Annotated in this window: 48 protein-coding genes (1 of these 48 running past the window's edge); 30 read left to right on the forward strand and 18 right to left on the reverse strand. The window is 60.6% G+C overall.

What is annotated here, in order from left to right; genetic code table 11:
* The first annotated feature begins 216 nt into the window (after positions 1-216).
* On the forward strand, positions 217-1,104 hold the full coding sequence (gene rhtA, locus BMY54_RS17505) for a threonine/homoserine exporter RhtA (protein ID WP_093435527.1): 888 nt from the start codon (positions 217-219) through the stop codon (positions 1,102-1,104).
* A 168-nt stretch (positions 1,105-1,272) separates the two neighbouring features.
* Positions 1,273-1,554: a hypothetical protein gene (locus tag BMY54_RS17510; protein ID WP_093434980.1), complete on the forward strand. Its 282-nt coding sequence runs from the start codon at positions 1,273-1,275 to the stop codon at positions 1,552-1,554.
* A 1-nt stretch (position 1,555) separates the two neighbouring features.
* Here the strand turns inward: BMY54_RS17510 and BMY54_RS17515 are convergent, their stop codons facing one another.
* Positions 1,556-2,119: a TetR/AcrR family transcriptional regulator gene (locus tag BMY54_RS17515; RefSeq protein WP_093434982.1), complete on the reverse strand. Its 564-nt coding sequence runs from the start codon at positions 2,117-2,119 to the stop codon at positions 1,556-1,558.
* Positions 2,120-2,210: 91 nt separating this feature from the next.
* On the opposite strand from BMY54_RS17515, the gene BMY54_RS17520 reads away from it, so the two are divergent.
* Together BMY54_RS17520 and BMY54_RS17525 are read left to right on the forward strand one after the other, a co-directional pair.
* Positions 2,211-2,939 (forward strand): SDR family oxidoreductase, encoded by a 729-nt coding sequence (locus BMY54_RS17520; protein WP_093434984.1) that lies wholly within the window; start codon positions 2,211-2,213, stop codon positions 2,937-2,939.
* Between the two features lie 35 nt (positions 2,940-2,974).
* Positions 2,975-3,571 carry a 2-hydroxychromene-2-carboxylate isomerase gene (locus BMY54_RS17525; protein WP_093434986.1) on the forward strand — a complete coding sequence of 199 codons (597 nt, stop codon included), beginning with the start codon at positions 2,975-2,977 and terminating at the stop codon, positions 3,569-3,571.
* A gap of 43 nt (positions 3,572-3,614) precedes the next feature.
* Here the strand turns inward: BMY54_RS17525 and BMY54_RS17530 are convergent, their stop codons facing one another.
* The 4 genes from BMY54_RS17530 to BMY54_RS17545 form a co-directional block, all read right to left on the reverse strand.
* Entirely contained in the window at positions 3,615-5,423 is a 1,809-nt protein-coding gene (locus BMY54_RS17530; RefSeq protein ID WP_093434988.1) for an aminopeptidase P family protein, read from the reverse strand.
* 56 nt (positions 5,424-5,479) lie between these two features.
* Positions 5,480-6,646 carry an aminotransferase class V-fold PLP-dependent enzyme gene (locus BMY54_RS17535; RefSeq protein ID WP_093434990.1) on the reverse strand — a complete coding sequence of 389 codons (1,167 nt, stop codon included), beginning with the start codon at positions 6,644-6,646 and terminating at the stop codon, positions 5,480-5,482.
* 205 nt (positions 6,647-6,851) lie between these two features.
* Positions 6,852-7,466: a LysE family translocator gene (locus tag BMY54_RS17540; RefSeq protein WP_034155169.1), complete on the reverse strand. Its 615-nt coding sequence runs from the start codon at positions 7,464-7,466 to the stop codon at positions 6,852-6,854.
* 101 nt (positions 7,467-7,567) lie between these two features.
* Positions 7,568-7,825 (reverse strand): hypothetical protein, encoded by a 258-nt coding sequence (locus BMY54_RS17545; RefSeq protein ID WP_093434993.1) that lies wholly within the window; start codon positions 7,823-7,825, stop codon positions 7,568-7,570.
* A 390-nt stretch (positions 7,826-8,215) separates the two neighbouring features.
* On the opposite strand from BMY54_RS17545, the gene msuE reads away from it, so the two are divergent.
* The 4 genes from msuE to BMY54_RS17565 are packed head-to-tail and all read left to right on the forward strand — an operon-like array spanning position 8,216 to position 12,318.
* Positions 8,216-8,779 (forward strand): FMN reductase, encoded by a 564-nt coding sequence (gene msuE / locus BMY54_RS17550; RefSeq protein WP_093434995.1) that lies wholly within the window; start codon positions 8,216-8,218, stop codon positions 8,777-8,779.
* Positions 8,780-8,789: 10 nt separating this feature from the next.
* Positions 8,790-9,935 (forward strand): FMNH2-dependent alkanesulfonate monooxygenase, encoded by a 1,146-nt coding sequence (gene ssuD, locus BMY54_RS17555; RefSeq protein ID WP_093434998.1) that lies wholly within the window; start codon positions 8,790-8,792, stop codon positions 9,933-9,935.
* A gap of 55 nt (positions 9,936-9,990) precedes the next feature.
* The gene (locus BMY54_RS17560; RefSeq protein WP_093435001.1) at positions 9,991-11,178 is read left to right on the forward strand and encodes an acyl-CoA dehydrogenase family protein; all 1,188 of its coding nucleotides are present in this window, start codon (positions 9,991-9,993) and stop codon (positions 11,176-11,178) included.
* 36 nt (positions 11,179-11,214) lie between these two features.
* Positions 11,215-12,318, forward strand: coding sequence for a sigma-54 interaction domain-containing protein (locus BMY54_RS17565; protein ID WP_093435006.1), 1,104 nt, complete (start codon positions 11,215-11,217; stop codon positions 12,316-12,318).
* Here the strand turns inward: BMY54_RS17565 and BMY54_RS17570 are convergent.
* The gene (locus BMY54_RS17570) at positions 12,315-12,668 is read right to left on the reverse strand and encodes an antibiotic biosynthesis monooxygenase (protein WP_093435009.1); all 354 of its coding nucleotides are present in this window, start codon (positions 12,666-12,668) and stop codon (positions 12,315-12,317) included. The genes BMY54_RS17565 and BMY54_RS17570 overlap by 4 nt on opposite strands.
* Positions 12,669-12,761: 93 nt before the next feature.
* On the opposite strand from BMY54_RS17570, the gene soxR reads away from it, so the two are divergent.
* The 4 genes from soxR (at position 12,762) to BMY54_RS17590 (ending at position 15,879) form a co-directional block, all read left to right on the forward strand.
* Positions 12,762-13,214, forward strand: a complete 453-nt coding sequence (gene soxR / locus BMY54_RS17575) for a redox-sensitive transcriptional activator SoxR (RefSeq protein WP_093435012.1) — start codon at positions 12,762-12,764, stop codon at positions 13,212-13,214.
* 105 nt (positions 13,215-13,319) lie between these two features.
* Positions 13,320-13,778 (forward strand): VOC family protein, encoded by a 459-nt coding sequence (locus BMY54_RS17580; protein WP_093435014.1) that lies wholly within the window; start codon positions 13,320-13,322, stop codon positions 13,776-13,778.
* A 249-nt stretch (positions 13,779-14,027) separates the two neighbouring features.
* The gene (locus BMY54_RS17585; protein ID WP_093435016.1) at positions 14,028-14,903 is read left to right on the forward strand and encodes an alpha/beta fold hydrolase; all 876 of its coding nucleotides are present in this window, start codon (positions 14,028-14,030) and stop codon (positions 14,901-14,903) included.
* Positions 14,904-14,964: 61 nt separating this feature from the next.
* Positions 14,965-15,879 carry a LysR substrate-binding domain-containing protein gene (locus tag BMY54_RS17590; protein WP_093435531.1) on the forward strand — a complete coding sequence of 305 codons (915 nt, stop codon included), beginning with the start codon at positions 14,965-14,967 and terminating at the stop codon, positions 15,877-15,879.
* A gap of 125 nt (positions 15,880-16,004) precedes the next feature.
* Here the strand turns inward: BMY54_RS17590 and leuD are convergent, their stop codons facing one another.
* Positions 16,005-16,619, reverse strand: coding sequence for a 3-isopropylmalate dehydratase small subunit (gene leuD, locus BMY54_RS17595; protein WP_093435019.1), 615 nt, complete (start codon positions 16,617-16,619; stop codon positions 16,005-16,007).
* Positions 16,616-18,034, reverse strand: coding sequence for a 3-isopropylmalate dehydratase large subunit (gene leuC, locus BMY54_RS17600; RefSeq protein ID WP_093435021.1), 1,419 nt, complete (start codon positions 18,032-18,034; stop codon positions 16,616-16,618). Before leuC ends, leuD begins: the two co-directional genes overlap by 4 nt.
* Positions 18,035-18,439: 405 nt before the next feature.
* On the opposite strand from leuC, the gene BMY54_RS17605 reads away from it, so the two are divergent.
* Genes BMY54_RS17605 through BMY54_RS17640 form a run of 8 tightly spaced genes read left to right on the forward strand, consistent with a single transcriptional unit; the run spans position 18,440 to position 24,703 of the window.
* Positions 18,440-19,639: a PepSY-associated TM helix domain-containing protein gene (locus tag BMY54_RS17605; RefSeq protein ID WP_093435024.1), complete on the forward strand. Its 1,200-nt coding sequence runs from the start codon at positions 18,440-18,442 to the stop codon at positions 19,637-19,639.
* Positions 19,636-20,178 (forward strand): thiamine pyrophosphate-binding protein, encoded by a 543-nt coding sequence (locus BMY54_RS17610; RefSeq protein WP_093435026.1) that lies wholly within the window; start codon positions 19,636-19,638, stop codon positions 20,176-20,178. The genes BMY54_RS17605 and BMY54_RS17610 overlap by 4 nt, the downstream gene beginning before the upstream one ends.
* Positions 20,175-20,516 carry a hypothetical protein gene (locus tag BMY54_RS17615; RefSeq protein ID WP_093435028.1) on the forward strand — a complete coding sequence of 114 codons (342 nt, stop codon included), beginning with the start codon at positions 20,175-20,177 and terminating at the stop codon, positions 20,514-20,516. The genes BMY54_RS17610 and BMY54_RS17615 overlap by 4 nt, the downstream gene beginning before the upstream one ends.
* A complete protein-coding gene (locus BMY54_RS17620) occupies positions 20,513-21,088 on the forward strand; it encodes a DUF6162 family protein (protein ID WP_093435030.1) in 576 nt (191 codons plus the stop codon). Before BMY54_RS17615 ends, BMY54_RS17620 begins: the two co-directional genes overlap by 4 nt.
* Positions 21,089-21,123: 35 nt before the next feature.
* Positions 21,124-22,053: a metal ABC transporter substrate-binding protein gene (locus tag BMY54_RS17625; RefSeq protein WP_093435032.1), complete on the forward strand. Its 930-nt coding sequence runs from the start codon at positions 21,124-21,126 to the stop codon at positions 22,051-22,053.
* Positions 22,050-22,898: a metal ABC transporter ATP-binding protein gene (locus BMY54_RS17630; RefSeq protein WP_093435035.1), complete on the forward strand. Its 849-nt coding sequence runs from the start codon at positions 22,050-22,052 to the stop codon at positions 22,896-22,898. Before BMY54_RS17625 ends, BMY54_RS17630 begins: the two co-directional genes overlap by 4 nt.
* Positions 22,898-23,797, forward strand: a complete 900-nt coding sequence (locus BMY54_RS17635) for a metal ABC transporter permease (protein ID WP_007917717.1) — start codon at positions 22,898-22,900, stop codon at positions 23,795-23,797. The genes BMY54_RS17630 and BMY54_RS17635 overlap by 1 nt, the downstream gene beginning before the upstream one ends.
* Positions 23,798-24,703: a metal ABC transporter substrate-binding protein gene (locus BMY54_RS17640; RefSeq protein ID WP_093435037.1), complete on the forward strand. Its 906-nt coding sequence runs from the start codon at positions 23,798-23,800 to the stop codon at positions 24,701-24,703.
* Positions 24,704-24,880: 177 nt separating this feature from the next.
* On the opposite strand, the gene BMY54_RS17645 is transcribed toward BMY54_RS17640, so the two are convergent.
* The 5 genes from BMY54_RS17645 to BMY54_RS17665 form a co-directional block, all read right to left on the reverse strand.
* The gene (locus tag BMY54_RS17645) at positions 24,881-25,105 is read right to left on the reverse strand and encodes an MbtH family protein (protein ID WP_038364139.1); all 225 of its coding nucleotides are present in this window, start codon (positions 25,103-25,105) and stop codon (positions 24,881-24,883) included.
* Between the two features lie 83 nt (positions 25,106-25,188).
* Positions 25,189-26,601, reverse strand: coding sequence for an aspartate aminotransferase family protein (locus tag BMY54_RS17650; RefSeq protein WP_093435039.1), 1,413 nt, complete (start codon positions 26,599-26,601; stop codon positions 25,189-25,191).
* Positions 26,602-26,743: 142 nt separating this feature from the next.
* Positions 26,744-27,229 (reverse strand): GNAT family N-acetyltransferase, encoded by a 486-nt coding sequence (locus BMY54_RS17655; RefSeq protein WP_093435041.1) that lies wholly within the window; start codon positions 27,227-27,229, stop codon positions 26,744-26,746.
* Between the two features lie 215 nt (positions 27,230-27,444).
* Positions 27,445-28,767, reverse strand: coding sequence for an ATP-binding protein (locus tag BMY54_RS17660; RefSeq protein WP_093435043.1), 1,323 nt, complete (start codon positions 28,765-28,767; stop codon positions 27,445-27,447).
* Entirely contained in the window at positions 28,767-29,447 is a 681-nt protein-coding gene (locus BMY54_RS17665; RefSeq protein WP_034155191.1) for a response regulator, read from the reverse strand. Before BMY54_RS17665 ends, BMY54_RS17660 begins: the two co-directional genes overlap by 1 nt.
* A gap of 246 nt (positions 29,448-29,693) precedes the next feature.
* Here BMY54_RS17665 and BMY54_RS17670 point away from each other — a divergent pair, with 246 nt between their 5' ends.
* From BMY54_RS17670 to dsbG, 4 genes are all read left to right on the forward strand, one after another.
* Positions 29,694-30,386: a hypothetical protein gene (locus BMY54_RS17670; protein ID WP_093435045.1), complete on the forward strand. Its 693-nt coding sequence runs from the start codon at positions 29,694-29,696 to the stop codon at positions 30,384-30,386.
* A gap of 97 nt (positions 30,387-30,483) precedes the next feature.
* Positions 30,484-32,250, forward strand: a complete 1,767-nt coding sequence (gene dsbD, locus BMY54_RS17675; RefSeq protein ID WP_093435047.1) for a protein-disulfide reductase DsbD — start codon at positions 30,484-30,486, stop codon at positions 32,248-32,250.
* Positions 32,250-33,131: a TlpA disulfide reductase family protein gene (locus BMY54_RS17680; protein ID WP_093435049.1), complete on the forward strand. Its 882-nt coding sequence runs from the start codon at positions 32,250-32,252 to the stop codon at positions 33,129-33,131. The genes dsbD and BMY54_RS17680 overlap by 1 nt, the downstream gene beginning before the upstream one ends.
* The gene (gene dsbG, locus BMY54_RS17685) at positions 33,107-33,877 is read left to right on the forward strand and encodes a thiol:disulfide interchange protein DsbG (protein WP_093435051.1); all 771 of its coding nucleotides are present in this window, start codon (positions 33,107-33,109) and stop codon (positions 33,875-33,877) included. Before BMY54_RS17680 ends, dsbG begins: the two co-directional genes overlap by 25 nt.
* 151 nt (positions 33,878-34,028) lie before the next feature.
* Here dsbG and BMY54_RS17690 read toward each other — a convergent pair whose 3' ends face one another.
* Positions 34,029-34,844 (reverse strand): alpha/beta fold hydrolase, encoded by an 816-nt coding sequence (locus BMY54_RS17690; protein ID WP_093435053.1) that lies wholly within the window; start codon positions 34,842-34,844, stop codon positions 34,029-34,031.
* Between the two features lie 182 nt (positions 34,845-35,026).
* Positions 35,027-48,025 (reverse strand): non-ribosomal peptide synthetase, encoded by a 12,999-nt coding sequence (locus tag BMY54_RS17695; RefSeq protein ID WP_093435055.1) that lies wholly within the window; start codon positions 48,023-48,025, stop codon positions 35,027-35,029.
* 370 nt (positions 48,026-48,395) lie between these two features.
* Between BMY54_RS17695 and BMY54_RS17700 the strand changes: the two genes are divergently transcribed.
* Positions 48,396-48,950 (forward strand): RNA polymerase factor sigma-70, encoded by a 555-nt coding sequence (locus BMY54_RS17700; protein WP_093435057.1) that lies wholly within the window; start codon positions 48,396-48,398, stop codon positions 48,948-48,950.
* A 134-nt stretch (positions 48,951-49,084) separates the two neighbouring features.
* Here BMY54_RS17700 and BMY54_RS17705 read toward each other — a convergent pair whose 3' ends face one another.
* The 3 genes from BMY54_RS17705 to BMY54_RS17715 form a co-directional block, all read right to left on the reverse strand.
* Positions 49,085-50,098 carry a GNAT family N-acetyltransferase gene (locus BMY54_RS17705; protein WP_093435059.1) on the reverse strand — a complete coding sequence of 338 codons (1,014 nt, stop codon included), beginning with the start codon at positions 50,096-50,098 and terminating at the stop codon, positions 49,085-49,087.
* Between the two features lie 87 nt (positions 50,099-50,185).
* Positions 50,186-50,983, reverse strand: a complete 798-nt coding sequence (locus BMY54_RS17710; RefSeq protein ID WP_093435061.1) for a substrate-binding periplasmic protein — start codon at positions 50,981-50,983, stop codon at positions 50,186-50,188.
* Between the two features lie 92 nt (positions 50,984-51,075).
* Positions 51,076-51,699 carry a TetR/AcrR family transcriptional regulator gene (locus BMY54_RS17715; RefSeq protein ID WP_093435063.1) on the reverse strand — a complete coding sequence of 208 codons (624 nt, stop codon included), beginning with the start codon at positions 51,697-51,699 and terminating at the stop codon, positions 51,076-51,078.
* Positions 51,700-51,883: 184 nt separating this feature from the next.
* On the opposite strand from BMY54_RS17715, the gene BMY54_RS17720 reads away from it, so the two are divergent.
* The 5 genes in view from BMY54_RS17720 to BMY54_RS17740 are tightly spaced (at most 30 nt apart) and all read left to right on the forward strand, a layout consistent with a single transcriptional unit that may run on beyond the window.
* Positions 51,884-53,668: an acyclic terpene utilization AtuA family protein gene (locus tag BMY54_RS17720; RefSeq protein WP_093435066.1), complete on the forward strand. Its 1,785-nt coding sequence runs from the start codon at positions 51,884-51,886 to the stop codon at positions 53,666-53,668.
* A gap of 12 nt (positions 53,669-53,680) precedes the next feature.
* Entirely contained in the window at positions 53,681-54,550 is an 870-nt protein-coding gene (locus BMY54_RS17725; RefSeq protein WP_093435068.1) for an SDR family oxidoreductase, read from the forward strand.
* Between the two features lie 3 nt (positions 54,551-54,553).
* Positions 54,554-56,170 (forward strand): geranyl-CoA carboxylase subunit beta, encoded by a 1,617-nt coding sequence (atuC, locus tag BMY54_RS17730; RefSeq protein ID WP_093435071.1) that lies wholly within the window; start codon positions 54,554-54,556, stop codon positions 56,168-56,170.
* Between the two features lie 30 nt (positions 56,171-56,200).
* Positions 56,201-57,358: a citronellyl-CoA dehydrogenase gene (gene atuD / locus BMY54_RS17735; protein ID WP_093435074.1), complete on the forward strand. Its 1,158-nt coding sequence runs from the start codon at positions 56,201-56,203 to the stop codon at positions 57,356-57,358.
* Positions 57,355-57,671, forward strand: the start of a protein-coding gene (locus tag BMY54_RS17740; protein ID WP_093435077.1) for an enoyl-CoA hydratase/isomerase family protein. It continues 481 nt past the right edge of the window; the window shows 317 of its 798 coding nt (coding positions 1-317); its start codon is at positions 57,355-57,357; its stop codon lies beyond the right edge, outside the window. The genes atuD and BMY54_RS17740 overlap by 4 nt, the downstream gene beginning before the upstream one ends.

Below are 57,671 nucleotides of genomic sequence, written 5' to 3' on the forward strand. Positions count from 1 at the left end.
CATAACTCATTGAATCTCAAGGAGTTTTCCGTTTCGACTGCGCCGGAAGTGGGGCGAATTATAGACATCCTGAATCTGCCGTCAACCGTTAATTTCACTTTTCTATCGATAGGCGGAAAAGACGGCCTTTATATAGACGTGATGGCAACGAATGCGCAGTATATTGCCCACTATCAAAATAAAACCCTGCTTTTTTACCTTGGACGATGCCGCGCAATGAATGACCAGCCACGCTCTCTTGCCTCAATGCTGTTCCCGGTTGGCCTGCTATTAATAGCCATGGCATCAATCCAGTCCGGCGCCTCACTTGCCAAAAGCATGTTCCCCATCGTTGGCGCTCAGGGAACCACTACGCTGCGGCTGATCTTTGCCAGTGTCATCATGCTGTTGATACTGCGTCCCTGGCGAGCCAGGCTGACCGCCAAGTCGCTACGCACGGTCATCGTTTACGGCATGGCTCTAGGCGGAATGAATTTCCTCTTCTATATGTCATTGCGCACTGTACCGCTGGGGATTGCCGTTGCCCTCGAGTTCACCGGGCCGCTGGCCGTAGCCATCTATGCCTCCCGTCGTGCTATCGACTTTCTCTGGATCGCTCTCGCCGCCGCAGGATTGACGTTGCTGATTCCAACAGGTGCCACCAGCGCCGGAATCGATCTGGTCGGTGCTGGGTATGCACTGGGAGCCGGTATCTGTTGGGCGCTCTATATCCTGTTCGGCCAGAAGGCAGGTGCCGATAACGGTGTGACGACCGCAGCATTAGGCGTAATGATCGCGGCATTGTTCGTGGCCCCTATTGGCATCGTGCATGCTGGTTCAGCGCTTTTGACCCCCTCCCTGATTCCCATTGCCATTGGCGTCGCCATTCTATCCACCGCCCTGCCCTACACACTGGAGATGGTCGCCCTTACCCGCATGCCGGCACGGACATTCGGCACACTGATGAGTATCGAACCGGCTTTCGGAGCCTTATCGGGCCTGCTGTTTCTGCACGAATTCCTCACACTGTCACAATGGATGGCGATCCTGTGCATTATTCTGGCGTCTGTCGGCGCAACCATGACCATGGGTAGCGCCGCGAAGCCTGCAATAGCGGCTGATTGAAAGAGGTTTTGACGAAGGTCTGGCAATTGGTGCGTATTTAGGCCATGTTTAGACCTGTAACCCAATGCCAGACATGGATTTTTTCGGACAGGGATTTCAAAACGCTTAGAGCGCAGGCGAACACAGGCAAACCCGGGCATTAGACTCGTGGCCGCTATAAGGACGGTAATGAAACGAATTTTGATACTGATCGCCATACTGGCTATTGCGGGTTGTGCGGCGACTTCGGAAACCAAGGTAAAACGCGGAAAAAAAGGGCTGCACATCAACTGCTCAGGGCTATCGTCCTCCTGGGACAAATGCTACGCCAGCGCCGCCAATGCTTGCTTGCCGAAAGGCTATAAGGTCATCGCCAAATCCGGTGACACCGTCGAAGAGCCCGGCGATTACCCGTTCGGTCTCAATCCTGCGGGCTACACCAGTCGCAGCATGATTGTCATCTGTAAATAGATCAGCGCTGCGCGGCAATCTGCCGGCCAATTTCTTCATGGCTGGACTTCAGCACCGCTTGCTGAACGTCCGGCGTGGCCAACATGCGCGCCACCACCAATGCCCCAACGCATTGCGACAGCACCGACCACGCCAGGGTCTCGCTCTCAAGTATCTGTGCCCAACGCTCCTGAAGCCGGCAAATCCACAGCTCGGCCTGCTCGCGCACCCGAACATCCGATCGAGCAATTTCTGCGCCCAACGCCGGCAACGCGCAACCGGCCTCAGGTTGCTCTACGTGAGCCATGCTCAGGTAGTGCTTGAGACAGCGCTCCAGTCGCTCACGATCCCGCGTGCCCTCTCCGCCCAATCGTTCAAGGCTTTGACCCAACTCGCGCTCGACGATGGCAGTGAACAACGCATCCTTCGACGAAAAGTGACTGTAGAACGCCGCGCCACTCAATCCGATAGCCTTCATCAAGCCATCGACGCCTACCGTGGAAAACCCCGAACGCTTTGCTGACAGCGAGCTGCTCTGCAATAGCTTTTCCCGGGTTTCCAACTTGTGACTGGCGGAGTAACGCATGTGTTTGCCCTCGAATCGACTGCCTTGACGTGGTCTGGATCCTAGCATAACGTTCGTTCACTTAACGATCGTTTAATAAAGGCATCTACCCATGAATAACAAGAAGGTCGTATTAGTGGTTGGCGCTGGCGATGCCACGGGAGGGGCGATTGCCAAGCGTTTTGCCAAAGAAGGATTCATCGCCTGCGTCACCCGACGCAGCGCCGACAAATTGCAGCCGCTGGTGGACGCGATCAAGGCTGAAGGCGGTGAAGCCCACGGTTTTGCCTGCGATGCGCGCAAGGAAGAAGACGTAATCGCTCTGATTGAAGACATCGAGACTCGCCTCGGTCCGATCGAAGCTTTTGTGTTCAATATCGGCGCCAATGTGCCGTGCAGCATTCTTGAAGAAACCGCACGCAAGTATTTCAAGATCTGGGAAATGGCCTGTTTCTCAGGCTTCCTCAATGCCCGTGAAGTGGCCAAACGCATGGTCACGCGCAATCGCGGCACGATTCTCTTCACCGGTGCTACCGCCGGACTTCGCGGTGCTTCCGGATTCGCCGCCTTCGCCGGTGCCAAGCACGGTATCCGCGCACTGGCGCAAAGCATGGCGCGGGAACTTGGGCCGATGAACATCCACGTCGCCCATGTGGTGGTCGATGGAGCGATCGACACCGATTTCATTCGCAACGGTTTTCCGGAAAAGTACGCGACCAAAGATCAGGATGGCATCCTCAATCCCGAGCACATCGCCGAGAACTACTGGTATCTACACAGTCAGCCGCGGGATGCCTGGTCGTTCGAGCTGGATCTGCGCCCCTGGAATGAACGCTGGTAAGCCAACGCCATAACAATAACGACAGAGACGCGAAAATGACTAAAACCGTGGAGTTCTATTTCGACCTTGGCAGCCCTGCCACCTATCTGGCCTACACCCAATTGCCGAAGATTTGTGCCGAGACGAACAGTGAACTGATTTACATCCCGATGCTGCTCGGTGGCGTATTCAAGGCAACCGGCAACGCGTCACCGGCAATGATTCCGGCGAAGGGTCGGTATATGTTTCAGGATCTGGATCGCTACGCGAAACGCTACGGGGTGCCGCTGAGATTCAATCCGCATTTCCCGATCAACACACTGATGCTGATGCGTGCGGTCACGGGTATCCAGTTGCGTCAGCCAGAACGCTTTGAGGCGTTTATCGATTGTCTGTTCACGGCGCTGTGGGTTGAAGGACGCAGCCTCGACGAGCCCGCGACTGTCGCCGCTGTACTGAGCGAACACGGTTTCGACCCGCAGGAAGTTCTGGCGCTGAGCAACGATGAATCTGTCAAAGCAGCGCTTAAGGAGAACACCGAAACGGCGGTTAAACGCGGCGTGTTCGGCGCACCGAGCATGTTCATCGGTAATCAGCTGTTCTTCGGCCAGGATCGGCTCGACTTCGTTGAAGAAGCCCTGCGCCAGGGCTAGGCGATCATTCAGGCGCTGGTAACAGCGCCTGAATTGCAACCAGTCAGATGGCGGCAGTACGGGTGTTCAACCATTCCAGCGCAGCACCCTCAAGCAACGGACTCAAGCGCTCACGCACTTCTGTGTGGTAGGTGTTGAACCATTGTTTCTCTTCCTCAGTCAGCAGCGCCGGCAGCAGGCATCGGGTATCGATCGGGCACAGCGTCAAGGTTTCAAACTTGAGGAATTCACCGAATTCGCTGCTACCCGCCTCGCGGTTCATCGCCAGGTTCTCGATACGCACACCCCAACGGCCCGGACGATATGTACCCGGCTCGATCGACGTGATCATCCCCGGCTGCATGGCCGTCTGCGGTGCCGGCGCGGCCTGATAGGCAATCACCTGCGGGCCTTCATGGACATTGAGGAAATAGCCAACGCCGTGACCGGTGCCGTGGCCGTAATCCACGCTGTCGGCCCAGATCGGCGCACGGGCGATGGCGTCCAGCAGCGGCGAGAGAATGCCTTTCGGGAACTGCGCGCGCGACAGCGCGATCACGCCCTTGAGCACGCGCGTGCAATCACGCTTCTGCTCTTCGCTCGGCGTACCGACCGGCACCATCCGCGTGATGTCCGTGGTGCCGCCCAGGTACTGTCCACCCGAGTCGATCAGCAGCAAGCCGTCACCCTCGATCACCGCGTGTTCTTCTTCGGTCGCATGGTAATGCGGCATGGCGCCATTGGCGTTGAACGCGGCAATCGTGTTGAAGCTCAGCGAGACATAATCCGGACGACGCTCGCGAGCAGCTGTGAGCTTCTCATCGATGGTCAGTTCGGTAATGCGTTCGCGGCCCCACGCAGATTCCAGCCAGGCAAAGAATTCGCACAGCGCCGCACCGTCCTGCTCCATCGCTTGGCGGATGTGTTGAGCATCGGCTTCACTTTTCTGCGATTTGGCCAGCGTGGTCGGGTTCAAGCCTTCGACCAGTTTCACTGCGCTGTCGAGATTATCCAGTAAACCGCTGGTCACTCGTGCCGGATCGACCAGCAAGCTCGCGCCACTCGGAACGGCACGCAGGGCATCAGCGACTTCGCTGTAATCACGCAGCGTTACGCCATCCTGTTCCAGCACTGCGCGCAATTCGCCATCAACTTTGCTCAGCGCCACGAACAACGTCGCCTGCTGCTGATTGATCAAGGCAAACGAAACAAACACCGGGTTGAACGACACATCGCCGCCGCGCAGGTTGAACAGCCAGGCAATGTCGTCGAGGGTGGCGATGAAATGCCAGTCGGCCCCGCGCTCCCGCAAAGTTTCGCGCAGTTTGGCGAGTTTCTCGCCACGGCTGACCGTCGCCTGCGGTGGCAGATGCTGATAGATCGGTGCATTCGGCAGGCCCGGACGATCGCTCCAGACTTCCTGCAGCAGATCGATATCGGTACGCAGGCGCGCACCGCGTGCTTCCAGCTTGCTGCTCAGGGTACGCGCCGATGCCACGGCCATCACCGCACCGTCAACCGCGACCACACCACCTTCCGGTGTTTGCTCGGCCAGCCAGTCCAGCGGACTCGGTTGACCCGGTTGCAGTTTGACCAGTTCGATGCCGCTGCCCTTGAGCTCCTTGGTCGCTTGCTCCCAATAACGGCTGTCGGCCCAGACACCGGCGAAATCAGCGGTGACGATCAACGTCCCGACCGAACCATGGAAGCCCGACAACCACTGCCGGCCCTGCCAGTAACCCGGCAGGTATTCCGACAAGTGCGGGTCGGCGGACGGCACCAACAGCGCATGAATGCCTTCACGGCGCATCAGTTCACGGGTCTGCGCCAGGCGCTGGGGCACCGATCCTTCGGTCGAGGTCTGGGTACTCATCATGTCTCCTGCTAATCACTTCATCGTTATTGTTCGTAGCCGAGAGGTCGGCTCGTTTAAAGCCCGGTCGCCCAGAATGCCGGAGCACTGGCGCAGGCGGTCTTGATCAATGCACAAGCCTTGTCGATATCTTCGGCGGTGGTGAAGCGGCCGAGGCTCAGTCGAATGGTGCGACCGGCCAGGTGCGCGTCATGCCCCAGCGCCAACAACACGTGGGATGGCGTGTTACTGGCCGAGTTGCAGGCCGAGGTCGCGGAAAAGGCAATCGAATGGCTCAACGCCGCGCTGTTGAATTCACCTTCGCTGAAGGTCAGGCTCAAGGTGTGCGGAATGCGTTGAGTGGCGCAACCATTGAGGCGTACGCCCGGAAGGCTGAGCAGTTGTTCGAGCAAGCGTTCACGCAACGCGACGATCGTTTTTTTCTCATCATCGAACGTCTCTGCGGCCAGCGCGAACGCTGCGCCCATGCCGGCAATCTGGTGCGTCGCCAACGTCCCGGAGCGCAAGCCACCTTCATGTCCGCCGCCGTGAATCTGCGCCTGTAACCGCTGCTGCGCCCGTGGGCCGACATACAACGCGCCAATGCCTTTGGGGCCGTAGAGTTTGTGTGCGGAGAAGGACATCAGATCCACCGGCCATTGCCCTAGATCGATTGCCACTTTGCCGGCGCCCTGCGCCGCATCGACATGGAACAACGCCTCGCGACTACGCACCACTTCGCCAATCGCTTGAACATCATTGACGGTACCCAACTCGTTGTTGACCAGCATCAGCGACACCAGAAAGGTGTCGTCGCGCATGGCTTCACTGACCGCTTGCGGGGTGATCAGGCCATCGACATCCGGCACCAGATAGGTTACGGCGACGCCGGCGTCCTGCAATTGGCGGGCGGTATCGAGAATGGCTTTGTGTTCGATCTGACTGGTAATGATGTGGCCGCCGGAGACACCGCGGGCCTGCGCCACGCCTTTGAGGGCAAGGTTATTGGACTCGGTGGCACCGGAGGTCCAGACGATCTGCTCAGCCTTGGCGCCGACCAGTTCGGCGACCTGTCGGCGGGCCTGCTCGACCGTGTGTCGGGCTTGCTGGCCGAACGCGTGGGAGCTGGAAGCCGGGTTGCCAAAGTTACCGTGAAACCCCAGACACTCGATCATCACCTGGATGACCCGCTCGTCAACCGGGGTGGTGGCGGCGTAATCGAAATACAACGGACGTGTGTTCATAAATGACTCGCAGAGCGTGTTCCGGGATCAGGAGGCTCGTGTCTGCAAACGGCACGGCGCAGCCTTGTGAGCTGCGCGTCGGTTCGAGAGCGTCATCAATACCTGATCGGATGCCGTTAAAGAAGAACAACTTCATTTAAAAGTGCGTAGGAACGCTCCTGAAGTCGAGCTTAACAGGCATCCGGCCTGCGGTTGAAGCAATGCGTCAGCTAAAGCTTTCGAGAAGTAACGGGTACAACGAAATCACCAGCAATGCCGCCATGCCCCAGTTGAACACGCGCAACCAGCGCGGATCCTTCAGCACATTGCGCAACAACGTACCGCAGGCCGCCCAGACGCCGACGCTGGGCAGGTTAATGATGGCGAACACTGCAGCAATCACCACGACATTGGTGAAGTAGCCCTGCATCGGCGTGTAGGTGCTGATGGCCCCGATGGCCATGATCCACGCCTTGGGATTGACCCACTGAAAGGCAGCGGCGCCGAGGTAGCTGATCGGCTTGGCCTCGCCTTCGGCACTGTCACCGACCGGTCCCGAGTGAGCGATTTTCCACGCCAGATACAGCAGATAGGCCGCGCCGACATAGCGCAGAACCGTGTAGAGAATCGGGTACGTCTGAAACACCGCACCGAGACCAAAGCCCACGGCCACGACCAGAACGAAGAAGCCGCAAGTGATCCCGAGCATGTGCGGGATGGTGCGGTTGAAGCCGAAATTAACTCCCGATGCCAGCAACATGGTGTTGTTCGGCCCCGGCGTAATCGAGGTGACAAGGGCAAACAGGGCAAAGCCCAACAGCAGGTCAAGCGAGAGGTTCATGGCAGGCAATCCATCAGGGTCATTCAGGTGTAGACCCTATCCCACACCGCCCGGCAAGCCCACGGACAGTTGGGGAAAACTTCCAGCAGTACAGTTTGTTTTCAGCTAGGACGACCGTGCAGCTGTACGGCACGTTCGGCACTCATTTCAGCTTTCTTGTCGAACTGCGACTGACCGAGCAGTTGGGCTTTTTTCGCGTGGTATTCGTCGAAGGACAAGCCGCTGCGATTCAGTGCTTCCATCGCCAATTCGCGGGATTCTTCATCGGTGTAAGGGCGCAGTTCCGGTGATACATGTCCAGCACAACCGGCGAGTACGGAGACAGCGAGCAACAGGGAGACAGTCAGTAAACGATTCATGGGAGCGTCCTGGCGAGCAATGGGGAGTCGATGGACAAAGGCTACGCCCGGGCACGCTTGCGCAGAAATCAACGCTCTCAATAGTGGCTATCAGGAAATCGACACGTGCTGGCACATATCTCTTAACGATCTATAAATATCAATTAACGTTCTTTTACGGAATAACAAACTGCCTTTATAACTCCCTGCATGGGCTGAGCACTGTTGCTCCAGCAACTGTTGCCCAGCCAACACTGATTCAACAAAGCGCCCTGCTACTCACAGGGGCGACCGCCGCGCTAAAGCTCAACGCCTTGTAAACCGGGGCTTCCAGGAATTGGTACAGCGCTTGCTCTGACCCGGTGACTCACTCACTGCTCGCTGAGCAACTGTTGAAAAAAGGAACTGATCATGTCGCGTCCCCTGAAAGTCGTCGCCCTCTCCGGCGGCACCTGGCGTCCGTCCCGCACCCTGGTACTGACCCAAGCTTTGATCGCCGAACTGGCCGAGCACTTGTCCATTGAAAGCCATTTGATCGAACTCGGTGATATCGCTCGCCCGCTCGGCGGCGCGCTGTCGCGTCAGGAACTCAGTGCAGAGGTTGAAGCCGAGTTGCAAGCCATTGAACAGGCCGATCTGCTGATCGTTGCCGCGCCGGTTTATCGCGGTTCCTACCCGGGCCTGCTCAAGCACTTGTTCGACCTGATCGACCTCAACGCCTTGATCGACACCCCAGTGCTGCTCGCCGCTACCGGCGGCAGCGAACGCCATGCGCTGGTGCTCGATCACCAGTTGCGGCCGCTGTTCAGCTTCTTTCAGGCCATGACTTTGCCAATCGGCGTGTACGCCACCGAAGCCGACTTCGCCGATTACCAGATCACCAGCGAACTGTTGAAGGCGCGCATCCGCCTCGCGGCCGAACGCGCAGCGCCGCTGTTCGCCACCCAAATCAAACCTTTGCTGAAAATCGCCTGAGGAGCCGTTCATGGATGTTTTCTGGTTCCTGCCGACCCACGGTGATGGCCACTATCTGGGCACTACCCAAGGTGCGCGCCCGGTCACCCTCAACTATCTGAAACAAGTGGCGCAGGCGGCTGACAGCCTCGGCTACCACGGCGTGCTGATCCCCACCGGACGCTCCTGCGAAGACTCCTGGGTGATCGCCTCGGCGCTGGTGCCGTTGACCGAACGTCTGCGTTATCTGGTAGCGATCCGTCCGGGAATCATCTCGCCGACGGTGTCGGCGCGCATGGCTGCGACGCTTGACCGGTTATCCAACGGCCGTTTGCTGATCAACGTCGTGACCGGTGGCGATCCGGACGAGAACCGTGGCGACGGCAGTTTTCTCAGTCACGCCGAGCGCTATGAAGTCACCGATGAATTCCTGAAAATCTGGCGCCGCGTGTTGCAGGGCGAGGCGGTGGATTTCGACGGCAAACACCTGAAGGTGCAGAACGCCAAAGCCCTCTATCCGCCCGTGCAGAAACCCTATCCGCCGCTGTACTTCGGCGGCTCCTCCGATGCCGCGCATGATCTGGCTGCCGAGCAGGTCGATGTCTATCTGACCTGGGGCGAACCACCCGCCGCGGTTGCAGAAAAACTCGCCGACGTGCGCGAACGAGCGGCGCGGCATGGGCGCAAGGTGAAGTTCGGCATCCGCTTACACGTGATCGTGCGCGAGACCGCCGAAGATGCGTGGAAAGCGGCGGACAAACTGATCGAACACATCAGCGACGAGACTATTGAGGCCGCGCAGAAATCCTTCTCGCGCTTCGACTCGGAAGGTCAACGGCGCATGGCGGCTTTGCACGATGGTCGTCGCGATAACCTCGAGATCGCTCCGAATCTGTGGGCTGGTGTCGGTCTGGTGCGTGGCGGTGCCGGTACGGCGCTGGTCGGCGATCCGCAGCAAGTGGCGGCGCGGATCAAGGAATACGCGGATCTGGGCATCGAGAGTTTCATCTTCTCCGGTTATCCGCATCTGGAAGAAGCTTACCGCTTTGCCGAGCTGGTGTTCCCGCTGCTGCCCGAGCCTTACGCCAGTCTGGCCGGGCGTGGCGTGACCAATCTGACCGGGCCGTTTGGCGAAATGATTGCCAATGATGTGCTGCCCACAAAAGCCTCGGCGTAAACCGGATCTCTTGTGTAGGAGCTGCCGCAGGCTGAGTGAATTCAGGAGTGTTGGTGTGACCGCCAAACCGCAAAGTACTTTGTTATCCCCATTGCAGACCGCCCGCCAACTGGCTGCCGAGTTTGCCCTGACCGCCGTCGAACGTGACGAACGTGGTGGCACGCCAAAAGTCGAGCGCGATGCCCTGCGCAACAGCGGCCTGCTGGCCCTGAGCATTCCCACCCGCTACGGCGGCCTCGGCGCGAGCTGGAGTGAAACCCTGCAGGTCGTTCGCGAATTCGCCAAGGTCGACAGCTCGATCGCCCACGTTTTCGGTTTTCATCATTTGATGCTCGCCACCGTGCGCCTGTTTTCCCGGCCGGAACAATGGCAGCCGTGGTTCGAACAGACCGCGCGGCAGAACTGGTTCTGGGGCAATGCGCTCAACCCGCTCGACACTCGCACCGTGGTCAAGGATCTCGGCGGCTGGCGCGAGTTTTCCGGGAAGAAAAGCTTCTGTTCCGGCGCCAGCGACTCACAAATGCTGATCGCCTCGGCCGTCGATGAGAGCGCTGGCGGCAAATTACTGATCGCAGCGATTCCCAGCGGCCGCAGTGGTATCACCCTGCACAACGACTGGAACAACATCGGCCAGCGCCAGACCGATAGCGGTAGCGCGACCTTTGAACGGGTGCGCGTCGAAGAGTCGGAATTGCTCCTCGATCCCGGCCCACTGAGCACGCCGTTCGCCTGCCTGCGGCCATTGATCGCGCAGCTGACGTTCACGCATATGTTTCTCGGGATTGCCGAAGGCGCCTTTGAAGAAGCGCGGCAATACACCCTCAGCGAAACCCGGCTCTGGCACAAATCCTCGGCGCGCGATGTGCGCGAAGATCCGTACGTGCTCGCGCATTACGGCGAGTTCTGGGTGGCGCTGGAAGGCATTCGTCTGCTGGTCGAACGCGCGGCCGCACTGCTCGATGAAGCCTGGGCCAAGGGTGCGAATCTCAGTGCCGAGGAGCGCGGCCAAGTCGCGACAGCGATTGCCACCGCGAAAGTTGCCGCCAGCCGTCAGGGCCTGGAGATTTGCAGCCGTCTGTTCGAAGTGACCGGCGCGCGTTCCACCCACGCTTCCCTGCGCCTCGATCGCCACTGGCGCAACCTGCGCACGCAAACCCTGCACGACCCGCTGGACTACAAACTCCATGAGCTGGGCGACTGGGCGCTGAACCAGTCGCTGCCGGTGCCGACTTTCTATTCCTGACTTGCCTGCATTTGAACTAAAAAGAAGGACGAGCCCATGCAACTGCTGACCCTACCGCCCTCCCCCGCGCTCGCCACGTCGATCCGCGCCACCGCGCAGGTGTTCGAAGACCCGAAATCCCAGGCCCTGCTCGCGCATTTGCAACAGGTCGCGCCGAGCGAAGCCAGTGTGCTGATCATCGGTGAGACCGGCACCGGCAAAGAGCTGGTAGCGCGGCATATTCATAACCTCAGCAACCGCCGTCATCGGCCGTTTATCGCGGTCAATTGCGGGGCGTTTTCCGAGTCGCTGGTGGAAGCGGAATTATTCGGTCATGAAAAAGGCGCGTTCACCGGTGCGCTGAGTGCCAAGGCCGGGTGGTTCGAGGAAGCGGATGGCGGCACGTTGTTTCTCGATGAGATCGGCGATCTGCCGATGGCGATTCAGGTGAAGTTGCTGCGGGTGTTGCAGGAGCGCGAAGTGGTGCGGCTGGGCTCGCGCAAAAGCATTCCCATCGATGTGCGGGTGCTGGCAGCGACCAACGTGCAGCTGGAGAAGGCCATCAATGCCGGAAACTTCCGCGAGGATCTGTATTACCGCCTCAACGTGGTCAATCTGGAATTGAGCCCGTTGCGTGAGCGTCCCGGCGATATCCTCCCGCTCACGCGCCATTTTATCGAGGCCTACAGCCAGCGCCTCGGTTATGGCCGGGTCAGCATCAGCCCCGGTGCCGAGCACAAACTGCGTGGCTACAGTTGGCCGGGCAATATTCGCGAGCTGGAAAACGTCATCCATCATACCCTGCTGATCTGCCGCAACGGCGTGATCGAACGCGATGATCTGCGCCTGTCGAACCTGCGTATCGAGCGCCCGGACGATCATCACAGCAGCGCCGATGATTCACCGGAAGCGTTGCTGGAACAGGCCTTTCAAAAACTGTTCGCGCAACAGGCCGGTGCTTTGCACGAGAAAGTCGAGGACGCCTTGCTGCGCGCAGCGTATCGCTTTTGCCATTACAACCAGGTGCACACCGCAGCACTGCTCGGTCTGAGCCGCAACGTCACCCGCACGCGGCTGATCAAGATCGGCGAACTGGCGGTGAACAAGCGGCGACTCACGGAAAATCTGCAAGGCGAGCGCTTGATCCAGTTGTCGATCTAGCCAACCAGATGGCAGTGCAGCGCATCGTCGGGACTACGGGCGATGCTGCTCAACACCTGAAACGAATTGAAGGTGATGGTTTTCGCCTGATGGGTGTGAATCAGTTGCCAGAAGTCCTGCTCGCCGCTTTCAAAGCTGCGAAACGCCGCCTCCCCTGCTTCGCGGGTCTGCCATTGGAGAAAACTCAGCACGCGCCGGCCGTCATCGCTGGCCTGCACACTGGCGCTGACAAAACCGTCGTAGCGCTGAGCCAGACGCTCGGTTTGCCTCGATAGTGCAGTCACCAGCGCAGGTTGTTGGCGTGGTTCGATTTCAAATTCGATCAATTGGGTAAAACTGCGGTTGTTCATGGAATGCCCCCACTCAGCGTAAGACGAGCCTTGCGACTCGAAGACCTGCAGGGTAAAACCTCTAGTTAAGTCAAGGTCAAGAGCTGTCTGCAGATGATCAGCAAAGAAAATGTGCACAAACAGTTAACAGTCGGCGAAGTCGCGGCGCGCAGCGGTGTCGCCGTCACCGCCCTGCACTTTTATGAGTCCAAAGGCTTGATCAAGAGCCAGCGCAATGCCGGCAATCAGCGCCGTTATCCGCGCGAAGTGCTGCGCCGGGTGGCGTTGATCAAAGTCGCGCAGCGGCTGGGGATTCCATTGGCGGAGATTGGCGAGGCGCTGAAAATCCTTCCGGATGATCGTGCGCCCAGCGCGGCCGACTGGAAAATCCTCTCGGAGCAATGGCGCCGAGAGCTGGATGAACGGATCGCACAACTGACGCTACTGCGTGACCGGCTCAATGGCTGCATCGGTTGCGGGTGTTTGTCGATGGAGGCTTGCCCGCTGCGCAATCAGGGCGATGTACTCGGCGAACAAGGCCCGGGGCCGCACTTTCCAAAGAATTGACTGCTCGTCGGGCAAAAACCTGCACGGCGAGGACAGTTCTATAGTGAATCTTCCACAAATCCGGTGGAGTCCTGTCCCATAGAACAACAATTCAGGGAGAACGTCATGAGCGTCAAACCCATCCCCGAGGGGTATCACAGCATTACTCCGTATCTCGGCATCCACAAAGCCGCCGAGGCCATCGATTTCTATAAAAAAGCCTTCGGCGCCACCGAAGTCATGCGCCTGGCCATGCCCGACGGCGGCATCGGCCACGCCGAACTGCGCATCGGCGACAGCGCGATCATGCTCGGCTCGCCGTGCGATCAGGGGCCGTTGAGCAATCCTGATAAAAGCGTGTCAGTTGGTTTGCATCTGTACGTGACCGATGTCGACAAGTCCTTTCAGCGCGCGCTGGACGCGGGGGCGACGACGGTGTCCGAGGTCAAGGATCAGTTTTACGGTGATCGCAGCGGCACGTTGAAGGATCCGTATGGGCATCTGTGGTTTCTGGCCTCGCGCAAGGAAGATCTGACTGAAGAACAGATCAAGCAGCGGGCGATGGAGATGTTTCAGCAGGGTTGAACATTTCAGTGTCTGGACTGGCCTCTTCGCGAGCAAGCTCGCTCCCACAGGGTTTCGTTGGGTGGCATAGATAATCGTCACACCGGAAACTACTGTGGGAGCGAGCTTGCTCGCGAAGGGGCCGGCACCGAAAACACATAACCCCATCAACACACTTCATGAACCTGCCGACCACGCTTTGCCCCTTGCCGCGAATGCCGGACGATTTCAGGATGCAGCCAACCAGAACCCTGAAAAAGGATCAGCCCGATGTTTGCCGGATTCCGCAAAGACCAGCGTCACGTCAACGGCGTCGACATTGCCTACCGCCTCGGCGGCAGCGGCCCGGGCCTGTTGCTGTTGCACGGGCACCCGCAGACCCATGTGATCTGGCACAAGATTGCCGAACAACTGGCCGAACACTTCACCGTGGTCGCCGCCGACCTGCGCGGTTACGGCGACAGCAGTCGCCCGGCCGCTGATGAGCTGCACGCCCATTACTCGAAACGCGAAATGGCCCGCGACAATGTCGAGTTGATGCAGGCGCTGGGCTTCGAGCAGTTTTCGATTCTCGCTCACGACCGTGGCGCGCGGGTCGCCCATCGTCTCGCGCTTGATCACCCGAACGCCGTGCAGCGCATGATGCTGCTCGACATCGCCCCGACCCAGTCGATGTATACGCAAACCAACGAAGCCTTTGCCCGCGCGTATTGGCACTGGTTCTTCCTGATCCGCCCGGCACCACTGCCGGAAACCCTGATCGAAGCGGATCCGGAAGGCTATCTGCGCAGCGTGATGGGCAGCCGCAGCGCCGGGTTCAAGCCGTTTACCGATGCAGCCTTTGGCGAATACCTGCGCTGCCTGCAACGACCGGGCAGCGCTCGCGGCATCTGCGAAGACTATCGCGCCAGCGCCGGCATCGACCTTGAGCACGACCGCGCCGACATCGCCGCCGGGCATCAGCTGAATCTACCGCTGCGCGTGTTGTGGGGCGCCGAAGGCACGGTCGGACGCTGCTTCGATCCGCTCAAGGAGTGGCAGCAAGTGGCGACCAACGTCAGCGGCCAGGCCTTGCCCGCTGGCCATTACATTGCCGAAGAAATCCCCGAACCGTTGCTCGCCGAAGCATTGGCCTTTTTGCGCTGAGCGGAGACACTGGATCTCGGTGCTATGCTGGCGGCTTCTGCCGCCAGTGTTCGTTTTTGACATGTCCCAGAAGAAAGACACCGTGCCCCTGCCCGAAGACCTGCGCGTACTGCTCACCGTAATCCGCAAAAACGGCTTTGCCGCTGCAGCAGATGAACTAGGCCTGTCACCGGCCTACGTCAGCAAACGCATCCAGATTCTTGAAACCACCCTCGGCACGCGCCTGCTGCACCGCACCAGTCGCCGCGTCTCGCTGACCGAGGACGGTGAGCGCGTGCAGCGCTGGGCGTTGCGCATTCTCGATGATTTCCAGCAGTTGCATGATGAACTGTCCGACGCCCACGGCAGCCCGCGTGGGCGTTTGCACATTTGCAGCAGTTTCGGTTTCGGTCGCAATCACGTAGCCCCGGCGGTGTCGTTGCTGGCCGAACGTTATCCAGAACTGGAGATTCGCCTCGACCTGTTTGACCGGGTGGTGGACATCATCAACGAAGGCTTCGATCTGGAAATCCGCGTCGGCGATGACCTGCCCGGCCAGCACATCGGTCGACGCCTGGTCAGTAACCGGCGGGTACTGTGCGCCGCTCCCGGTTATCTGCAACGTCGCGGCACACCGCAGACGCTGGACGAACTGCAACAGCACGATTGCCTGGTGATCAAGGAGCGCGACAACGCCTTTGGGATCTGGAATCTGGATCGCGACGGCAGACAAGAAAGCGTGCGGGTCAGCGGGCCGTTATCGTCAAACAACGGCGAAATCGTTTTGCAATGGGCGCTGGATGGGCGCGGGGTGTTGTTGCGTTCGCTGTGGGATGTGAAGCCGCTACTGGAGCAAGGACGCTTGGTGCAGGTGCTGAACGATTACAGCCAGAGCGCCAATGTCTGGGCGGTGTACCCGACGCGGCTGGCACACTCGGGGAAACTGCGCGCGTGTGTGGAGTTTTTGCAGGCGCATTTCAAAGGATTGTCGCTGTAGCCCAAAACACCACTCCCCCCCTGTAGGAGTGAGCCTGCTCGCGATAGCGGTGAATCAGTCAAAGTGCTGTATCTGACACACCGCTATCGCGAGCAGGCTCGCTCCCACAAGGGATCAGCGGTGGGTCAGGACAGCCAAGGGTTGTTGGCCAAATGCTCGCGCTCGAAGATCTTGATCTGTTCGCGCCGTTGCAGGGTGCTGCCGATGGCATCCAGGCCGAGCAGCAATGCGGTTTTGCGCAGGGTATCAATCTGGAACTCGATCACCGTGCCATCCGCCAGACTGATCTGCTGAGCCTCCAGATCAATAGCGATCCGCGCCGTTTCAGGTTCACTGACAAGTTGTCCGATGCGTTGCACCTGCGCCTCCTCCAGCGTGATCAACAACACCCCGTTACGCTGGCAATTGTCGTAGAAGATCCCGGCAAAACTGCTGCCGATCAACGCGCGGATGCCCATCTGCTGCAAGCCCCAAACCGCATGTTCACGGCTGGAACCGCAGCCAAAATTCGCTCCGACTACTAGAAAACTCGCGCCCTGCCATGTCGGTTTGTTCAACACAAAATCGGGATCGGGGCTGCCATCGCGCAGAAACCGCAGATCGAAAAACAGCCCGCGATCGAGTCCTTGGCGATCAATGCCTTTGAGGAATTGCTTGGGCATGATCACGTCCGTGTCGACGTTGGCCGCCAGTAACGGTGCGGCCCGACCGCTGACGTGGGTGAAGGGTTGCAGGCTCATGGGCGTTCTCCAAATTGGCGGATATCGGTGAGTCGACCGCAGATCGCAGCAGCGGCGACCATGGCCGGGCTCATCAAATGAGTGCGCGCACCGGCGCCCTGACGGCCTTCGAAATTGCGGTTGGTACTCGACGCGCAACGGTCGCCGGGCGCAAGTACGTCGTCGTTCATCGCCAGGCACATCGAGCAGCCGGACTGACGCCACTCGAACCCGGCATCGATAAAGATCTGCGCCAACCCTTCGGCCTCCGCCTGCGCGCGAACTTCGCTGGAGCCGGGGACAATCATTGCCCGTACATGCCCGGCCACGTGTTGACCGTTTACGACGCTGGCGGCATCGCGCAGGTCTTCTATCCGCGCGTTGGTGCACGAGCCGATAAAGGCGTGGCTGATCACGATGTCGCTGAGCGCCATGCCCGCTTCGAGGCCCATGTAACTGAGGGCGCGGCGCATGTCCTGACGCAGGATCGGATCGCTGATCGCTTGCGGATCCGGCACCCGCGCACCGATTGCAGCGGCCTGATCGGGGCTGGTGCCCCAAGTGACCATCGGCTCCAGGACGCTGGCGTCGAGGTGAATCTCGCGGTCAAACCGCGCACCGGGATCACTGCGCAGTTCGCGCCACTTCTTCACGCCTTGTTCCCATAGCTCTCCTTGCGGCGTTCGCGGCTTGCCCTTGAGATAGGCGAAGACTTTGTCATCCGGGGCCATGAATGCGCCGCGCGCACCCGCCTCGACAGCCATGTTGCAAATGGTCATGCGCGCTTCAACGCTGAGGGCATCTATGGTCGAGCCGCAGAATTCGATCGCGTAACCGCTGGCTCCGGAAGCACCGATGCGGCCGATCAGGGCCATGATCACGTCTTTCGAGGTCAAACCCGGCGCCAACTCGCCGTCGACGGTCACGCGCAGGCTTTTCAGTCGTTTGTAGACCAGCGTCTGCGAAGCCAGCAGGTGTTCGATCTCGGAGGTGCCGATGCCGAAACCGAAAGCACCGAGTGCGCCATAAGTGGTGGTGTGGCTGTCGCCAGCGGCAATGACCATACCGGGCAGAATAAAGCCCTGCTCGGGAGCGATAACGTGTTCGATGCCCTGACGCTTGTCGAGGATGTCCAGCAACTCGATGCCGAAGTCCCGGCAGTTCTCCGCCAGATACGACACTTGGCGCGCGCCGCCGGCGTCGGGCATTGCTGCGATGCGCACAGGCGTGGTCGGGTTGACGTGATCGACCACCGCCAGCGCCGTGCCCGGCCGCCAGACATCGCGCCCGGCCGCGCGCAAACCGCTGAAAGCCTGCGGGCTGGTGTATTCGTTGATCACCTGACGATCGATATACAACAGGACATGACCCTGATCGTCGAGGCGGCACACCGTGTGCGAATCGATGTGTTTGTCATAGAGGGTTCTGGCGGTCATCAAGGCGCTCACTCAGGGAAATCAGGTGATTCCCATCATAGGGAGCGCGGGTCGGCCATCAATTGGCAGACAGTGATGGCGTGGATCATGAATCGTGTTTGATCCCTGTACGCAGCAAAGCCCTGTGGGAGCGAGCCTGCTCGCGAAAGCGGTGGATCAGGCAACGGATGAAGTGACTGACCCGGCACCTTCGCGAGCAAGCTCGCTCCCACAAGGTGATTTTTGGTGATCGGGGAATTGGGAAACATTTGCTTTCATATCACCTTTCGGGATTTGTCCCGCTCATTCGTCCTATAGAGATGCAGGCCGTTCGCGTAGGCAAAAGCCACGTTCGGTCTTTCGGGGTCTGCCGTGCTGCGAAGCCCGTAGCCACGCGCCCTTTCACCGCTATCAAGACGCGCAATCATGTCGAAGAAATCCCGCTCCAAACTGTGGTTCCTCGTTCATAGCTGGCTGGCGTTACCGATCTGGTTCTTTGTCCTGATCGTCTGTGTCACCGGCACGCTGGCGGTGGTCAGCCAGGAAATCGTCTGGCTGGCCAACCCGCAGATGCGCGCCAGCCAGCCTGCGGACGATGCGCCGCTGCTCAGCTATGACCAGATCATGGCAGCGATCAAAACAGCCGAACCGCAGACCCTCGTTGAAAGTATCAGTCGTCCCGACGAATCCCACTTCGCCCTCGACGTTGCGGTCAGCTATCCGGACGGTCGTTCGCAGACGGTCTACGTCAATCCTTACACCGGGGTGATTCAAGGCCCTGCCCCGACGTTCGATTTCAAGGCCTTCACCCGCGCCCTGCATGGCTGGTGGCTGGTGCCGTTCACCAACGGTTTCAGTTGGGGCTGGTATCTGGTGTCGTTCCTCGGCGTGCCGATGCTGGTGTCGCTGATCACAGGTCTAGTGGTCTACAAGCGCTTCTGGAAAGGTTTTCTGCGTCCGACCCTGCGCGTGCGTCACGGCGCGCGGATCTTCTGGGGTGACTTCCATCGCTTGTGCGGTATCTGGTCGATCTGGTTCATTGCGGTGATTTCCATCACCGGGATCTGGTTTCTGATTCGGGCGATTCTGTTCGACAACCAGATCGCCATTTCCAGCGAGCCGATCATTCCGGCCATGTCCCGCGAGAGCGTGCCGATCTCTGCCGCCGGCACACCGCCGCCACGGATCAGCCTGGACCGTGCCGTCGAGCTCGCGCAAGAGAAGATTCCGGGGCTGGAAGCCAGCTTCGTCAGCCTGCCGGGCAATGCCTACAGCCACATGAGCGTCGGTGGGCGCGGCTGGTATCCGTTGATGTTCCAGACCGCCACGCTCAATCCGTACAACGGCGACATCGCCGCTTCACGGCTTCTGTCCGATCGTTCGTCGCTGGAGTTCGTCACCGAGTCCATGCGGCCACTGCACACCGGCGACTTCGGCGGCATCTGGATCAAGCTGATCTGGTTCTTCTTCGGTTTGATCCTGAGCATGATGATCCTCAGCGGCTTGTTGATCTGGACCAAACGCACTGCGCTGGCCACCGCCAACGCGTTGAAGCGCGAAGACAAGAAACACCGCCTCAAGGCACAACCGGCGATGAGCCGTGAAACCTCGGAGGCCAGCCTGTGAGCAGATCCATCACCAAGGCACAGCCTTCTCGACTCGCGCGTTTCTGGCACACATGGCGCTTCCACATCAATGTCCTGCTGCTGTTGATCCCGCTGGGGTTCATGCCCAAATACTTCGCCGACGCCTCGCTGTTTCGCGGTGACAGCGGCCTGGGCCAACATGTAATCGGCAATATCCAGGTTGGCCCGTGGAGCCTGCGCCTGGCCGAACTGCGCAACGAAGCGCCGGTGCTCACTGGCCCGGCCGGCTACATGAAAGACTTCAGCGCGGCCCTGTGCGATGCCTGTGTCGAGCAGGTCAAGGCCACCTACCTGCGCATCGGCAAGCCACGCAGCCTGCGCGCCGCCGGTACGATTTTCTTCGGCACGCCTTACCGCATGGGCACGCAGATGCCGATCCCGGAGAAGACCAGACCCGACGCCGAACTGTGGATCACCATGGAAGGCTGGGACGGCAGCATGCATCAGGCTTCGATTCCCCTGAGTCAGGCCTCCCCCGCCACCTTCGCCTGGCTGAACAAACAAGGAGTCAAACCATGACGTGTTCCCAACGCTCTTCCCGCCTGCGCTTGAAGGCCGCGCTGCTGGTGCTGTGCGCCGGTTTCAGCGCCAGTGCGCTGGCCCACAATCCGATGTGCGAATGCACCGCCATCGACGCCGAACAGATCAAATGCACCGGCGGGTTCTCCGACGGCAGCGGTGCGCCGGGGGTGACCCTCGATGTGATCGGTTACGACGAAACCATTCTGGTGCCGGGCAAGCTCGGCGCCGATTCCACACTGACGTTCAAGAAACCCGGCAGCGAATTTTACGTGCTGTTCGACGCGGGCCCGGGCCACGTGGTGGAAATCGACCAAGCGGATATCGAAGCCCCATGAGTACGCCCACCAGCCAAATCGTGCGCCCGGCCGGTGCCGGTCATGAAACCCTCAATGTGCTGCTGTTGTGCCTGTTGATCCTCGCGGTCGCCGGTTCCGTGGTCGCGTGGCGCGGGGTTTCCCATGAGCCCGAGCCAGTGGCGACTCACCAGCTCGACGCACGCCGCGACCTCAGTGCTGCCGAGCAAGGCATCTATGCCGACCTGCGGGTGACCCTCGATGAAATCCGCTTGCTGCGCGAGGAACAACAAGCCCTGCCGACGCCGCAGAATCTGGCCGACGAAGGGTTTGCGCCATTTGCCCAGGATGCGAGTTCGGTCAGCCGCGGTGGTCATGCCTGGCAATTGCTGGCGGACGCCGCGTATTTCGGCCAAAGCCAGAATCCGGCCGTCGCCGGTTCGTTTGTGATGCTGCTCAGCGCCGACGACAAGGCTGCGCCGGACATCTGGCTCAGCCGCGATGCTGCCGCTCAAGCCCCGGCGCAACTGACTGCGGCGGCGCTGTCCGCTGCCGGCTGGAAACAGATCGTCGCGCAATACGATGCCGGGGTTACCCGCGAACATCGCCATTGATTCCTCGCCCTCCTCCGAGAGAAGACCGCTTGCCCATGTCTATTTCATCGCCACGCCGTCCATTGTTACGCCTCTTTTTATTGGGCCTGTGTGCCTGCCTGCTGAGCCCGTTGGCCAGTGCCGATCAGGCCAAACGCCTGCGCATCGGCATCACCCTGCACCCTTACTACAGCTATGTGGCCAACATCGTCGGCGACAAGGCCGAGGTGGTGCCGCTGATCCCGGCCGGTTTCAACCCGCATGCCTACGAGCCACGGGCCGAAGACATCAAACGCATCAGCGGGCTGGATGTGATCGTGCTCAACGGCGTTGGCCATGACGACTTCGCCGACCGCATGATCGCCGCCAGCGAAACGCCAAACATCAAAACCATCGAAGCCAACGAAAACGTGCCGTTGCTGGCGGCCACCGGGGTAGCCGCGCGCGGGGCCGGCAAAGTGGTGAACCCGCACACGTTCCTGTCGATCAGCGCTTCCATTGCCCAGGTCAACAACATTGCCCGCGAACTGGGCAAACTCGATCCAGACAACGCCAAGACCTACACCCAGAACGCCCGCGCCTACGGCAAACGCCTGCGGCAGATGCGCGCCGACGCCCTGGCAAAACTGACGCAAGCGCCGAACGCGGAACTGCGCGTGGCCACGGTGCACGCGGCTTACGACTATCTGCTGCGTGAGTTCGGCCTGGAAGTGACCGCCGTGGTCGAGCCGGCCCACGGTATCGAGCCGAGCCCAAGCCAGTTGAAGAAGACCATTGACCAGTTGCGTGAACTGGACGTGAAAGTGATCTTCTCGGAGATGGATTTCCCGTCCACTTACGTCGACACCATTCAGCGTGAATCCGGCGTGAAACTGTACCCGCTGTCGCACATTTCCTACGGCGAATACACCGCCGACAAGTACGAAAAGGAAATGACCGGCAACCTCAACACCGTGGTGCGGGCGATTCAGGAGTCTGGCGCATGACTTCCAGAGAAACCCTCAACCTCCAGGACACCGAGCACCCTGTGGGAGCGAGCTTGCTCGCGAAGGCGCCGGATCAGCCGACATCTGTATTGAATGACACGCCGCATTCGCGAGCGGGCTCGCTCCCACAAGGATTGGGACCGACTCTGGATTTTGCGGAAGTCTCTCTGACGCTCGGTCGCACGACAATCCTCGATAACGTCACCTTCCAGGTGCACCCCGGCAGCGTTCACGCCCTGGTCGGCCCCAACGGTGGCGGCAAGAGTTCGCTGATCAAGACCCTGCTCGGACAAATGCCCCATCAGGGCCAGCTCAGCCTGCAATGGCCCGGCGAACCCGGCACCATCGGTTATGTACCGCAGGCGCTGGAAATCGATCGCGGTCTGCCGATGACCGTCGACGATTTCATGGCTGCCATGTGCCAGCGACGTCCGGCGTTTCTCGGTTTGAGCAAGCGTTACGCCGGCGCCATTGGTGAAGCGCTGGAACGCGTCGGCATGCAAGACAAACGCAAGCGCCGCATGGGCGCGCTGTCCGGCGGTGAGCGGCAGCGGGTGCTACTCGCCCAAGGGCTGATCCCGGCGCCGCAATTGCTGGTGCTGGATGAGCCGATGTCGGCCCTCGATGAAGCCGGGATTCAGGTATTCGAACGTCTGCTCGGCGATTGGCGTGCAGCGGGCATCACCGTTCTCTGGATCGAGCACGATCTGGAAGCGGTCGGGCGTCTGGCCAGCCGTGTCACGGGTCTAAACCGCCGCGTGCTGTTCGATGCCTCACCGCAAGAGGCGCTGACCCCGGAACGTCTGCTGACCTTGTTCTCGACCCATCCACGGAGCGCTGCCTGATGAGTTACGAAGCCTTTCGTTTGATGGTGCAAGGCTGGGCCTCGTCTGGTTATCTGCCGGAAGCGCTGGCCTACGGTTTCGTGGTCAATGCGTTGCTTGCCGGCCTGTTGATCGGCCCGGTACTCGGCGGCCTTGGCACGCTGGTAGTGGTCAAGCGCTTCGCGTTTTTTTCCGAAGCGGTGGGCCATGCGGCGCTCACCGGTGTAGCCATCGGCATTCTGCTCGGCGAGCCTTACACCGGGCCCTACGGCAGCCTGTTCGGCTACTGCCTGCTGTTCGGCATCCTGCTCAATTACCTGCGCAACCGTACCGGTCTGGCACCGGACACTTTGATCGGCGTATTCCTCTCGGTGTCACTGGCACTGGGCGCGAGTCTGCTGCTGATTCTCGCGGGCAAGATCAACGTGCACATTCTCGAGAACGTACTGTTCGGTTCGGTACTCACGGTCAACGGCAACGATCTGGCGGTATTGGCCATCGTTGGTTCGCTGGTCATGGCCCTGGCCTTGCCACTGTACAACCGCATCATGCTCGCCAGTTTCAACCCGCAACTGGCGGCGGTGCGCGGGGTGGCGGTGAAGACCCTGGACTATCTGTTCGTGATTCTGGTGACGCTGATCACCGTCGCTGCGGTGAAAGTCATCGGCGCAATTCTGGTCGGCGCGCTGCTGGTGATTCCAGCGGCGGCGGCACGTTTGCTCAGCCAGTCGCTCAAGGGTTTCTTCTGGTGCTCGGTGTTGATCGCCACGGTCAGCACACTGTGCGGGATCCTCGCGCCGATCGTGTTTGATCTGCCGATCCCGTCCGGCGCCGCGATCATTCTGGTCGCCGGCATTGCCTTCGCCCTCGCCGCCATTGCGCGCGGGGTTGTCCCGAGCCTGAAAGGGAATCTTGGATAAATGACTTTTTCACTGCGCAAACTGACCTTGGCCATGACCCTGTGCGGCGTGATCTGCACGCCGTTGATGGCCGCCGAAAACACTAAACCGCTGCGAGTGCTGGCCTCGTTGCCGATCACCTATGGCTTGGGCGAAGTGCTGCTCAAAGGCACTGACGTCCAGCTTGAACGTGCGGCACCGGCGAACTTGCCGGGCAGCCGGCAGAACGCTTATTTCACCGGGCGCGGTGCACCGGCGCTGAGCAAGTTGGCGACGAGCGCCGATGCGGTGATTGGCGTGCGCTCGCTGTGGGCCGATGATTCGCTGTACCCGATCGCCCGTCGCAGCAATATTCGCATCGTTGAAGTCGACGCGGCGCGCCCGGTCGACGGCGCCCTGCCGGGCATTGCCGTGCAACCGGATCTGAAGGTTGATGGTTTGAACAGCCAGCCATGGCTGGCGAGCAACAACATGGGGCGCATGGCGGACGTGATGGCGGCGGATCTGGTGCGCCTGGCACCTAGCGCCAAGCCTGCGATCGAGGCGAATCTGGCGACGTTGAAGCAGCGTTTGCTGAAGCTCAGCGCCGACAGCGAGGCGCGGTTGGCGAGTGCCGACAATCTGAGTGTGATGAGTTTGAGTGATCACTTTGGTTATCTGATCGGTAGTCTGAATCTGGAGCTGGTTGGCCAGGATCCACGCCCTGATGCGGAATGGACGCCGCAGGATCTGAAAAAACTGACGGCGACGCTCAAGGACAATGATGTGGCGGTGGTGCTGCATCATCGTCAGCCATCGGAGGCGCTGAAAGCGGCAATTGTCGAGTCAGGCAGTCGTTTGGTGGTGTTGAGTACCGATGCGGTAGATCCGGTGGCGGAGCTGGAGGGCAATGTTGATTTGCTGCTCAAGGGCTTGAGCGGGGCTTAGTTTCAGCCTGCTCGCGTTATCGTTCATCGCGAGCAGGCTCACTCCTACAGGGCGAGCGCATTCCAAATGTAGGTGTGAGCCTGCTCGCGATGAGGCCAGCCCGGCAAACACAAACCCAAGGAATGAAAAAACCCGCTGACTGTTTCCAGTCCAGCGGGTTTGTTTTTGCCCGGCCGCTTATTGCGCGGCGGCCTGGGCTTCCATCTTCTGGCGCAGACTCAGCGGACGCATGTCGGTCCAGACTTCTTCGATATAGGCCAGGCATTCCTTTTTCAGGCCGCTCTTGCCCACGGTGCGCCAGCCTTGCGGCACGGCTTTGTAGTCCGGCCAGATCGAGTATTGCTCTTCGTGGTTGACCACGACCTGAAAGAGGATGTCCTCGCGGTCGAATACTGACGTCATGCTGGTTCTCCATCGTTATAAGGGTGGGCTGCACGCTGAGTGCAGCCGGGTATGTAGAAAGAACGTTCGGCGCGGCGAAAAATTTACAGCGCAGCGGTGGCAGCGGCCAAAGCACGGCCAAAGATTTCCGCGACACGGTCGATTTCGGCGGCAGTGATCACCAGCGGCGGCAGGAAACGTACTACTGCGCCATGGCGACCGCCCAGCTCCAGAATCAGCCCACGCTTGAGGCATTCGCGCTGGACCAGCGGCGCCAGTCGCGCAGACGCCGGCGGATGACCGAGCGCATCCGGTGTGCCGTTCGGCTCGACCAGCTCGACGCCGAGCATCAGGCCGCGACCACGAATGTCGCCCAATTGCGGGAAGTCCCGTTGCAGGATGTGCAGGTGCTCGCTGAGGCGCTCGCCCATGGCAGCAGCGTGTTCGCAGACCTTGTGCTCAACCAGATAACGCATCACCGCAGAACCTGCCGCCATGGCCATCTGATTGCCACGGAAGGTGCCGGCGTGCGCGCCCGGCTGCCAAGTGTCGAGCCAGTCGCGATAAACCACCACGGCCAATGGCAGGCTGCCGCCGATGGCTTTGGACAACACCACCACATCCGGGGTGATACCGGCGTGTTCGAAGGCAAACATCTTGCCGGTGCGGGCAAAACCACTCTGGATCTCGTCGACGATCAACGCCACGCCGGCCTTTTCGGTGATCCGGCGCAAGCCGCGCAACCACTCGATGTCCGCCGGAATCACACCGCCCTCGCCCTGCACCGCTTCGACGATCACCGCTGCGGGCAGTTGCACGCCGGCTTCCGGGTCGTTGAGCAAGTTTTCCAGATAGCTCAGGTTGGCCTTCACGCCCGCCGCGCCACCGAGGCCGAACGGGCAACGGTAGTCGTACGGGAACGGCATGAACTGCACGCCATTGCTGAGCAACGCACCTAGCGGTTTTTTCGGCCCCAGACTGCCCATCAGGCTCAGCGCGCCCTGGCTCATACCGTGATAACCACCGGAGAACGACAGCACGGTGCTGCGCCCGGTCGCCGTGCGTACCAGCTTCAATGCCGCTTCCACGGCATCGGTGCCGGTCGGGCCGCAGAACTGGATTTTCGCTTGCGCCGCCAGGGCGGGCGGCAGCAGGCCGAACAGGTCCTGGACGAACTGATCCTTGACCGGCGTGGTCAGGTCGAGGGTATGCAATGGCAATTCATCGGCCAATACCTGCTGGATCGCTTCGATCACCACCGGGTGGTTATGCCCCAGCGCCAGCGTGCCGGCCCCAGCGAGGCAGTCGATGAACGTGCGCCCTTCAACGTCTTCGACATACAGGCCTTTGGCGCGCTTCAATGCCAATGGAATGCGTCGTGGATAGCTGCGCGCGTTGGACTCCTGCCGGGCCTGACGAGCCAGCAATGGCGATTCGTTGAACTGGTACAGCGTTTCGGCCGGCGCCGAGGTAACCCGGGCCGACGACTCTTCGATAAGGCTGGTGGCGACTGACATCTCTCGACCCCTCAATTGGCTATGGATAGTGACCAAAACAGCACACCGGACAGGTGCGCATTCCAATCGCGGAGCGCACTTGCAGGTTTTCCTGTTCTGGAAACGCTTAAGGGGCCTGAGGATTTAGCCCGTGATCGTGTTGTCAGGCCGGCGCTGCCAACGACTTGTGCATGGGCAGGGTCTGCACGCCTTGGTATTCGACGGGCGGCGCTGACTCGCGATAGCCCAGACGGCGATAAAAAGCACGGCCGGTGCGCGTGCTGTTGAGATTCGCTTGAGCAACGTCGCGAACCCGCAACCAGCCTTCCAGATCGTGCATCAACGCGCGCCCGACGCCCCGGCGAAAGGATTCTGGCTGCACGTAACACAGGGAAATGTCACCACTGGCCTGTGCCATACCGACACCGACCGGTTTGTCCGCCAGTAAAGCCATGCATAAATAGAAGTGCGGGTCGGCGAGGCGGGCGCTGATGAAGTCGGCGGATTGCTGAGTGATCCAGGTGCTGACCCGTATCGGATCGTTACGGTGGTCGAGCGCACAACCGATACGGATCGAACGTTCGATGATGCGGCTGATGATGCCGGCGTCGGCCAGTGTGGCGGGACGAATGCAGATGGGTGCTTCCATGGCGCAATTCCCTCAATCCATTGAGTCAAAGCTGCGTTGACCTTACCCCCACCCCTGCCGGATAGCGAATGTCGAAAAGTTACATTTGATGTTCCAACACATCCGCCCTTGTGGGAGCGAGCCTGCTCGCGAACGCGTTTTGTCAGCCACTTGGATGCTGACTGTGCCGCCGTCTTCGCGAGCAGGCTCGCTCCCACAGGGGATTTGTGGTCAGGTCAGACAGGCTGCAATGGCATGGTCAGTTCGACGCGCAGGCCATCCGGGCGGCTGTCGAAATGCAGGGCGCAGTCGCAGCGCTGAACGATCGCTTGGACAATCGCCAGGCCAAGGCCGCAACCGGTGCTCTGGCCGTTGCGCCAGAAGCGTTGGGTCAGGTGTTGCAGATCATCCGGTGCAATGCCCGGGCCATGATCACGCACGACAAACCGCACGCGGTTGCCAATGGTTTCCAGACTCAGTTCGACTGCGCAGTCCTCAGGGGTATGGCGCAAGGCGTTGTCGAGCAGATTGCGCAGCGCCGCGATCGACAGCACCGCCGGCATGTGCAGCGGTGCAGCGCTAAGCCCGGCCGGCAGTTGCAGTTTGATGCGCTGGTGCTCGCCACCGGTGGCGTCCTGGATCGCCAGGCGTGCCACTTGCTCGGCGCTGCACTGCGAACCGTCATCGAACGACAGGCTGCCCTCGACCCGCGCCAGCAACAACAACTGTTCGAGGGTGCGATGCAAGCGATCGGCGCCCTCCTCGGCCCGCGCCAGTGACTGATCGCGGGCACTGCCGTCGGTCATGCGCGCAACTTGCAGGTGGGTCTTGATCGCCGTCAGCGGGCTGCGCAGTTCATGTGCTGCGTCACCGGTCAGACGGCGCTCACGCTCGATGGTCTTGCCGATGCGTTGAAACAACTGATTTTGCGTTTCCAGCAGCGGCTTCAATTCGCTGGGGAAGGTCTGGATCTGCAACGGCTCGAGCGAGTCGGCATTGCGCCGCATCAGCGCCTCACGCAGACGGTTGAGCGGCGCCAGCCCCTGGCCGATGCCCAGCCACAACAGGCACAGGCAGCCGAGCAGCGCCACGCCCACCGGCACCGACGCCGCCAGCAGGATCGACATGTTCAGGGCTTCGCGCTCGATCTGCCGGTCGGCCGTGGTGATGCGCACATCGCCCCGGGCCAGGGTGAAGCTGCGCCACGGCGCGCCATCGATCATCTGGTCATGGAAGCCCATTTTCTCGGCTTCCAGCGCTTGTTCGGGATTATTGTGACTGCGCGCGAGTATTTCCCCGCGCAACGAGCTGACCTGACAGGCCATGCCGCCGGGGATATTCAGTTGTTCGGCACTGAAATGCGTGCCCTCGCCTTTGCTCGGCAGTGTCGGCAACTGTTCCAGCAGCCCGGCGACCATGCGCGCCGAGGCCACTAGACGCTGGTCGAGGGAAAACATCATCTGATTGCGCAGATCACTGAGCATCCAGGCCGCCGCCAGCGCCCAGATCAGCGCAAACGCGGCGCCGAGGGTCAGGCTCAGGCGCAGTCGCAGGCTCATCACTTGCCTTGATCTCCACCGTCGGCCGGGCCGAGGCGATAGCCCAGACCGCGCACGGTTTCGACGATGCCTTTGCCCAGTTTGCTGCGCAGGTGATGGATGTGCACGTTCAGCGCGTTGCTTTCCAGCTCATCGTTGAAGCCGTAGACGCTGTCCTTCAACTGCTCGGTGGACAGCACCCGGCCACGATTGTGCAGCAGCGCCTGCAACAGCGATTGCTCGCGGCGCGACAAGTCCACCGGTTGCCCGGCCAGGGTGGTTTCGCGGCTGCTCGGATCGTACGTCAGCGCGCCATGCTCGATCAGGTTGACGCTGCGCCCGGCAACCCGGCGCAACAGGGTTTGCAGGCGGGCGAACAGTTCGCGCAGATCAAACGGCTTGAGCAGGTAATCGTCAGCCCCGGCCTGCAAGCCGTCAACGCGGTCGGTGACCGAGTCGCGCGCGGTCAGGATCAGCACTGGAATCTCCAGGCCACTCTGACGCAGTTGTTGCAGCAACTTGAGGCCATCTTCGTCGGGCAGGCCAAGATCGAGCACCATCACGTCGAATTCGGCGACTTTAAGTATCGCGCGGGCCTTCGATGCCGTGTTGACGTGTTCGACGGTCAGGCCTTGGGCACTGAGTCCCGCAACAATACCGCTGGCGATCAGTTCATCGTCTTCGCAAACCAGTACGTGCATGGGTACTCCGGAAACAAAAAGGCGAGTGAAACAGGCGAGGATTAAGGCGCAATTATGGCCGTCACCGACGCATACGGGAAGCCGGGCGCAAAAGCCGGTGCCGCCCGATTGCGCAAACCTATAGTCACGCCGCATTAAAAACTTCTCCCCACGAATAAAGAAACAATTCCTCCCTTTGTAAGACGCCTTCAATCATTTAGTTTTCAGCTGGCGATTACCTACAACTTTTAAAAGGACTTAATGAACATGCCTCAACTAAAAAACTTCGTCGCGATCGATTGGCGCTCCGGCCCCGACCGTATTTATTTCTTCTTCAAGGACAGCGACACCTATTCTCGATTCGATCTCGCTGACAACAAGGTATCCACCAACTACCCCGCCCCGGTTACCGATAGCTGGGACAGCTTTGGTCCTTATGCCAAAGGCTTGCGTTTCGGACTGACAACCACTTCATTCGGCTGGAACACCCCGACCGATGAAGATATTGCCTGGTTGTTCTTCTATCAGGGAACAACACCCGTGGTGTGTAAATACAATCAAGACAAAGACAAGGTCGATGCCTTCTATAAAGTTTCCGATTCAATCTGGAAGCCAATACTGCCCTACTTCGACAAAATCATCGCAGGCACCTGGTTTCAACTAACCGGTCACCCGTTCCTGTTCAGATTCATCCTCAACGATGGGCACTATCTATCGTTTAACTACAAGGCAAAGACCCTGACTTACAAATCCTTCGGGGATCATCAACTTGGCGCGCTGCAACCGTACAAGGACCGGATCATCACGGCAGCGCAAAATGACCGGACTTTTGCCGACAGCTACTGGTACATCTTCCTGACCAACAACCAATACCTGACTTACAACATTCAGTCCGACCGTCTGGTCTCCGGCCCACAAACCATCAATGACGAGAACTGGCCCGGACTGCTGCGCGGCTGATTGGCCGAAGCCGGAGGGCCTTGTAGGATACGGTTAATTATCGGTTAATCGCCGCCGCCCATTCTGCGTCTTACTTGCACAGGGACAAGGCTCCTCCATGCGTCATTTTTTTCTTTTGTTTGCTCTGCTGATCTCCAGCCTGGCCCAGGCGGGGAACAATCCATTTGAGTCAAAACCGGAGTTTCTGCCGGTCGACCAGGCATTCGTGCTCACATCCGAACGCCTCGAATCCGGTGAAACGCAGTTGTTCTGGCAAATCACCGACGGTTATTACCTGTATCAGAAACGCCTGAAATTCGAAGGGCTGAGCGCAGAGCAACAGCCCGCGCTGCCTGAAGGCGAATCCCATAGCGACGAGTTTTTCGGAGAGCAACCGGTCTATCGCCAAGGGCTGGAAATTAAAATTCCAGCCTCGGCCACGGGGCAGATCAAGGTCGGCTATCAGGGCTGTGCCGATGCCGGCCTTTGCTATCCACCGCAAACCCGGGTCATCGACCTGGGCGGTAAAGCGCCAGCCACGACAACACCGGCGGCGACAGCGGTAACAACGACAACGAACGACCAGGCACCGGATCAAGCCATGGCCAGCAGCCTGCAAGAACACCCGTTGGGCTGGAGCTTGCTGGCGTTTTTCGGTTTCGGCTTGCTGCTGGCATTTGCGCCGTGCTCATTGCCGATGCTGCCGATTCTGGCCGGTATGGTCGTCGGCAGTGGTGCCACTCCGCGTCGCGGATTCGTATTGGCCGGCAGTTATGTGATTTGCATGGCGCTGGTGTATGCGGCGATGGGCGTGATTGCCGCGCTGCTCGGCGCGAACCTGCAGGCCTGGTTGCAAAATCCATGGCTGCTGGGGACCTTTGCCGCGATCTTCGTGGTGTTGGCGTTGCCGATGTTTGGCTTCTTTGAACTGCAATTGCCGGTGGCCCTGCGCGATCGCCTGGAACACGCCTCGCGCAGTCGCAGCGGTGGCAGCGTGATCGGTGCCGGAGCGCTCGGTGCATTGTCCGGTCTGTTGGTCGGCCCGTGCATGACCGCGCCACTGGCGGGTGTCTTACTGTATATCGCGCAGACCGGCAACGCGCTGCACGGTGGTTTGATTCTGTTTTCGCTGGGCATCGGCATCGGTGTGCCGCTGCTGTTGCTGGTGACCGTTGGCAATGGCTTTCTGCCCAAACCCGGTGCGTGGATGAACCTGCTCAAAGGCGTGTTCGGATTCTTCTTCCTCGCCACTGCGCTGGTGATGTTGCGCCCGGTGCTGGATGCGTCGTTATGGCTGGGCCTGTGCGGTGCGCTGCTGTTGATCGCCGCGTTCTGCGCCTGGAAACAGTCCGAAGGTTTTGGCCGCGTTGCGCAGTTGTTCGGCGCCAGTTCGCTGCTGCTCGGGCTGTGGGGCAGTTTGCTGGTGATTGGTGCGGCGGGCGGCAGCGATGATCCGTATCAACCGTTGCAGGTCTACAGTGCCGGTCGTGCTGGCGCCACCGCGCCTTCGGGTCATGAAGCGTTCACCACGATCAAGGAGCCGGCGGCGCTGCAACGCGAACTCGATGCCGCCAAGGCTCAGGGTCAGTGGGTGCTGCTCGATTACTACGCCGACTGGTGCAAGTCTTGCCTGATCATGGAGAAGCAGGTGTTTGGCAAGGACAACGTGATGCAGGCGCTGAGCAACGTGCGCCTGCTCAGGCTTGATGTCACCGACGACAATGCCGCCAGCGCTGAACTGCTCAGCCGTTACAAAGTCCCGGGACCGCCGACGTTCATCTGGATCGGTGCTGATGGTCTGGAGCGCCGCAGCCAGCGCATCACTGGCGAAGTCGACGCCGAGACATTCCTGCAACACTGGACTGCCACCCGAGATGCCCATTAATGCTGACTTTCACCCTCGGCACCTTTGCCATCGCGCTTAACCACCTGCTGCTGATCAGTGCCCTGGCGCTGGCAACCTTTGTCGGCTGGCGGGTGGCCAAGCGTGGCGGTGATAACCCCGAGTCAGCATTGTTCAGCCTGTTTCTGCTGGGCATGCTCGCGGCGCGAATTGCCTTTGTGCTGCTGTACTGGTCGCACTATCGCAATGACCCGTGGCAGATCATCGATTTGCGCGACGGTGGTTTCCTCGCCTGGCCGGGGGTGATCGTGCTGTTGCTGGTCGCCCTGTATCGCGGCTGGCGGCGTCCAGGGCTGCGTCGCCCGTTGGGTTTTGGCGTGGCCAGCGGCCTGGCGTTCTGGCTGTTGGCGACACTGTCGTTGAACCTCTACGAACAAGGCACCCGGCTGCCGGACATCTCCCTGCGCAATGCGGCCGGGGAAACCATTCAGCTCCGTGATTATCAGGGCGGCCCGCTGGTAATCAACCTGTGGGCGACCTGGTGCCCGCCGTGCCGTCGCGAAATGCCGGTGCTGGAAAACGCTCAGATGCAACGCCCGGACCTGACCTTCCTGTTCGTCAACCAAGCCGAAAGCATGCAGAGCGTGGCGACGTTTCTCGAAACCCAGGGCCTGAGCCTCAATAACGTGCTGTTCGACCGCAGTGGTCGGCTGGGTCAGGCCGTCGGTTCCATGGCATTGCCGACTACGCTGTTCTATAGCCCTGACGGTCGGCTGCTGACCAGCCACCTGGGTGAGCTGTCCAACGCCAGCCTGGCGCGCGCGCTGGAAAACTTCGCCGCCCCAACCCCGAATTCGAACCCGGCCACTGCACCGGCCACCTCTGCAAGGAAACTGCCATGCCCCGCCTCCGCCACCTGCTGACGCTGACTCTGGGCACCGCCCTGCTGCACTTGCCGTCGGTGCAGGCTACTGAAGAGTTGCCTGCGGCGATCAAGCAGATCGAAGCCAAAGGCGCGAAAATCGTCGGCCAGTTCGACGCCCCCGATGGCCTGCGCGGGTATGCGGCGCAGTATCAGAATCGCGGCATGGCGCTGTACCTGACCCCGGATGGCAAACACGTGTTGCTGGGCAATCTGTACGACGCCGACGGTAAAGACCTGAGCAGCGAGCCACTGCAAAAACTGGTTTACGCGCCGATGGCCAAGGAAGTCTGGGCCAAATTCGAGGCGAGCAACTGGATTCAGGACGGCAACAAGGATGCACCGCGCACGGTGTACCTGTTCAGCGATCCGAACTGCCCGTACTGCAACATGTTCTGGGAACAGGCGCGGCCATGGGTCAAGGCTGGCAAGGTGCAACTGCGGCACATCATGGTCGGCATCATTCGCGAAGACAGCCCGGGCAAGTCGGCCGCGTTGCTGGCGGCGAAAGATCCGGCCAAGGCCCTGGAAGATCACGAGAAGGCTGGCAAGGGCAGCTCACTGAAAGCGCTGAAAGATATTCCGGCGGCCGTGCAGAGCAAACTGGCAGCGAACATGCAACTGATGGAAGACCTGGATTTGCAGGCGACGCCGGCGATTTTCTACATGGATGACAAGGGTGAGTTGCAACAGCAGCAAGGTGCGCCTTCGCCGGACAAGTTGGCGAAGATTCTCGGGCCTAAATAATTCCGGGTTTGTTGGCGCCTGAAATGACGCCTTCGCGAGCAGGCTCGCTCCCACAGGGATCGAATGTGTTCACAGACTCTGTGTTCAATGCGGTCACTGTGGGAGCGAGCCTGTCTCCGGACGGCGTTCCGACGAAGAACGATTACTCGGTCTAACGGTTGCGCTCGCTGAGGAAGGTAAACAACACCTCCGTTACAAACTCGGGATTCTCCAGATTGGAGATATGCCCCGCCTCCGGCACCAGCACCCACGGGCAACCGATCAACTCGGCCATTTCCTTTGCTTCGGACGGCGGTCGCGGCTTGTCCTGATCGCCGCACATTACCAGCGTGGTCGCTGCGTTCAATTCGCCCAGCCGTGGCAACAAATCATCACGGCCAAAGGTGATTCGCCCCATCGGCACGATGCTTTCGCGCAGCCGATCCGAAGAGTACGCCGCCAGTTTCGCGCGGAAATCCTGATACAGCGCCGACTGCGGATCGATGCCCGGACGGAAGAAGATCGGCACGACGATATCCAGTAATTGCTCGGAGATTTCGCCGGTTTCCTCAATTTGCTTGAACAGCGAAAAGTAATACTGACGGGTGGGTTCAGGTTCGACGCCGACGTAGGTATCCATCAACACCAGACCGTTGATCCGCTGCGGTGCCGACAACGCCAGACGCACGCCCCACATGCCGCCGACCGACAGGCCAATCAGGGTGACACGGTCGATATCCAGATGATCAAGCAGGGCCTGCGCCTGACGGGCGATGTCGTCCAGGGATGTTGTGCCCTCAGGTAACTGTCCCGATTCGCCATGGCCCCACAAATCCAGTGCAATCACCCGATAGTGCGGCGATAACGCAGCGATCTGCGGTGCCCACATCGCGTGATCCCACAGATAGCTGCCGGCCAGCAAAACTGCCGGACCAGTGCCTTGATCAATGTAATGCAGCGCTTGTCCGTCCACCGTGAAAAAAGGCATCGACCACCCCCGCGACAAAAAAGAGAACCGGCAGACTGAGCTGCCGGTTCTTTATCGTCAACCTTGGAAATGTACATGAATGTACCGGCCTCATCGCGAGCAGGCTCACTCCTACATTTTGGAATGCGTTCCCCTGTAGGAGTGAGCCTGCTCGCGATGAGGCCAGTGCAGGCACTAGAGAATCAGAGGCCCTCCAGCTCCGCCATCAGATCATTCAACCGATCAACCTTCTCCTCGGTGATATCACTCGCCGCCAATCCATCGATGTACTCAGCCAACTCCTCCACCGTGCTGCACTCGAACATCGCTCGCAGCGGCACATCGCGCTGCAGGGTTTTCTGCACCCGCGAGGCGATCTGCGTCGCCAGCAACGAATGCCCGCCCAGCTCGAAGAAGTTGTCGCGTACACCGACCTTTTCGACCTTCAGCACCTCGGCCCAAATATCAGCCAACGTCTGTTCAAGATCATTGCGCGGGGCCAGATAATCCTCGCTCTGCAACTGGCCGATCTCCAGCGCCGGCAAGGCTTTGCGATCGAGTTTGCCGTTGGCATTCAGCGGCATTTGCTCGAGCCACAACCAGTGCAGCGGCACCATGTACTCTGGCAGTTCGGCGCGCAGGCGCTGTTTGATCCGCTCCAGGCGTTCGCTCGGATTGAGTGCCGAATCGGCCGCAACCAGATAACCGACCAAGTGTTTACCGTTGACGCCCTCCTGCACAGCGACCGCGCCATCGCGCACTTCCGGCTGTTCATGCAGGCGCGCTTCGATCTCACCCAGCTCGATGCGATAACCGCGAATCTTCACTTGGTGATCGACCCGGCCAACGTACTCCAGCACACCGTCGCTGCGACGCCGCGCCAGGTCACCGGTGCGATACAGACGCTCGCCCGGCGCACCGAACGGATTCGGCACAAACACCGGCGCGGTGCGCAGCGGATCGCTGACATAGCCGCGCCCGACGCCGGTCCCGGCGACACACAACTCACCTACCGCGCCCAACGGCACCAGTTCCAGCGCGCCATCGACCAGATAGAGCAAGTTGTTGTCGGTCGGCGTGCCGATCGGCAAGTAACTGCCGCGCGTCGACGCCATGTCGACACGGAAGAACGCCACGTCGTCCGAGCACTCCGCCGGACCGTACGCGTTGACCAAACCAATGTCCGGATAACGCAGCAGCCATTGATGCGCCAGTTCCGGTGGCATCGCTTCGCCGGTTGGCAGCATCCAGCGCAAGCCATCCAGACTCAGGCGCTCCGAGGCGAGCATGCCTTGAATCAGCGACGGCACACTCTCCAGCACGGTGATACCCTGCGTTTGCACATGCACCAGCAAACCTTGCGGATCGTGGGCGATGGTGTTCGGCACGATGTCCACCCGCGCGCCGAATAATGGCGCGGCAAGGAATTGCCAGACCGAAATATCGAAGCTTTGCGAAGCGGTCTGCGCAATCACATCGGCCTCGCTCAGTTGCAGATACGGCACCTTGCTCAACTGGTTATTGAGCATGCCGCGCTGTTCGACCATTACGCCTTTCGGCAGGCCGGTCGAACCCGAGGTGTAGATCACGTAAGCGAGGTTGTCCGGGCCGCTGTAAATGCCGAGGTTCTGCGCCGCTGTCGCTGCCGCTTGAATCTCTTCCCAGACCAACAAGCGCGGGCGATTGGCGCAGCTGAATTCATCCAGCAAGGTCTGCGCCTGTTCAAAGCATGCTTTAGAGCAGACCAGCACCGGCGTGCGGCTCAATTCGATGATGCGTTGCAGACGCTGACTCGGCAGGCCCGGATCCAGCGGCAGATAACCCGCGCCGGCCTTGAAGCTGCCGATGATCATGCCGAGCAGATCGAGGTTACGTTCGCCGAGCAAGGCCACCGGTTGATCCATCTGCACACCGGCGGCGACCAGTGCATGGCCGAGACGGTTGGCGTTGTGGTTCAGCTCGGCATAGCTCTGTTGTTGATCAAGGCACGTAGCGGCAATCCGTTGCGGATGCGCGACAACCTGCGCTTCAAACAGCGCCACGTAGCTCTGCTCCAGCGGATAATCGTGGGCACTCTGGTTGCAACCGTGCAGCAGAAAGTCCTGTTCCTCTGTGCCTAGCAGCGGCAGATCGGCCATGTCGCCATGGAAGCCATCGACCAGCGCCAGCAGCAGGCGTTTGAACTCGCCGAGCATGCGCTCGATGGTCGATTCGTCGAAATAACGCTGGTCGTACGACAGGTGCAGACCGAGGTCATCGCCCGGGTAACACACCGCCGTCAGCGGGAAGTTGGTGTGCGTACGGCCCGAGTCCGAAGTCGCATTCAGGCTCTGCGCATGATCGAGTACCGAAACTTCCACCGGGGCGTTTTCGAAGACGAACAGGCTGTCGAACAGCGGCTGGCCTTTCGGCAATTCGCTTTGTTCCTGAATGTTCACCAGCGGCAGGTATTCGTACTCGCGCAGCTGCATGTTGCTGTCGAGCAAACCACTGAGCCACTGACGCACGCTGCTGCGTTCATCATCAGCCGGCATCTGCACCCGCAGCGCGATGCTGTTGATGAACAGACCGACGGTGCGTTGCATCTCCGGCATGTCCACCGGACGCCCGGCCACGGTGACGCCGAAGAGCACGTCACGATCACCGCTTAGGCGCCGCAGGACCAAGGCCCACGCAGCTTGGGCGAAGGTGTTGATGGTCAGTTGATGCGCCTGCGCCAGTTCCCGCAGACGCGCACCGTCCTCGACATTGAGGCGGGTGTAGCGGTCGCCGACGACCATGCCGCCGCTTTCACCGGCATGTTCACGCAGGAATGGACGGTCGCTCGGAATCGGCGTGGTGCGCTCGAACCCTTGCAGGTTCTGCTGCCACCACTGCCGCGCTTCGGCGAGGCTCTGGCGTTGCAGCCAGCCGATGTAATCGCGGTAACGCGGTGGTACGGCGAGTTGCGCTTCACGACCCTCACCCAGCGCGGTGTAAATCTCGAAGAAGTCGTTCATCAGCAACGAGCGGCACCAGGCATCGATGAGGATGTGGTGGTTGCTCATCATGAACCAGTAACGCGACGCGCCGACCTTGATCAGGCGCAAGTGGAACGGCGCCTGATTGAGCAGATCGAAACCGGCCTCGCGCTCGTGTTGCAGCAGCGCTTGCAGCTTCGGTTCCTGCTCGATTTCAGCGATGGCGCTCCAGTCCAGATATTCGATTGGCGTACGACCCGGCGTATGAATCACTTGCAGCATGTCTTCGCCAACGTTCCAGCAGAACGAGGCACGCAGCGCTTCGTGACGGGCGACCACCGCTTGCCAGGCCTGAGCGAAACGCTGCGGGTCGAGTTCGCTGTTGATGCGGTAGCGATCCTGCATGTAGTACAGGCCGGTGCCCGGTTCGAGCAAGGTGTGCAGCAACATGCCTTCCTGCATCGGCGTCAGCGGATAGACGTCTTCGATGTGCGCGGCCGGCACCGGCAAGGCATCGAGTTGCGCCTGAGTCAGCCTGGCCAGCGGGAAGTCCGATGGCGTCAGGCCGCCGGCCTCGTCTTGCAGGCAATGGGTGATCAGGCTTTGCAGCTCACCGAGGTAGGCGTCGGCCAGATCGTTGATGGTCTGCGCGTCATAACGCTCGCCGCTGAAGGTCCAGCGCAGGAGCAATTCACCGCCGTAAACCTGGCTGTCGATGCTCAACTCGTTGGGCAATGGCGCCTGCGGATCGTGCGCGGCACCGACCGGCTCGTCCAGCGGACGGAACAGCGCATCGCTGCCGAAGCTCTGGTCGAACTGGCCGAGGTAGTTGAAGGTAACCGGCGCCTGCGGCAGCGCGGCCATGCTGCGCTGGCTGAGGTCATCGGCGAGATAACGCAGCACGCCGTAGCCGAGGCCTTTGTGCGGCACCGCGCGCAGTTGCTCCTTGATTGCCTTGATCGAAGCGCCCTGCCCCGCAGCTTCTTCGATGTTGTGCGGGGTCAGACGCAGCGGGTAAGCGCTGGTGAACCAGCCGACGGTGCGGGTCAGGTCGATCTCGTCGAACAGGGTTTCGCGGCCGTGACCTTCCAGTTGAACCAGCGCCGATGGTTGCCCACTCCAGCGGCAGATTACGCGGGCCAGTGCGGTCAGCAGCAGATCGTTGACCTGCGTGCGGTAAGCCGCCGGAGCCTGTTGCAACAACTGTTTGGTGTGCTCGGCATCGAGGCGCACGCTGACGGTTTGTGCGTGACGATTCTGCTGGCCGCCCTGCGGATTTTCGCAGGGCAGATCAGCGTTCGGCCCGGCCAGTTGGGTCTGCCACCAGTCGAGTTCTTCGCGCAGGGATTCGCTGCCGGCGTAGGCCTGCAAACGTGCCGCCCAGTCTTTGAAGGCACTGGTTTTCGCCGGCAGTTTCACCGCTTGTTCGGCGTCGAGTTGGCGATACACGGTTTGCAGATCATCGAGCAGAACGCGCCACGACACGCCGTCGACCACCAAGTGATGGATGGCGATAAACAGGCGTTGTTGATCTTCAGGGCCATCGACCAGCACGGCACGCACCAACGGGCCTTGTTCAAGATCGAGACTGCGCTGAGCATCAGCGAACAGTGCTTCACACTTGTCCATCGAGGTCACGCGCACTTGCCACAACACCACCGCATCGGAGGCTGGTTGATGCGTCGCTTGCCATTGGCCGTCGGCCTCGGTGAAGCGCAGACGCAAGGCGTCATGCTGCTCGATCACCGCCAGCAGCGCCTGCTCCAGACGATGCGGTTCCAGCGCCACAGTTGGCTCCAGCAACAACGCCTGGTTCCAGTGCTGACGTTCAGGGATTTCCGTGTCGAAGAACCAGTGCTGAATCGGCGTCAGGGCCGATTCGCCAGCCACCAGGCCTTGCTCGGCCGTCACCTGCTCGGTACGACTGGCCACAGCGGCGAGGGTTTGCACGGTCTGATGCTGGAACAGATCACGCGGGCTGAAATGAATGCCTTGCTGACGCGCACGGCTGACCACTTGGATCGACAGAATCGAGTCGCCACCGAGTTCGAAGAAGTTGTCGTTGAGGCCGACCTGCTCGACGTTGAGCACCTCGCACCAGATCTGCGCCAGGGTCTGCTCCAGTTCGTTACTCGGCGCGACGTAGTCCTGACGACTCAACTCAGGGTCCGGCGCCGGCAAGGCGCGACGGTCGAGTTTGCCGTTGGCGGTCAGCGGCATGCTCGCCAGCAGAATCAGGTGAGTCGGCACCATGTAATCCGGCAGTTGTGCCTTGAGGTGCGCCTTGAGGGCGTCGCGCAGTTCAGCCTGACGGGCTTCACTTTGCTCGGCAACCTCGGTCACGAGATAGCCAACCAGTTGTTTGCCGCTCGGGGCATCCAGTGCGAGCACCACGGCTTCGCGGATCGACTCGTGATCGAGCAGACGCGTTTCGATTTCGCCCAGTTCGATACGGAATCCACGGATTTTCACCTGATGGTCGATTCGTCCCAAATATTCCACCAAACCATCGGCACGCTGGCGCACCAGGTCACCGGTGCGATACATGCGCCCGCCATCGGTGGCGAATGGGTCAGCGACAAAACGCTCGGCGGTAATGCCCGGACGGTCGTGATAGGCCTGGGCCAGACCGGCGCCGCCGACGAACAATTCACCGGTTGCACCTTGCGGTACCAATGCCAGATCGGCGTCGAGAATGTACGCCACGCGTGCGCCAATCACGCTGCCGATCGGCACACTGCCGGCGCCCTCTTCCAGCACCTCCGGCGCCAGACTGGCCAGGGGCATGACCACGGTTTCGGTCGGGCCGTAGGCATTGAAGAACATTGCCGGTTGGAACGCCGCGCGAATCCGTTGCAGGTGCTCACCGGTCAGCGCTTCGCCGCCGGTGATGATCATCCGCACCGGCAAGATTTCGTTTTGCGTCGAGAGGAACTGCGCCAACTGGCTGCCGTAGCTCGGGGTAAAACCAAGCACGTTGATTTTATGCGTGCGGATCAAATCGCAGATTTCTTCCGCGTCCCACTGACCCTGCGCACGCAACACCACCTGCGCGCCACTGAGCAACGGCACCAACAGGCGCTCGGTCGCCGCGTCGAAGTTGATCGAATAGAAATGCAGTTCGCAGTCGTCGGGGCGCATGGCAAACCGCTCGATCACGGCTTGGCAGTGCATGGCGATTTCGCCGTGGGAGACCACCACGCCTTTTGGTTTACCGGTCGAACCCGAGGTGTAAATCAGGTACGCCTGATGCTGCGGCAGACTGATAAACGGCAGCTCGCGGGCCGGGTAAGCGGCGAGTGCCGCGCTGTCTTCTTCCAGACACCAGCGCGCCACACTTGGCGGCAGATCGCCAAGGGCTTTGAACATGGCACGATCACTGAGCAGCAGGCCGATGCGGCTGTCTTCGATCATGTAATGCAGACGGTCGAGCGGGTATTCCGGGTCCAGCGGCACATACGCACCGCCAGCCTTGAGAATCGCCAGCAGGCCGACGACCATTTCCAGCGAACGCTCCAGCGCCAGGCCGACCCGCACCTGCGGGCCGACACCGCGCTCACGCAAGGCCCAGGCCAGACGATTGGCGCGGGCGTCGAGTTCGGCGTAGCTCAGGGTCTGCCCGGCGAAGGTCAGGGCCGGCGCGTCTTTGCGGGCCAGCGTCTGTTCGGCGAACAGGTGATGAATGCACTGATCGAGACGATGCTCGCCCGACTCGATGCCGAGGCTGTCGAGCAGGTGCTGTTGCTCAGGTGCATCGAGCAGCGGCAATTCACTCAGGCGCTGCTGCGGATCGGCGATCAGCGCTTCGAGCAGATTGCGCCAATGCTTGGCCATGCGCGCGATGGTCGGCTCGTCGAACAGATCGGTGCTGTAAGTCAGGCAGCAACCGAGGCGATGGTCGAGGTCGGTGACTTCCAGGTTGAGGTCGAACTTGGTCGCTCGTGCATCGTTGGCCAGGTACTCGACGGTCATTCCGGCGAGCATGCGGCTCTGCTGGAATTCCCAGCGCTGCACGTTGCACATCACCTGGAACAACGGGTTGTACGCGGCGCTACGCGGCGGTTGCAAGGCTTCAACCAGGTGATCGAACGGCAGGTCCTGGTGCGATTGGCCTTCTATCACGGTGTGACGCACCTGCTCGAAGAGTTCGCCGACCGACATCATGCCGTCGAGCTGGCAACGTAGCACTTGGGTGTTGAGGAATGCACCGATCAGCCCTTCACTTTCCGGGCGAATGCGGTTGGCCACTGGCGCGCCAATGCGCAGATCGGTCTGGCCGCTATAGCGGTAAAGCAGCGTGGCAAGCGCGGCGGTCATGGTCATGAACAGGGTCAGACCGTTTTGCGCATTGAACGCACGAACCCGCGCGGCGAGGTCGTCGCTGAGGTCGAAACGGAACAGCTCACCCTGATGGCTTTGCACTGGGGGACGCGGACGGTCCCCCGGCAATTCCAGCAGCGGATGTTCACGACCGAGTTGCGCGGTCCAGTAGTCGAGTTGGCGCTGACGCTCGCCGGATTCCAGCCAATTGCGTTGCCAGACGCTGTAGTCGAGGTACTGCACCGGCAGCGGCTCAAGCGGCGAATCACGGTCATCAACAAAGGCTTCGTACAGCGCACTGAGTTCCCGGGCGAAAATATCCATCGCCCAGCCTTCGGTGACGATGTGGTGCAGAGTCAGGACAAAGTAATGTTCGTGCTCGGCAGTCTTCACCAGACAGGCGCGCAGCAGCGGGCCGGTTTCCAGATCGAACGGCAGATGCGCTTCTTCGTCGGCAAACTGCTGAACCTTTTGCTCACGCACATCGGCGGCAAGTTTTGAAAAATCCTTCCAGCTCATGCGCACACCGGTTTCGCCATGCACCTGCTGACGGGCGACGCCGTCGACACTCGGGAAGGTGGTGCGCAGGGTTTCGTGGCGCAGGATCAGCGCTTGCAACGCGGCCTCGAAACACTCGACATGCAACACGCCGCGCAAGCGCGCCATGCCGCCAACGTTGTAGGCCGGGCTGTCCGGTTCCATCTGCCAGAGGAACCACATGCGCTGTTGCGAGTACGACAACGGCACCGGTTGGCTGCGATCGACCTTGTCGATCGGTGGCTGTTTGTTGGTGCGACCGCTGGCCTGGATCAGGCGGATCTGTTCGGCAAAATCAGCCAGTTCGCTGTGTTCGAACAACGCGCGCAACGGCAGCTCGACGTCGCAGGCCTGACGAGTACGCGAGATGATTTGCGTGGCCAGCAGCGAGTGGCCACCAAGGGCGAAGAAGTCGTCGCGCAGACCGACTTGAGGCAGACCGAGCACTTCGCGCCAGATCGCGGCGATCTGCTGTTCCAGTGCAGTGACCGGTTCGACGTGTTCACGCACTTGCCATTGCGGCTCGGGCAAGGCGCGGCGGTCGAGTTTGCCGCTGGGGCTCAGGGGCATTGCGTCCAGACGCATCAGTTGCGCCGGGACCATGTATTCCGGCAGCTCGGCGGCCAGCGCAGTTCTCAGCCGGGTGATTTGCTCGTCAGGATTTTCACTGGCATCGGTCGCGGTGAAGTAGCCGATCAGCTGCGCACCGGCAGCGGTTTCGCGCACCAGCACCACGGCTTGGGCGACGCCGTCCTGGGCGAGCAAGCGTGCTTCGATTTCTTCCGGTTCGACGCGGAAGCCACGCAGTTTGACTTGCTGATCGAGGCGGCCGAGGTATTCGATCACGCCTTCGGATGTCCAGCGCGCACGGTCGCCGGTGCGGTACAACCGGGCGCCCTGCTCGCCCAATGGATCGACCACAAAGCGTTCAGCGGTCATCGATGGACGACCAAGGTAACCACGAGCCAGGCCGATACCGCTGATGCACAACTCACCCGGCACACCGGCCGGCAGCGGATTGAGATCGGCGTCGAGCACGCGGCAGATCACGTTGCCCAGCGGACGACCGATCGGCGAGCGCTCACCATCGGCAGTGGTGCAATGCCAGTGGGTGACGTTGATCGCGGTTTCAGTCGGGCCGTAACGGTTGTGCAATTGCACCGCCGGCAGTTGCGCGAGGATGCGGTTGCGCAGTTCGGCTGGCAGCGCTTCGCCGCCGGAGAACACCCGGCGCAGGCTGGTGCATTCGGCGCTCAGTGGTTCGTCGATGAACAGCGCGAGCAGCGGCGGTACAAAGTGCAGCGTGGTCACGCCATAGGCCTGAACCAACTGGGCGATGCGATGCGGATCGCGGTGTTCGCCGGGGCCGGCGATCAACAGACGCGCGCCGGTGATCAGTGGCCAGAAGCATTCCCACACCGACACGTCGAAACTGATCGGTGCCTTTTGCATCAGCACATCGGTTTCATCGAGGCGGTAGGTGTTCTGCATCCATTGCAGACGCTCGGCCAGTGCCGCGTGGGTGTTGCCGACGCCTTTCGGTTGACCGGTGGAACCCGAGGTGTAAATCACATAGGCGAGATTATCGCCGTGCAGGTGCAGACCCGGTGCCTGGCTCGGCCAGTTTTCCAGGTGCAACGCGTCCATGGCGATCACGCTGACGCCGTCGCTGGCCGGCAAGCGGCCGAGCAATTCGGTCTGGGTCAGCAGCAGTTCGACGCCGCTGTCGCGGAGCATGTAAGCCAGACGATCGGCCGGGTAATCCGGGTCCAGTGGCACATAGGCGCCGCCGGCCTTGATGATCGCCAGCAAGCCGATCAGCAGTTGCGGCGAACGCTCGGCAGCGATGGCCACGCAGACATCCGGGCCGACGCCTTTGTCGCGCAGGTAATGCGCGAGGCGGTTGGCTTGCGCGTGCAATTCGGCAAAGTCGAGGCTGCCGCCGTCCCACACCAGCGAGGTGCGTTCCGGGGTCAGGCGCGCCTGTTCGTTGAGCAGTTCTGGCAGCCATTGTTGCGCCGGGGTGCATGGCGCAACGCCCCAGTGTTGTTGCTGATCGTGCTCAGTGGCGGTCAGCAGTTGCAGATCACCGATGGCTTGCTCCGGACGTTCGCAGACGTCGCGCAACAGGTTGCTGAAATGCTCGGCCAGACGCTCGATGGTCGCCACATCGAACAGTTCGCTGGAGTAGTCGAACGACAGGGTCAGGCGACCGTTACGGTCTTCTTCGCTGTGCAATTGCAGGTCGAACTTGGCTTCGCGGCTGTGCCACGGCAGTTCTTCGGCGAGCAGACCCGGCAGACGTTTGAGCGCACTCAGATCACGTTGCTGGTGGTTGAACATGACCTGAAACAGACCTTGTTCGCGGGCCTGCGGGAAGGCTTCGAGGAGTTGTTCGAAGGGCAGATCCTGATTCGCCTGGGCACCGAGTGCGGCGTTGCGGGTCTGGGCCAACAGCGCAACGAATGACAGGCGCGAATCGATCTCTGCTCGCAGCACTTGGGTGTTGATGAAGAAGCCGATCAGCCCCTGAGTTTCCAGGCGTGGACGGTTGGCATTCGGTACGCCGATGCGGATGTCGCGCTGACCGCTGTAGCGATGCAGCAGGCTCTGGAATGCCGCGAGCAACAGCATGAACGGGGTCGATTGCTGAGCCTGTGCCGTGTTACGGAGCGCATCGCTGAGGCTCGCGCCCAGACGCACGGTATGGCGTGCGGCGCTGTGAGTTTGCTTGGCGGAGCGTGGGTAATCGGTGGCCAGTTCCAGCGCTGGATGCTCGTCGCCCAACTGCGCTTTCCACCAGGCCAGTTGCCGCGCGCTCTCGCCTTGCGCCAGCCATTGACGCTGCCAGCTGCCGTAGTCGGCGTACTGGGTTGGCAATGGCGCGAGGTTGGCCGTCAGCCCTTGCGAAGCGGCGGCGTACAGGCGCGAGAATTCATCGATCAGTACGTTCAGCGACCAGCCGTCGGCAATGATGTGGTGCAGCGTCACCAGCAATTGGTGATCTTCGTCGTCGAGACGCACCAGCGTCACCCGCAGCAGCGGACCTTTTTCCAGGTCGAACCGGGTGCGTGCTTCGTCTTCGCGGATTTGTTGCGCATGGGCCTCGCGCTCAGGCGCCGGCAAGTCGCTGATGTCGATCAGTTGCAGGTTGAATTTGGCGCCGACAGTCACTTGTTGCAGGGCCACGCCGTCGCGCTCGAAGAAACGCGTGCGCAGGGATTCGTGGCGTTCGATCAGTTGCTGGAAGCTGGCACGCAAAGCGTCTTCGTCCAGTTCGCCACGCAAACGCAGGGCACCGGGAATGTTATAGGCGCTGCTCTGTGGGTCGAGTTGCCAGGTGATCCACAAACGGTTTTGCGCCAGCGATTGCGGCATCGGCTCGCTGCGCGACAACGCGGTGATTGCACCTTGGGCGCTGCCGCCGTCCTGCTGCTGTTGCGCAACGGCTGCGGCGAACGCTGCCAGGGTCGGTGCTTCGAACAACAGGCGCAGGTTCAGCTCAAGCGCGAGCTCTTCACGCACGCGGGCGACCACCTGCGTAGCGGCGATCGAGTTGCCGCCGAGCAGGAAGAAGTGGTCGTCGGCATTGACCTGTTTGACGTTGAGTTGCTCAGCCCAGATCTTGCCGATCAAGCCTTCAAGTTCTGAGGCGCTGGTGACTGCATCCTGGCTTTCAACGGTGTTCGACGGGAACACCGCGTAGCTGTCGAGGCTGCCATCGGCCAGACGATTGCGGCACGCCGAGCGCTGCAATTTGCCACTGGAAGTTTTCGGCAAGGCGCCGGGATTAAGCAGCACCACCACGCTCGGGGCTTCCTGACAAGCCTCAGCCACGGCTTGGCGAATGGCTTTGATCAACGCCTCCGGCGGGAGGATTTTCTGCACGCTGCGGCTGATTTCCGCCGCGATGCCGATGCCCTCCTCGCCATCCTGATTGACCGCAAATGCAGCGACGCGACCCTTGCGCACCACTTCCACTTCGTTCTCGACCGTTTTTTCGATGTCCTGTGGATACAGGTTGTGGCCGCGCACGATCAGCATGTCTTTCAGGCGTCCGGTGATGAACAGCTCAGCGTCGCGCATGAAGCCCAGGTCACCGGTGCGCAGCCAGGTGCGGCCGGCGTGCTGGACGAAGGTCTTGGCGCTCGCTTCAGGATTGCGCCAGTAGCCGTGGGCGATGCTCGGGCCTGCGGCCCAGACTTCGCCGACCGCGTTGTCGGCGAGTTCGACGAGCGTGTTTGGCTCGACGATCAGCACCGCGTGTTCAGGTTGGCTGATACCACAACTCATGATTGGGCTGCCATCGCCCGGCTCGGCGCGGTTTTGTGCCAGCGCCTGATCGTCCACGCGCAGTGCCGGGATACCGGTGCCGCGCGGGGTGCCGGCGACGAATAGCGTGGCTTCGGCCAAACCGTACGAGGCCATGAAGCTGTGCTCACTGAAACCACATGCGGCGAACTTCTCGGCGAAGCGCTCCAGGGTGTCGAGACGGATTGGCTCGGAACCGGAATAGGCCACGCGCCAGCGACTCAGATCGAGACGTTCCAGCGCCGACTCGCTGACCCGTTCGCTGCACAAGCGATAGGCGAAGTCCGGCCCGCCGCTGATGGTGCCGCCGTATTCGCTGATCGCTTCCAGCCAGCGCAATGGCCGACCGAGGAAGTACGCCGGCGACATCAGAATGCATGGCACGCCGCTGAAAATTGGCTGCAGCAGACCACCGATCAAACCCATGTCGTGGTACAGCGGCAGCCAGCTGACGATCACATCGTCAGGGTTCACGTCGATGCCGAAACCGTGACGGATCAGGAGCTCGTTGGCGACCAGATTGCCGTGGCTGACTTGCACGCCTTTGGGCAGTGCAGTCGAACCGGAGGTGTATTGCAGGAAAGCGATGTGGTCTTGCGGCAGGCTCGGTTCAACCCAGTTTTGCGCCAGTGTCTTGTCGAGAGTGTCGACACACAACAACGGCGGCGCACCCTCGATCTGCTGCAAGGCGTCGCGCAGCTCGGCGCTGGTCAGCAGCAGACGCGGTTCGGCGTCGGCAATGATCGACAGCAAACGCTCCTGATGGTGACGGCGCGCGGATTCCGGCGGATAGGCCGGCACTGCGATCACGCCGGCGTAAAGGCAACCGAAAAATGCCGCGACGTAATCCGGACCGCTGGGAAACAGCAATACCGCGCGGTCACCGAAGGCAGCCTCGGCTTGCAGCGCTGCCGCAATGGTGCGTGCGCGCTCATCCAGCTCACGATAACTGAGTACCACAGCCTGCTCTTCGTTTTCGGCGAGAAAACGCAAGGCCAGTCGATCCGGCGTCAGGGCCGCGCGGCGCTGGAGGGCTTGGACCAGGGTGCTGGGGAGTTCGAACGCGTCGGTCATGAGGTTTCCTGCCTGAATTCGGCTTGCTAATGGAATCGGGTTTGCTGCGTCACGCCCCTCGAAGGGCATGCAGGGCGCGGTCTGTGCCGACCACGCAAGGCTGCGGAATGTGGTGTGGCCGGGGTTGTGCGCCCGGAACCATTCACCAATGAGAACGGATGACGTCTTGAAATAATTAGTCGGCGGGCAGGAGCGCCAATGCGGCCGGGGTGCGGCGGCATGTCGCAGTTCTCAGAACGCACTTTTGTAGCGCATTACTTCTCTTTCTCAATTGACAATCATTATCATTCAACATAATTTGTCGCTCGATGTGTAGGACGCCCCTCCTCCAAGGCGCCCCACGAACCTATTTGGCAGCAAGGTGATTTCCATGACGGAACAAGTATCCACAAGCAAGTGCGATTCACCGCTACTTCATGCATTCGTCGACAATCGACTGATTCTGGTCAAGATTGCAGCCCGCATTACCGGCTGCCGTTCGCGCGCCGAAGATGTGGTGCAGGATGCGTTTTTCCGACTGCAATCGGCGCCACCGATCACGTCGTCGATCAAGGCTCAACTGAGCTATCTGTTCCAGATCGTGCGCAACCTCGCCATCGATCACTACCGCAAACAGGCGCTTGAGCAGAAGTACTCCGGCCCTGAAGAGGAAGGGCTGAATGTGGTCATCCAGGGTGCTTCGCCGGAAACCTCGCATATCAATTTCTCGACCCTGGAAAACATCGCAGACGCGCTGACCGAACTGCCCAGCCGCACGCGCTATGCGTTCGAGATGTACCGCCTGCACGGCGTGCCGCAAAAGGACATTGCCAAGGAACTGGGTGTTTCGCCAACCCTGGTCAACTTCATGATTCGTGATGCACTGGTGCACTGCCGCAAGGTGTCGGGCAGTCGGCGGGATGCGGTGATTGCGGCTCGTCGCTAGGATCTGAATTCGGCGTCAAGCCATTCGCGAGCAAGCTCGCTCCCACATTAGATCTGCGTATGCAGAAACCATGTGGGAGCGAGCTTGCTCGCGAAGACGGACTCAAAATCACAAAGATCCTGAACCCGATCAGCTCACGCTAATTTGCACCGATCAAAAAACCGCTCACGCCCCAACATCATCAGCGCCGCGCGCTTGTGCGGGAAGTCGAACTCTTTCTCACAGTGAAAACACTGATTCTGCATATGGCCGATCATCTTCGCGTTGTCGGCCCGTGGCTCGGCGACCACCCGCTGAGTGCGCGGATCATCGAGAAACAGGTAATGCACCAGCGCCGATAACCAGCTCGCCACTTTATGCGGGCCACGGTGCTCTTCCTCGCCGACCAGCATGTGAATACCGCGATCGTAGTTGTCGGCATCGTAGAACGGCGCGATGCGATCTTCCTTGGCCCAGTAGGCTTCGAAGTAGGCAAACGGCTGATCATCGAAACAGCCAATCAGCGTCAGCGTATGCGGGTCAGCATCGAGCTTGCTCAGGTATTCGCGATGCTTCTCGAGGCTGCCCTCTTCCTGCCAGAAACTGGCGACGCGCGGGCTGTTCTGCCAGCGGTTGAAGCGCGCCAGGTCTGCTTCGATCTCTACAGTGCGCAGGGAAATCCACGCACCAAGGCGGGCATCGAAACGCCGATACACTTCACCGCGCGGTTTGACTGGCCGCAGCGGATGACGTTTACCTTGGCTGATGACCATTTGCTGCGGATAGCTGCCCGTCAGCGAAGTCCCAAGCCAAGGTTGCGGCAATTGCCAGAACAGCGTGCGCTCGCAGCGATATTCGCCAGCCACTTCGGTGCTCACCAGCAAGCCACTGAGCAACGCTTCGGTCGGTGGCTGATCGAGTTGCCAGGTCAATTGCCGGCACCCCGGATCCCGCGCGAACAGCCAGTAACAGGCTGCCCACAACGCCTGCCCGGGCGGCAACGCAAAACGCTCATCGATCTGGATCGGCCCCTTTGCGTCTCGATCGAGGCGCAAGCGGATCAGCGGTTGTCCGTCCAGGCTCAGGCTCAGACGGCTTTCGCTGACATCAGCGATCAGTTGACTGCCCGCAGGCAAGGCCAGGGAAGTCAGGTCATTCAGATTGGACATGGGTCGGGCTCACGATAATCGTCGACAGTTCAACGATGGGACGTGATCCGGGAGGGAAAATTTAGGCTTTGCCCGCAAATCGCTGCCTCAGTGGTGAGGCACCGGCACTACGGCAATCTTGTACGGATCGAAAATCTTCAGCATTTCACCGTTGTCGCGCAAACCCTGCAACAACTTGCCAAACGCCGCGCCGGTGATCGGCGCGGTCGGACGAAGAATCGCGTAATGGTGATAGACCTGATCGATGCGCTGCGACACCAGCAACTCGTCGCGCACTTTTTCGTTACGCAGCAGGTAATCGAACAGATAGGAACGGGTCACCAGGGCAACATCAGCGCGCCCGCGCAGCACCATCAGCAGGTTGCTGTCGTGGGAATAGGTCAGCGTGGCGTTGTAATTCTGTGCGAGGTATTTCGGGTCAGCGTTGAAGTTGGCGAACTCGTAGTGATAACCGCTGAACAGAGCCAGGCGCTTGCCAGTGAGGTCGGCGAAATAATTCTGCTGCCGGCCATCTTCGCGTTGTGCGACGAAAATTTCCGCATCCTCAAGGCCCATGTCGACATCTGTGTGGGGAATTTCCTTCCAGCCCCAATCGGGATTCTCGAAAATTGCCATGTCGATCCGGCCCTGCTTGAAGTCACCGAAACGCCGGGGAATCGAGGTGGGCACGAGGACGAACTGATAGTCGCTTTGCAGGCGATTGAGGGCCTCGACCAATTGCGGCAGAAGGCCTGTGTCGGCACCGTTTTCCGGGCGAACGGTGTAAGGCGGAAAATGCGCCGCGCCGACCCGGACCAATTGCGCTGCCTGAGCGGGCAATACCCAAAATGCAGCCAGCGCTGCGAGCATCAAGCCCGCGGCCGTCCGAATTGGCAAAGACTTCAAAACACCCCACTCCCCGAAAAAATACCGATCAATGCATTCAAGCTAGGCGGTTTCGCCCAGTTAGCCAGTTTCCCGGCCGGATAGAAAGTGCTTCAACGCGCTTCGAGGACCAGAATCAGCGCCTCGTCGGCCAACTGATCGAGGCTCAAACTGCCGCCGGCACGGAACCAGGTGGTCGTCCAGGACAGTGCGCCAGTGAGGAAACGTCGGGTAATAAATACATCGCCACGGATAAATCCTGCGTCCTTGGCCTCACCCAGCACTTGCAGCCAGATGTCCTCGTAGACATCGCGCAGTGCCAGCACTTTGGCCTGGCCTTCTTCGGACAGCGAACGCCATTCGTAAACCAGCACTGCCATGGCTTCACCGCTGCCGCCCATGATTGACTGCAGTTCGCAGCGAATCAGCGCCAGCACGCGTTCGCGCACATTGGCCGCATCGGCCAGGGCTGCCCGCATTAACGCGGTGTTGTAGCGGATGGTTTCTTCCATCACCGCCCGGAGTATTTCATCCTTGCTTTTGAAATGATGGAAAATGCTTCCCGACTGGATGCCGACGGCGCCGGCCAGATCGCGCACCGTGGTGCGTTCATAGCCTTTGTTGCGGAACAGGTGAGCAGCCACTTGCAGCAATTTGCCGCGGGCGCTGTCGGGGTCGGTCAATTGGCCTTCATCAACCAAATCGCGCATGACCCTCAGGGCTTTTTGCTCGTCCACCCGTTCTCTCCTACAGTCGATCAGTCTGTTGCCCCCTGAAACCGCAGGGTTGCGCGCAATTTAAGCCGCCAGCGGCAACCAAGCAAGCGCTTGGGCAGAAGATAGTTTCAACTGTTTACAAACCAAGCGCTTGCTTGGTAGCCTCAGGACACTTCTGTCGCAGGTTGCTGAGTCGGAGATAAAAATGCCCACCACCGTTCGCATCGGATGCGCCAGTGCATTCTGGGGAGATACGTCTACCGCCGCCGCGCAACTGGTGGAGGGCGGCAAGCTGGATTATCTGGTGTTCGATTACCTGGCCGAGATCACAATGTCGATCATGGCCGGGGCACGCATGAAGGACCCGCAGGCGGGGTTTGCCGGCGACTTCATCGACGTGCTGACACCACTGCTGCCGCAACTGGCCGAGCAGAACATCCGCGTGATCAGCAATGCCGGCGGGATCAATCCGCAAGCCTGCGCCGCCGCCCTGCAAGGGGCCTGCGACAAGGCCGGCGTCGCACTGAAAATCGCCGTATTACTGGGCGATGATCTGCAACCACAGCTCAAACAGCTCAGCGGCATCACCGAAATGTTCAGCGGCGCCCCGCTGCCGCCAATGTGCGTGTCGACCAACGCCTACCTTGGCGCGCCGGGCATTGTCGAAGCGCTGCGCCTGGGGGCCGACATTGTCATCACTGGGCGCGTGGTCGACAGCGCGGTGGTCAGTGCGGCGCTGGTGCATGAATTCGGCTGGTCATGGCAGGACTACGACAAACTCGCCCAGGCTGCGCTCGCCGGGCACATCATCGAATGCGGCGCGCAATGCACCGGCGGCAATTTCACCGATTGGCGCGAAGTGCCGGATTACGAGCACATCGGGTTTCCGATCGTGGAAGTCAGCGCCGACGGCCAGTTCATCGTCAGCAAGCCCGAAGGCAGCGGCGGACTGGTCACCCCGCTGACTGTCGGCGAACAGATGCTGTATGAAATCGGCGATCCGCAGGCCTATCTGTTGCCCGATGTGGTCTGTGATTTCACTGGGGTCAGACTTCAGCAACAAGGCAAGAATGCCGTGCACGTCCACGGCGCCAAAGGCCTGCCACCGAGCGATAAATACAAGGTCAGCGCCACCTACCCGGACGGGTTTCGTTGCACCGCCAGTTGCCTGATCGCCGGTATCGATGCAGTGGAAAAAGCGCAGCGGGTCAGTCAGTCGATCATCGACAAGACTTCGCAAATGCTCAGCCAGCGCGGCTGGGCGCCCTACAGCGAAATCAACATCGAACTGCTCGGCAGCGAAGCCACCTACGGCCCCCACGGCCAGCGCCGCGACAGCCGCGAAGTGGTGATCAAGCTCGCCGTGCGCCACCCGAGCAAACAGGCGCTGGTACTGTTCTCCCGGGAAATTGCCCAGGCCGCGACCGGCATGGCGCCGGGGCTGACCGGCATCGTCGGCGGGCGGCCAACGGTGTATCCGCTGATTCGTCTGTTTTCATTCCTGATCGATAAAAGCGCCTGCACGGTACAGATCGACATGGCCGGTCAACGTTATCCATGCGCCCTGCCTTCGCTCAGCGCACTCGACAGCGCGGATTTGCCCCTGCCCCATCAGCCGCCCAAACCACAGGGCCGCGCCGATGCCAGTGTGGCGCTGGTGAAACTGGCCGTCGCGCGTTCCGGTGACAAGGGCAATCACAGCAACATTGGCGTGATGCCGCGCAAACCCGAATACCTACCGTGGATCGCCGAAGCACTGACCCCGGCCGTCGTTGTCGACTGGATGAATCATGTACTCGACCCGATCCACGGCCGCGTCGAACGCTGGTATCTGCCCGGCACCCACAGCCTGAATTTTCTATTGGAAAACGCCCTAGGCGGTGGTGGCGTGGCCAGTCTGCGCATCGATCCGCAAGGCAAAGCCTTCGCCCAGCAACTGTTGGAAATCCAGATCCCGGTGCCGCAGAGCATCGCCGAACAGCTCGACTAGAGGATTGTTTGCATGGCTTACGCGTCGATTTTCCACGCCGGTCTGTTCAGCGGCCAGACCATCATCGTCACCGGTGGCGGCAGTGGCATCGGTCGCTGCACCGCCCATGAACTGGCGGCCCTCGGCGCCAATGTGCTGCTGGTCGGGCGCAAGCCGGAGAAACTGCAAAAGGTCACCGACGAAATCGCCGAGGACGGTGGCCGCGCGCACTGGAAGGCTTGCGATATCCGCGATGAAGAAGCGGTAAAACAGCTGGTCAGCGAATTGATTGCTGAACACGGACCGATCCACGGTCTGGTCAACAATGCCGGCGGCCAGTACCCGTCGCCCTTGGCCTCGATCAATCAGAAAGGTTTCGAAACCGTGCTGCGCACCAACCTCGTCGGTGGTTTTCTGATGGCGCGGGAAGTGTTCAACCAGTCGATGAGCAAACACGGCGGCAACATCGTCAACATGCTCGCCGACATGTGGGGCGGCATGCCTGGCATGGGTCACTCTGGCGCGGCGCGGTCGGGCATGGACAACTTCACCAAAACTGCCGCGTTCGAATGGGGTTATACCGGCGTGCGGGTCAACGCGGTGGCGCCGGGCTGGATTGCCTCCAGCGGCATGGACACTTACGAAGGCGCATTCAAAGCGGTGATTCCGACCCTGCGTGAACATGTGCCACTCAAGCGCATCGGCACCGAGTCGGAAGTCAGTGCGGCGATTGTTTTTTTGCTGAGCCCGGCCGCCGCATTTATCAGTGGCAGCACCTTGAAAATCGACGGCGCGGCCAGCCTCGGCAGCCGTGCATGGCCGTTGCACAAGGCGACCCACAGCGAGTCGTTCAACGGCTTTCACCGCGCCTATTTACCCGATGTGCTGAAGGACAAGGAGTAAGCCATGCCGCAGATCCAGTCCCGACTCGACCCGCACAGCGAAGCGTTTGCCCGCAACCGCTCGGCCATGCTCGCGGCGATCGAACATGTGCAGCAACTCGAACAGAGCCTGTTGAACAAGGCCACCGAAGCCAAAGCCAGGTTCGACAAGCGCGGGCAACTGCTGCCCCGTGAGCGCTTGAATCTGTTGCTCGATCCCGGCGCGCCGTTTCTCGAACTGGCCAGCCTCGCCGGCTACAAGTTGCACGACGACAAGGACGGCAGTTCCGCCGGTGGCGGACTGATCGCCGGTATCGGTTACGTCTGCGGCATTCGCGCGATGGTGGTGGCGAACAACAGCGCAATCAAGGGCGGGACGATCTCGCCCACTGGCCTGAAAAAATCCCTGCGTCTGCAACAGATCGCTCAGGAAAACAAACTCCCGGTGATCACCCTTGCCGAAAGTGGCGGCGCCAACCTCAATTACGCCGCCGAGATTTTTGTCGAAGGCGCGCGCAGTTTTGCCAATCAGGCGCGGATGTCGGCAATGGGTTTGCCGCAGATTACCGTGGTGCATGGTTCGGCCACGGCCGGTGGCGCCTATCAGCCGGGGCTGTCGGATTACGTGGTGGTGGTGCGCGGCAAGGCCAAGCTGTTTCTCGCCGGTCCGCCACTGCTCAAAGCGGCCACCGGCGAAGTCGCCACCGATGAAGAACTCGGTGGCGCCGAGATGCACGCACAGGTCGCCGGAACGGCTGAATACCTCGCTGAAAACGATGCCGATGGCGTGCGTCAGGTCCGTGAAATCCTCCGTATGTTGCCGTGGAACGAGCAACTGCCGTGGTTGCCGGAGCCGCAATACAAAGAGCCGCTCTACCCCATCGATGAATTGCTCGGGCTGATCCCCGACGATCCGAAAAAACCTTACGACGTGCGCGAAATCATCGCGCGCATTGCCGACGAATCCTGCTTCGTCGAATTCAAGGGCGAGTTCGATCAGCAAACTGTTTGCGGCCAGTTGAAGATTCAGGGCCGCGCCTGCGGGTTCATCGGCAACAACGGCCCAATCACACCCAACGGCGCGAGCAAAGCGGCGCAGTTCATTCAGTTGTGCGATCAGTGCCAGACGCCGCTGCTGTTCTTTCACAACACCACCGGTTTCATGGTCGGCACCGAATCCGAGCAGCAAGGCGTGATCAAACACGGCTCGAAACTGATTCAAGCGGTAGCCAATGCACGGGTGCCTAAACTGACGATGGTCGTCGGCGGTTCCTACGGTGCCGGCAACTATGCGATGTGCGGACGCGGACTCGATCCGCGCTTCATCTTCGCCTGGCCGAACAGCCGCACGGCGGTGATGGGCGGTGCGCAGGCCGGCAAAGTCTTGCGCATCGTTACCGAAGCCAAGCAGTTGAAGGACGGCCTGACGCCAGACCCGAAAATGCTCGACATGCTCGAACAAGTCACCGCGCAGAAACTCGACAGCCAGTCTACCGCTCTCTATGGCAGCGCCAACCTGTGGGACGACGGGCTGATCGATCCGCGGGACACGCGCACCCTGCTCGGCTACTTGCTGGACATCTGCCACGAGGCCGACATTCGCAAGCTGCAACCCAATAGCTTCGGCGTCAGCCGGTTCTGACCGCCACGGACCCTACGGAGAACAATAACAATGATCTTCACCCCGGAACACGAAGCCCTGCGCCGTATCGTCCGCCAATTTGTCGAGCACGAGATCAATCCGCACGTCGATGAATGGGAAAAGGCTGGACGCTTCCCGATCCACGAGATTTTCCGCCAGGCCGGCGACCTCGGTTTGCTGGGGATTTCCAAGCCGGAAAAATTCGGCGGCATGGGCCTCGATTACAGCTATTCGATTGTCGCCGCCGAAGAGTTCGGCACCATTCATTGCGGCGGCATTCCGATGTCGATCGGCGTGCAGACCGACATGTGTACGCCTGCCCTCGCCCGTTTCGGCTCCGATGAATTGCGCGAAGAGTTCCTGCGCCCGGCGATCACTGGCGAGCAGGTTGGTTGCATCGGCGTCTCCGAAGTCGGTGCAGGCTCCGACGTCGCCGGGCTGAAAACCACCGCGCGCAAGGACGGCGACGACTATGTGATCAACGGCAGCAAGATGTGGATCACCAACTCGCCGAGCGCCGATTTCATCTGCCTGCTGGCCAACACCTCGGACGACAAACCGCACATCAACAAATCGCTGATCATGGTGCCGATGAACACGCCGGGGATCAGCCTCAGCTCGCACCTGGACAAGCTCGGCATGCGCAGCTCGGAAACCGCCCAGGTGTTTTTCGACAACGTGCGCGTGCCACAGCGCAATCGCATCGGCCATGAAGGCGCCGGGTTCATGATGCAAATGCTGCAGTTTCAGGAAGAACGCCTGTTCGGTGCGGCAAACATGATCAAGGGGCTGGAATATTGCGTCGACAGCACCATCGAGTACTGCAAGGAGCGCAAGACCTTCGGCAATGCACTGATCGACAACCAGGTCATCCACTTCCGCCTCGCCGAATTGCAGACCGAAATCGAATGCCTGCGCGCGCTGGTCTATCAGGCCACCGAGCAGTACGTGAAAGGCCAGGACGTCACGCGGCTGGCGTCGATGGCCAAGCTCAAGGCCGGGCGTCTGGGCCGCGAAGTCAGCGACAGCTGCCTGCAATATTGGGGCGGCATGGGTTTCATGTGGGACAACCCGGTGGCCCGCGCCTACCGCGATGTCCGGCTGGTATCGATTGGCGGCGGCGCCGACGAGATCATGTTGGGGATTATCTGCAAACTGATGGGCATCCTCCCGGGGAAAAAGAAATGAGCAGCCTGCCGCAATGTCAGACGCTGTTGCTGGAACTGCATGGCGGCGTGCTGCACATCACCCTCCATCGGCCGGACAGTCGAAATGCGATGAGCCTGCAGATGGTGGCTGAACTGCGCACGGTGCTGGCGGCTGTGCGTGATGACCGCGCTGTTCGGGCGTTGGTGCTCAGCGGTGCCGGCGGGCATTTCTGTGCCGGTGGCGATATCAAGGACATGGCCAGCGCTCGCGCTCAAGGCACCGAGGCTTATCGCGTTCTGAACCGGGCGTTCGGCGCCCTGCTGGAAGAAGCCCAGCACACGCCGCAAGTGCT

Source organism: Pseudomonas sp. ok266, from assembly GCF_900110195.1.
Taxonomy (GTDB): domain Bacteria; phylum Pseudomonadota; class Gammaproteobacteria; order Pseudomonadales; family Pseudomonadaceae; genus Aquipseudomonas; species Aquipseudomonas neuropathica.

Coding starts and splice junctions, on each gene's coding strand:
- rhtA (WP_093435527.1), top strand. CDS start 217: ATGAATGACCAGCCACGCTCTCTTGCCTCAATGCTGTTCCCGGTTGGC.
- BMY54_RS17510 (WP_093434980.1), top strand. CDS start 1,273: ATGAAACGAATTTTGATACTGATCGCCATACTGGCTATTGCGGGTTGT.
- BMY54_RS17515 (WP_093434982.1), bottom strand. CDS start 2,119: ATGCGTTACTCCGCCAGTCACAAGTTGGAAACCCGGGAAAAGCTATTG.
- BMY54_RS17520 (WP_093434984.1), top strand. CDS start 2,211: ATGAATAACAAGAAGGTCGTATTAGTGGTTGGCGCTGGCGATGCCACG.
- BMY54_RS17525 (WP_093434986.1), top strand. CDS start 2,975: ATGACTAAAACCGTGGAGTTCTATTTCGACCTTGGCAGCCCTGCCACC.
- BMY54_RS17530 (WP_093434988.1), bottom strand. CDS start 5,423: ATGAGTACCCAGACCTCGACCGAAGGATCGGTGCCCCAGCGCCTGGCG.
- BMY54_RS17535 (WP_093434990.1), bottom strand. CDS start 6,646: ATGAACACACGTCCGTTGTATTTCGATTACGCCGCCACCACCCCGGTT.
- BMY54_RS17540 (WP_034155169.1), bottom strand. CDS start 7,466: ATGAACCTCTCGCTTGACCTGCTGTTGGGCTTTGCCCTGTTTGCCCTT.
- BMY54_RS17545 (WP_093434993.1), bottom strand. CDS start 7,825: ATGAATCGTTTACTGACTGTCTCCCTGTTGCTCGCTGTCTCCGTACTC.
- msuE (WP_093434995.1), top strand. CDS start 8,216: ATGTCGCGTCCCCTGAAAGTCGTCGCCCTCTCCGGCGGCACCTGGCGT.
- ssuD (WP_093434998.1), top strand. CDS start 8,790: ATGGATGTTTTCTGGTTCCTGCCGACCCACGGTGATGGCCACTATCTG.
- BMY54_RS17565 (WP_093435006.1), top strand. CDS start 11,215: ATGCAACTGCTGACCCTACCGCCCTCCCCCGCGCTCGCCACGTCGATC.
- BMY54_RS17570 (WP_093435009.1), bottom strand. CDS start 12,668: ATGAACAACCGCAGTTTTACCCAATTGATCGAATTTGAAATCGAACCA.
- soxR (WP_093435012.1), top strand. CDS start 12,762: ATGATCAGCAAAGAAAATGTGCACAAACAGTTAACAGTCGGCGAAGTC.
- BMY54_RS17580 (WP_093435014.1), top strand. CDS start 13,320: ATGAGCGTCAAACCCATCCCCGAGGGGTATCACAGCATTACTCCGTAT.
- BMY54_RS17585 (WP_093435016.1), top strand. CDS start 14,028: ATGTTTGCCGGATTCCGCAAAGACCAGCGTCACGTCAACGGCGTCGAC.
- BMY54_RS17590 (WP_093435531.1), top strand. CDS start 14,965: ATGTCCCAGAAGAAAGACACCGTGCCCCTGCCCGAAGACCTGCGCGTA.
- leuD (WP_093435019.1), bottom strand. CDS start 16,619: ATGAGCCTGCAACCCTTCACCCACGTCAGCGGTCGGGCCGCACCGTTA.
- leuC (WP_093435021.1), bottom strand. CDS start 18,034: ATGACCGCCAGAACCCTCTATGACAAACACATCGATTCGCACACGGTG.
- BMY54_RS17605 (WP_093435024.1), top strand. CDS start 18,440: ATGTCGAAGAAATCCCGCTCCAAACTGTGGTTCCTCGTTCATAGCTGG.
- BMY54_RS17615 (WP_093435028.1), top strand. CDS start 20,175: ATGACGTGTTCCCAACGCTCTTCCCGCCTGCGCTTGAAGGCCGCGCTG.
- BMY54_RS17620 (WP_093435030.1), top strand. CDS start 20,513: ATGAGTACGCCCACCAGCCAAATCGTGCGCCCGGCCGGTGCCGGTCAT.
- BMY54_RS17625 (WP_093435032.1), top strand. CDS start 21,124: ATGTCTATTTCATCGCCACGCCGTCCATTGTTACGCCTCTTTTTATTG.
- BMY54_RS17630 (WP_093435035.1), top strand. CDS start 22,050: ATGACTTCCAGAGAAACCCTCAACCTCCAGGACACCGAGCACCCTGTG.
- BMY54_RS17635 (WP_007917717.1), top strand. CDS start 22,898: ATGAGTTACGAAGCCTTTCGTTTGATGGTGCAAGGCTGGGCCTCGTCT.
- BMY54_RS17640 (WP_093435037.1), top strand. CDS start 23,798: ATGACTTTTTCACTGCGCAAACTGACCTTGGCCATGACCCTGTGCGGC.
- BMY54_RS17645 (WP_038364139.1), bottom strand. CDS start 25,105: ATGACGTCAGTATTCGACCGCGAGGACATCCTCTTTCAGGTCGTGGTC.
- BMY54_RS17650 (WP_093435039.1), bottom strand. CDS start 26,601: ATGTCAGTCGCCACCAGCCTTATCGAAGAGTCGTCGGCCCGGGTTACC.
- BMY54_RS17655 (WP_093435041.1), bottom strand. CDS start 27,229: ATGGAAGCACCCATCTGCATTCGTCCCGCCACACTGGCCGACGCCGGC.
- BMY54_RS17660 (WP_093435043.1), bottom strand. CDS start 28,767: ATGAGCCTGCGACTGCGCCTGAGCCTGACCCTCGGCGCCGCGTTTGCG.
- BMY54_RS17665 (WP_034155191.1), bottom strand. CDS start 29,447: ATGCACGTACTGGTTTGCGAAGACGATGAACTGATCGCCAGCGGTATT.
- BMY54_RS17670 (WP_093435045.1), top strand. CDS start 29,694: ATGCCTCAACTAAAAAACTTCGTCGCGATCGATTGGCGCTCCGGCCCC.
- dsbD (WP_093435047.1), top strand. CDS start 30,484: ATGCGTCATTTTTTTCTTTTGTTTGCTCTGCTGATCTCCAGCCTGGCC.
- BMY54_RS17680 (WP_093435049.1), top strand. CDS start 32,250: ATGCTGACTTTCACCCTCGGCACCTTTGCCATCGCGCTTAACCACCTG.
- dsbG (WP_093435051.1), top strand. CDS start 33,107: ATGCCCCGCCTCCGCCACCTGCTGACGCTGACTCTGGGCACCGCCCTG.
- BMY54_RS17690 (WP_093435053.1), bottom strand. CDS start 34,844: ATGCCTTTTTTCACGGTGGACGGACAAGCGCTGCATTACATTGATCAA.
- BMY54_RS17695 (WP_093435055.1), bottom strand. CDS start 48,025: ATGACCGACGCGTTCGAACTCCCCAGCACCCTGGTCCAAGCCCTCCAG.
- BMY54_RS17700 (WP_093435057.1), top strand. CDS start 48,396: ATGACGGAACAAGTATCCACAAGCAAGTGCGATTCACCGCTACTTCAT.
- BMY54_RS17705 (WP_093435059.1), bottom strand. CDS start 50,098: ATGTCCAATCTGAATGACCTGACTTCCCTGGCCTTGCCTGCGGGCAGT.
- BMY54_RS17720 (WP_093435066.1), top strand. CDS start 51,884: ATGCCCACCACCGTTCGCATCGGATGCGCCAGTGCATTCTGGGGAGAT.
- BMY54_RS17725 (WP_093435068.1), top strand. CDS start 53,681: ATGGCTTACGCGTCGATTTTCCACGCCGGTCTGTTCAGCGGCCAGACC.
- atuC (WP_093435071.1), top strand. CDS start 54,554: ATGCCGCAGATCCAGTCCCGACTCGACCCGCACAGCGAAGCGTTTGCC.
- atuD (WP_093435074.1), top strand. CDS start 56,201: ATGATCTTCACCCCGGAACACGAAGCCCTGCGCCGTATCGTCCGCCAA.